The organism is Streptomyces sp. NPDC025793 (genome assembly GCF_055558375.1).
In genome coordinates, this window is sequence record NZ_JBVHMR010000012.1 from 224,361 (window position 1) to 273,734 (window position 49,374).

Sequence of the window (49,374 nt, forward strand, 5' to 3'; positions counted from 1 at the left end):
GACCCTCGGCGGCCAGCCGTACGGCGGTGGCGGCACCGATGCCGCGCGCCGCGCCGGTGACGACCGCGACCCGCTGTTCAGTGGTGGACATTGCTTCTCCTCGCCCTTGAGAGAACCTGACGGGGCCCTCGCTGAGAGAGCCCCTGGTGCGGTGAGCGACCGCTTAGTACCTTCAGTACAGGTGACGCTAGAAGCCCTGGCACCCGGTGTCAACGGCGCGCCGGGTGCGTGTGATCCATTACCTGACCCGTCACCTCACCAGGAGGTCGAGCAAGCGCTCGGTCTCGGCCGCCGGGTCGGTGGTCAGCCCGGTGTGCACCGGGCCGGGCTGGACGACGGTGGAACGGGGCGCGATCAGCCAGCGGAAGCGGCGCCCGGCGTCGTCCCGGGCCGCCTGTCCGGCCCCCTCGCCGCCCGCGCAGTGGAGCTCGATCGCGCCGAGCGCGGCCCGGATCCCGGCCACGTCGGCCGCCGGGTCGAGGGCGAGCAGCCGGGCCTCGTCCAGATGGGTGCGGGCGCCGACGTAGGCCGTGGCCCGGCTGTAGACGACCACGCCCGCGTTGATGCACTCGCCGCGCTCCACGCGGGGTACGACCCGCAGCAGCGCGTACTCGAACACGTCCCGGTCGCCGCCCTGGCCCGCCCGCGTGATGTGCCGCTCGACGACGTGCCCGGCCATGTGGATGTGCGTCTCGCTCACTTGCCCTCCTCGAAGCCGGAGCCGATGCCGGTGATGCGCTCGGCGATGACGGCGGCGCGGGCGAGCAGCGGCCGTGCGTAGGCCCGGCGCAGGTCGTCCGGGGTGTCGAAGCCGGGCTCGTCGGCGAGCCAGGCGTCGGGGATCTCGGCGGTGACCTCGGCGAGCAGGTCCTCGGTGACCCGGGGCGCGAGGTCGGCCGCGGCGGCGGCGACGTCCGGTGCGAAGCGGGCGAGGGTGTGGTCGCGGGCGTCGTAGGGACGGGCCGCGGAGGCCTCGGCGGAGGGCCAGTTGTGGTGCCAGATCATCGTCGCTCCGTGGTCGATGAGCCACAGCTCGCCCCGGTGCACGAGGAGGTTCGGATTGCGCCAGGACCGGTCCACGTTGTTGATCAGCGCGTCGAACCAGACGATCCGGCCGGCCTCCCGCGGGCTCACCGGGAAGGCGAGCGGGTCGTAGCCGAGGGCGCCGGAGAGGAAGTCCATGCCGAGGTTGGCGCCGCCGCTGGACCGCAGCAGGTCCTGCACCTGCTGCTCGGGCTCGCCGAGTCCGAGCACGGAGTCCAGCGCGATGGTGACCAGCCGGGGCATCCGGAACCCGAGGCGCCGGGCGAGTTCGCCGCACACCACCTCGGCGACCAGGGTCTTGCGGCCCTGTCCGGCTCCGGTGAACTTCATGACGTAGGTCCCGAAGTCGTCGGCCTCGACGAGCCCCGGCAGCGAGCCCCCCTCACGCAGCGGCGTGATGTAGCGGGTCGCGGTGACTTCCTTGAGCATCGCCCCAGGCTACTGGGGCGATGCCGACAGCTCACGGACAGCTCTGGCTTACGGCCGTCTCATGCCCCGGCCGCGAGGATCTGGGCACCCGTCTGAACGGGTGGTGCCCGAGCGCCGTACCCCTGGACGGATCACGAGAAGCTCCGCGGAAGGGAATCCACATGAGCACCGCAACGCCCCAGCCGTCCGCCGGCCCGGCCCGTCGTACCGTCGTGGCGGCGGCCGGAGCCGCGGGTCTCGCCGCCGCGCTGACCGCCTGCGGTTCGAGCGACGACAACGCGTCCAGCACGACCGGCACCGGGTCCGGATCGACCGGTACGACGGGCTCGACCGGGGCCGCCGCCACCGGCGGGGCGTCCGCGTCCTCCGGGTCGTCCCAGAACGGCGGCGGCACCGCGCTCGCCAGGACCAGCGACATCCCCGAGGGCGGCGGCAAGATCTTCAAGGACCACGGCGTGGTCGTGACCCAGCCGACGGCGGGCACGTTCAAGGCGTTCTCGGCCAAGTGCACCCACCAGGGGTGCGCGGTGGGCAGCGTGTCGGGCGGCGTCATCGTCTGCCCGTGTCACAACAGCCACTTCTCGGTCGCGGACGGCAGCGTGAAGCAGGGTCCCGCGACCCAGCCGCTGGCCGCCGAGAAGATCAGTGTCTCGGGCGAGAACATCACCCTGGCCTGAGCCGGTTCAGCCGCGCCGGCGCGGCCGTTCCAGGCAGCCGATCACCTCGTCGGTGGTCGCGACCGTGGCGACCAGCGCGAGGGTGTGCCGGATCATCGCGGGGGTGTACTCGGCAGGCACCCCCGCCACCGCGTCGGCCGGGACGACGACGGTGTAGCCGAGGTTGACCGCGTCGAACACCGCGTTGGGTATCGCCACGTTGGCGCTGACCCCGGTGACGATCAGCGTGCGGCAGCCGAGGTTGCGCAGCAGGGCGTCGACCTCCGTGCCGTGCACCGGGGACAGCCCGTGCAGCCGTCGTACGACGATGTCCTCCTCGGTGACCTCGATCGGCGGCGCGACCCGGACGGCGGTGCTGCCCGCCAGCTGCCGCACCGGAAGCCGCTCGGCGGCCCGGAACAGCCGGGCGTTGCGGTTCGCGCCCCGGCCGTCCGGGCGGCGCTCGGCGATGGCGTGGATCACCTGGACCCCGCTCTCGTGGGCGGCGGCGACCAGCCGGGCGACCTTGTGCAGGGCACCGGAGGAGCGGGCCTCGCGGGCGAGTTCGGGCAGCGCGCTGTCCGGGCCGACGACCCCCTGCTGGCACTCCACGGTGAGCAGGACGGTGCTCGCGGGGTCGAGGAGCTCGCTGAGCTGTGCGTGCGACGGCATACCCATTTCCTTTTCTGACGACTTGTCAGAGGATCACCGGGACACGATAGTTCGCCGAGACGGCGTGGGAGAAGAGGGGGCCGCATGACCGTGACCGATCAGCGCCGGGGCCGCAGGATCATGATGACGCCCGGTGAGCTGGACGCGTTCCTGACCGCGCAGCGCACCTGCCGGGTGGCGACCGTCTCGGCGGACGGCGCGCCGCACGTCAGCGCGCTGTGGTTCGCCTGGGACGGCACCTCGCTGTGGCTGTACTCGGTGGTGCGCAGCAGGCGCTGGACCCAGCTGCGCCGCGATCCGCGCGTGGCCGTCGTGGTCGACTCGGGCGAGGAGTACGACCAGTTGCGCGGGGTCGAGCTGGCCGGCCGGGTGGAGTTCGTGGGCGAGGCACCGCGTACGGGCGAGCTCTGCGCCGAACTCGACACGGCCGAGACGCTGTTCGCGCGGAAGAACTTCGGCCTGGACGAGATGCCGCACGACGGCCGGCACGCCTGGGTCCGGCTGACCCCGGAGAAAATCGTCTCCTGGGACTTCACGAAGCTGGGCGCGGTGTAGGGCCGTTGGGCGATGCACACGTCCGTTGGGCCGGGCGCAGTGCTCAGTGCACCGGCTCAATGCACCGACCGTGCCGCCGTGCGCAGGGCCTCGACCGCCGCCCGGATGGAGGGGCGGCGGTCGGCGTCCGCGCGCCAGACGACGTACACATGGCGGCGCACCCGCTGGACCAGAGGCACCAGCACCACTCCCTCCGGCACCGGGCGGCGGCCCAGGCGCGGGGCGATGCACACGCCCAAACCGGAGGCGACGAGGCCGAGTTGGGTGTGGGTCTCGCTGGCGCGGTGACCGACGATCGGCTCGATGCCCTTGGAGCGCAGGGTGAAGGTGAGCCACTCGTGGCAGAACTCGCCCTCGGCCCAGGTGATCCACTCGTCGTCGGCGAACTCGGCGAGGTCCACCTCGTCCCGGTGGGCCAGCGGATGGTCCGTCGGCATGGCGACATCGGCCGGGTCGTCCAGCAGCGGCGCCTTGACCAGGCCGTCGGGCACCGGCATCGGCTTGTTGTACCAGTCCAGGACCACCGCGAGATCGAGGTCACCGCGCACGACACCGGCGATGCCCTGCTCCGGCTCCAGCTCGCTGGAGCGCACGCGCAGCCCGGGGTGCTGGGCCCGCAGCGTGCCGAGCGCGTCCGGGAAGAGCCCGCGGGCGGCGGTCGGGAACGCCGACAGCCGCAGCTCGCCGACGACCTGCCCGCGCTGCGCCTCCAGATCGGACTCGGCCAGCTCGACCTGCGAGAGGATCCGGCCCGCGTGCTCCGACAGCAACCGGCCGGCGTCCGTGAGCCGCACTCCCCGGCCGTTCTTGGCGAGGAGCTGCTGGCCGACCTCCCGCTCCAGCTTGCCCAGTTGCTGGGAGACAGCGGACGTGGTGACGTGCAGCGCCTCGGCGGCGGCGCTGACCGAGCCGTGCCGGGCGAGGGCGTCCAGGGTGCGCAGGCGCTCAAGGTTCAACATGTAAGCGAGTCTAAGAGGTACTGCGTGATAAATCTCGATTGTGCTACGAGGTTGGCTCCGGGCATCGTGAAGCCATGCGCAGCACGGTCACCGCACCCCCAGCCCAGTCCTCCCCCACGTCCGCCGCGTCGCCGTCCCGGCCCCGCCCTCGCCTCGACTGGCGGCTCCGCTTCGGCGCGCTGTCCCTGATCTGGGGCTTCAGCTTTCTGCTGATCAAGGTCGGGACGGACGGCTACGCGCCGTTCCAGGTCACCCTCGGACGGCTGGCGTTCGGCACGGCGGTACTGGCGGGTGCGATGGCGGTCAAGCGTGAGCGGCTGCCCCGCGGGGCCCGCCTGTGGGGTCACATGGCGGTCGCCGCGTTCTTCCTGAACGCTCTCCCCTTCTCCCTCTTCGCCTACTCCGAGCTGACGATCCCGTCCACGCTGGCCGGCATCTGCAACGCGACCTCGCCGCTGTGGGGCATGGCCCTGTCCCTGGTCGCCCTCTCCGAGGACCGGCCGACCCGGGTCCGCGTGGCCGGCCTCGGCCTGGGCTTCCTCGGGGTGCTGACCGTGCTGGGCGTGTGGCAGGGCTTCCACGGCCTGGACGCCACGGGTACGGCGCTGGCGCTGCTGGCCTCGTTGAGCTATCCCGTCGGCTGGATCTACGTCCGCCGGACACTCGCCGGAACCGGCAACTCCCACCTGTCGATGACCGGGGCGCAGCTGCTGCTCGCCACGCTCCAACTGGCCGTGGTGACACCGCTGTTCACCGGTTTCCCGACGCATCTCTCGCCGGCGCCCCTGCTGGCGGTCGCCGCGCTGGGCGCCCTGGGGACGGGACTCGCGGTGCTCATCCAGTACGGCCTGGTCGCGGAGGTCGGCCCGACGACCGCGCAGATGGTCACGTACTTCATCCCGGTCATCGCCACCGCCGCCGGCGTCGCGATCCTCGGGGAGTCGCTGCGCTGGACCACGCCGGTCGGAGCGGTGATCGTGCTGGCGGGGGCCGCCCTGACGCAGGTGCGGGGGCGGAAGGGGGCCTGAGCGCTCCGCTGGAAGTGCCGCGATGTGCCGTCGCTCGTCCGCGGCGCCGTCCTGACCGGTCGCGCCCACGCGGCGGCAGCCGCATACCAGACACGGCCCCGCGCCCCTTCGGGCCGCTGCCGAGCCGCGGCGGACTCCCCCGGCCCTGCCGGGGGAGCGTTCACCCGTAGACCCGCGCCGGGGACGGCCGTACCGCTGCCGCGACCGCCTCCGCCAGGGGGGCGATGTCCTTCTCCGTGAGCGTCGAGACGGTGATACGGATCGCCGGGGGGCTGTTCAGGCGGTAGCGGGCGCCAGGGGCCACCGCCCAGCCGGACTGGACGAGGCGGACCACCGCACCCGTCTCGTCGGGGACCGGGATCCAGACGTTCATGCCGCTGCGGCCGTGGCCGACGACGCCCCGGTCCGCGAGGGCGTCGAGCAGCGCGTCCCTGCGTGCGCCGTACGACCGCGCCACCGCCGTGCGGTCCACGGCGCCCTCCCGCCACAGCCGGACCACGGCCCGTTGCAGCAGCAGGCTGACCCAGCCCGGGCCCAGGCGCTGACGGCCGCGCACCCGGTCGACGGTGACCGGGTCACCGGTGAGGACCGCCACGCGCAGGTCGGGGCCGTAGGTCTTGGAGGCGGAGCGGACGACGGCCCAGTGGCGGGTGACGCCCGCGAGGGGGTGCAGCGGGAGGTCGACGATGCCGTGGCCGTGGTCGTCCTCGATCAGCAGGGTCCCCGGATGGTCGCGCAAGACCGCGCGCAGCGCACGCGCGCGCGTGGCGGTCACCGAGGCGCCGGTCGGATTCTGGGCGCGGTCGGTGACGATCAGCGCGCGGGCCCCGGCGTCGAGGGCCGCGCGCAGGTCTTCGGGGCGCGGCCCGTCGTCGTCCACGGCCACCGCAAGGGGGCGCAGGCCCAGGGCGGGGACCAGGTCCAGGACGCTGCCCCAGCCCGGGTCCTCGACGGCGACGACGTCACCCGGTCTGAGGTGGGCCGACAGGACGCGTTCGATGGCGTCGAGGGAACCGGACGTCACGGTCAGCGGGCCCTCGGGGACGCCGTCGGCGTCGAGTTCGGCGCGGGCGAGGCGGACGAGCTCCGCGTCGACGGGGTCGTCGCCGTAGCGGACGGGCCGTCGGTCGCCCTCCCGCGCCGCCGCGGTGAGGGCCGGGGCGAGGAGGGGCAGCAGGGCCGGGTCCGGGTTGCCGGAAGCCAGGTCGCGGCCCCCGGCGGGGACCTCCACGCGCAGTTCCTCGCGTCCGGTGGTGGCCGGCCTGGGGCGCACCCGGCTGCCGCGGCGGCCGGCCGTCTCGATCACCCCGCGCTCGCGCAGGGTGCGATAGGCGGCCGCGACCGTGTTGGGATTCACGCCCAGCCGAACCGCCAACTCCCGCATGGGCGGCAGGGATTGCCCCGGTACGAGCTCACCGGAACCGACCGCGCCCTCGATGCCGGCCGCAATCTCTGCTGCGCCGCGCCCTTCGATCCGATACTCTCCTAGCACAAAACCAATTATGCACTAGTGCAATACGGGCCGCAACGCGGCTCGTCACAGCTCGCCATGGAGGACCGTCATGCAGGGGACGACCGAGGAATCCCGGGCCGCCGCCTACACCCCGACCGACCGCACCGTGCCCACGCGCTCCGCGGACCGGGCGTCGTACGACAGGGAACTGGTGCACGCGATACTCGACGAGGGGTACGTCTGCCACCTCGGCTTCGTCCGGGACGGGGCACCCGTGGTGCTGCCGACGCTCTACGGCCGGGTCGGCGAGCGGCTCTACGTCCACGGGTCCACCGGTTCCCGTCCGCTGCGGATGTCCGGCGCGGCCGACCCGGGGCTGGCGGTGTGCCTGACGGTCACCCACGTGGACGGGCTGGTGCTCGCCCGCTCCGCCTTCCACCACTCGATCAACTACCGCTCCGTGGTGGTGCACGGCGTCGCGCACCAGGTCACCGACCCCGAGGAGCGGCGCCTCGCCCTGGACGCGCTGGTGGACCACGTCGTGCCGGGCCGGGCCGCCGACTCCCGGCCCGCGAACAAGAAGGAGCTGGCCGCCACCGCGGTGATCCGCCTGGACCTGGACGAGGTCTCGGCCAAGGTCCGCACCGGCGGCGCGAACGACGAGCCGGAGGACCTCGCCCTGCCGCACTGGGCCGGCGTCGTCCCCCTCCGCAAGGGCTACGACACGCCGGTCCCCAACGCCGACCTGGCCCCCGGCATCGCGCTGCCGGACTACCTCAGGGCGCGGTAGGGCGGCGCGGTCTCACCGGGACCGGCCCCGCCGGCCGGCGCCGCGTGCCTCGCTCACCGCGAGGCCCGCGACCGCCGTGAGCATCAGCAAAGCGCCGGCCGCTGTCGCCGCCGTGAGCCGTTCGCCGAGCAGTCCGACGGCGAGCACGGCCGCGGTCACCGGCTCCAGCAGCATGATCACGGAGACGGTGGCGGACCGTACGACGGCCGCTCCCGCGAAGTACAGGGCGTACGCGAGAGCGGTCGGCACGGCGGCGATGTAGCAGAGGAGCCAGAGCAGCCGGGCCGGGTGGGCGGTGTGCGGGAGCAGCCCGTCGTGCAGGGCGAACGGCAGCAGACACAGGCCGGTCACCGCGAAGGCCGAGACGGTGGTGTCGGAGGCGTCGACCGCGCCGCTCCTCCCCCGCCGGCGGGTCAGCAGGGTCATGACGGCGTATCCGGCGGCCGACAGCAGCGCCGGCAGCACGCCCGCCGGGCGGACGGTCGCGGCCGAGCCGCCGAAGGTCAGCACGGCCAGCCCGGCGAGCGCGCCGCCGACGGCCAGGACACCGCCCGCGCCGAGCCGTTCCCCGAGCAGGAGCCGGGCACCGAGTGAGATGAGCACGGGCCCCGCGCCGAGGGTGACGACGGTGGCCACGGCGAGCCCGGTCGACTCCACGGCCGCGAAGTAGGCGCTCTGGAACACCGCCAGCCCGAGGCCCGTGACGAGGGCCCGGACCATCCGGCGCGGCAGCGGTTCGGTGGCGGCCGGCCGGGTCTTGGGGCGCAGCCCGCGCCCGGCCAGCAGCAACAGCAGCCCCAGCGCGCAGCGCCAGAACGACAGGCCGAAGGCGCCCAGGTCACTGGTCCGGTAGACCAGGGAGGCGGCGGCGCCGGCGGTGCCCCAGGCGGCACCGGTGACGATCAGACAGAGCAGGCCACGCCCGACGGGCAGGCCGGAAGAGACGTTCGGGTTCGTCGACAAGAGAGTTTCTCCGCAGAAACGCACCGACGGGGTGCGGAAGTTCGAAGGCGACCCGCTTCAGCGGGGCGCGCGGACTTCGTCTGCGGGCAGCACCGTCCGGCCCGGCGCACACGCGCCGGGCGGTGTCCCGGAGGCCCGCCTCAGGCGGCCGGGGGCGAGAGAACGAGGAGGGACGGCACGATCGGCACCCTAGGCGGACGTCCCGCGCGCGGACAACTCCCTTTCCGGCCCGCCCGAGGCCACGGGATCGGCGGAGCCCTTGGCCGGGGCGGAGGACTGCGCGATGAACGCGCCGACCAGCACGACCAGTCCGCCGGCGAGCTGCGGCGCCGAGAGGTGCTCGCCGAGCAGCACCCAGGCCAGCACGGTCGCGATGACCGCCTCCAGGCAGGCGACGACCCCGGCGACCTGCGGCGACAGCCGCCGTACCGAGAGCACTCCGGTGACGTACGCGACGACCGTGGCGATCAGCACGATCCAGGCCAACAGGGCGACGGCGGGTACGGCGGTGCCGTTCATCTCCGCGGAGCCGGTCAGCACCGTCCAGCGCATGGTCCAGGGGCGGGCCACCACGGTCAGCACGGCGGCGCCGACGAGCAGCCCGTACGCGATGACGCCGAGCGGGTCCGGGGCCTCCTCCCCCGCGTCGCTGCCCTGGTCGGCGAGGACGAAGTAGCCGACCTGGCAGCAGGCGGCGGCGAGCGCGAACAGCAGGCCGAGCGCGTCGAAGCTCAGTCCCGACCAGACCTCGACCACACAGGCGAGACCGCCGGCCGCGAGGACGACACCGAGCGCGGCGGCGCGGGTCACCGGCCGCCGCTGGACGAAGCGCACCCAGCCCAGCACCAGGGCCGGGGCCAGATATTCGATGAGCAGCGCCACGCCCACCGGGATCCGGGAGAGCGCGGCGAAGTAGCAGGCCTGGACACCGGCGACGGCGAGCAGTCCGAACCCGGCGAGCAGCGCGGGCCGGCGGCGCGGCAGGCTCCGGTGGCGCACGGCGAGCGGCAGCATGACCAGGGCGGCGCCGGTGACCCGCAGCCACACCACGTGGAGCGGGTCGAGTCCCGCCTCGATCAGTGGTTTCGCGGCCACCCCGGACCCGCCGAAGGCGAGCGCCGACACGAGCGCGAGACCGAGTCCGGCGCCCTTGCCGTGACTGCCCTGACTGCTTTCAGACATCTGCACCGGCACATGATGACAGGCGGCGACATGAGCGTCACGCCCTTTGACACCTGTCTCAGGGGATGGACCGCGCGCGCTCCGACAGGCCGGCGGCCGCTCCGGATTCGGCGGTTCAGCAGCTCGTGCCCCCGTCGCCCGCGTACTCCCCGGTGCCGGCGTCGATGCGGGCGCCCAGGTCGAGGGCGGAGATGCCGGCGCGTTCGAGGACCTCGACCGCCCGGGCGCCGGGGTCCGCGGTGAGCGCGGCGAGCAGATCCGTGCCGGCGGGGCGGAGCTCGCCGCGGCGCCGGGCCCGCTCGCGGGCGTCCCTCATGGCGGAGGCCGCGGTGGGCGACCAGGCGGGGGTGTCCCGGGTGTCGCGCGCGAGGGAGCGGGCCGGAGCGGGTACGACGGCGATGGCGCCGGAGTCCTCCACGCTGCCCTGCCAGCGCAGGCCGTAGCCGATGCTGCGCTGCACGAGGTAGCCGAGGAGCCTCGCGAGCCGTTGCGGGTCGCCGACGACGGCGCGGGCCCCGGGGTCGTGCTCCAGGAGGGAGTGCAGCAGATGGGCGGTGTCGATCTGCCGGTCCCCGTCCCGGACGGCCCTCCGGCGGGCACCCGCGACCACCGCCGCCAGCTCGGCGCCGAGCGCGGCATCGTCCTCGATGTGCGGAACCGCCTCGTCATGGGCGGTCCCGCGGGTATTGCGGGGTTGCACAACCTCTACCCCATCAGCCTCAACGGCCCGAGTCATCCGCGGGCGGAACCATCTTCGCGTCCCACACAGAGTGGACGTCGCCGACCGCAATCTCATCCTTACGGAGGAGATTCCGCCGACATCGTGCAGAGCGCACGCGAGTGCCGGCTCGTGGCGCTGCCGGCGGTCGACGGCAAACAGTACGGCTACCGGGTGTACGCCCCGGAGGAGGCCATGCCGAGGCTGTCGCCTCACCATTTCCATGGCACCATTCCCACGCCATTCCTGACGGTTCATCAGTATTGAACATTGCGGCCCCTGCCGCTACGTTCCGCGACACCGTAGCCCGACACGAAGGGGTGGTCGCATGGCCGAAGTCAGCGCCGAGGCACGCTTGGAGGCGCAGGCCGAGAAGGTATGGGCGCAGCTCACCGACTGGTCGGCGTACGGGGAGTGGAACGCGACCCACACCAACTTCCCCAAGGGCGGCCCCCAGACCCTGGCGGTGGGCGGGACCTTCCAGGAGAACATGAAGCTGATGGGCTTCCCGGCGGAGGTCGAGTGGACCATCGAGGAGCTGGAGCCGGCCCGGGTGTTCGCCATCCGCGGCAAGGGCCCGATGGCCGTGACCGTCGCCACGCGCTACACGCTCACCCCCCAGGGCGAGGCCACGGTGGTCCGTATCGACGGCGAGTTCACGGGCGCCGCCGTCTCGCTCATGGCGGGCAAGCTCAAGGACTCGGCGACGGCCGCACTCAACGAGTCCCTGCGCAAGCTGGCCGGACTGGTGGCCTGAGGGGCGGACACGCGAGGGCGCCCCGCGAACGATCCACGGGGCGCCTTCGGTACGGGCCGGTGCTCGTCAGTGCTCGTCAGTGCTCGTCGGCGAGGATCAGGTACAGCTTCTTGCGGGCTTCGTTGATGACGGCCAGCGCCTTCTCGCGCTGTTCCTTGCTGCCGGTCTTCCAGACCTGACTGAACGCCTCCATCAGACCGAAGCCGGCCTGCCGGATCTCGCCGAGGGCCTCCCAGTCGACCCCGCGCGAGGCCTCCTCCCACGGGGCGTCCGGGCCCTCGTCGGCGACGGAACGCCCGTCCCCGGTGAGCGCGAACAGCTTCTTGCCGCCCTCGCTCTCACTGGCGATCAGGCCCTCGTCCTCCAACAGCTGGAGCGTGGGGTACACCGAGCCGGGGCTGGGCTTCCACGCGCCGCCGCTGCGTTCGGCGATCTCCTGGATCATCTCGTAGCCGTGCATCGGCCGGTCCTTCAGCAGGGCCAGGATCGAGGCGCGTACGTCACCGCGCCGCGCCCGCCCCCTCGGACCACCGCGTCCGCGGGGCCCCCAGGGACCGGGGCCGAACCCGGGCCCACCGGGACCGAACCCCGGCCCTCCCGGCCCGAAGGGCCCGAACGCGGCCCGCCGCCCCTCGAACCCACCCAGGCCCCGGTATCCGTGGCCCTCGTGCCGATGTCCGTGCTCGTATCCGTGGCTGCGCATCGCGATCACTCCATTCCATCGATGATCTGTCACGTCTGCATCGCGTATCGTTCGCGATGCCTCAACGATATATCGGAACCGATCGCATGACAATGCCCTTTCCTAGCTGTCGTACCCGGCACGTCGGCTTCGAGCCGTGGCTGGAGGACCGGCTGTCGCCGATGGACTTCGATGCGAGAGTGGCGGGGATCGGCCCACAGCCGTTCCGGCTGCACCGGCAGGACGGTGAGCGGGAACGCCGATGGTCCCGGACTGCTTCGCGCCTTTGCGACCCGGAGACCTGCCGTCCGGTGTCGAAACCCCGGGACCTCGACGGTCGACACCCGCCAATACGGTGGACCCATGACGTCGATCAAGAAGTTCCAAGTCACCTTCGACTGCGCGGAACCCGAGCGCCTCGCCCGCTTCTGGTGCGAGGTGCTGGGATACGTCGTACCACCGCCACCGGAGGGGTTTGCCACATGGGACGAATTCAAGCGCTCGCAGCCACCTGAGCAGCGGGATGCCTGGTTCGCCTGCATCGATCCCTCGGGCGTGGGCCCGCGCCTGTACTTCCAGCGCGTCCCCGAAGGGAAGGTCGTCAAGAACCGGGTTCATCTCGATGTCCGGGTCGGCACCGGGCTCGTGGGTGAAGAACGTCTCGCCGCGCTGGAGGCCGAGTGTGCACGACTGGTCCCGCTCGGCGCGGTACACGTGCAAACGCTGTACGACGGCAATGATGCGTGCATCCCGATGCAGGACATCGAGGGCAACGAGTTCTGTATCGACTGAGGTGCGCCTCGTCCTGACTGTCCATCACGAGATCCACACCGTGATCGATGAGGGACCTCCCGGACACCAGAGCGCGGGCGGTGTCGGCGAAGTACTGCAGCGCGATCAGGTGGCTCTCCTGCGCCCGGACGGACGTGGCGAGCCGGGACCCCGGGTCCGGGTCGTGCAGGGCCATGTCCAGCAGGGTGATCTGGAGCGACCGGCGCGACAGCGCGTCCGGGGCGTCACAGCTGCGCCGGCAGTACCGGGCAAAGGCGTCGACCGCTTCCAGCAGATCGAGTCCGGCGGGAACCGCCTGCTCGATCTCCTCGTAGTACGGCCGCAGGTAGTCGGCGACCAGGGCGACAACCAGGCCGTTCTCGCTCCCGAACAGTGCGTAGACGGCGCCGGTGGTCAGGCCGGCGCCGCCCCGCTCGGCCGGTTACTCGGCACGCCGGCCTGGTTGATGGTCGTCTCGGTCGTGGCGCTGTTGATCGGCGGCGGTATCGGGATCGGATACGTGCGCAGCCGGTCGATGCGCACGTACACGCGGCTCATGACCGCCTACGACACCGGCTCAGCCGCCCCCATCGTGTTCGCCTGGTAGCCGCCGATCCGGACGGAAAGGCTGACCCGGGTTGGAAGTAGGATCCTCTCAGTCGAGGCAGAACTCGTTGCCCTCGACGTCCTGCATCACGAGGCACGACTCGTTCTCCTCGTCGGCCGGCAGCAGTTGCACGCGTGCCGCGCCGAGCGCCACCAGTCGTGCACACTCGGCCTCCAGTACGGCGAGGCGTTCTTCACCCACGAGCCCGGTGCCGACCCGGACATCGAGATGAACCCGGTTCTTGACGGTCTTGCCCTCGGGGACGCGCTGGAAGTACAGGCGCGGGCCCACACCCGAGGGATCGCTGCAGGCGAACCACGCGCCCTGATCCTCAGGCGGCAGCGTGCGGTTGAACTCGTCCCATGTGGCAAACCCCTCCGGCGGCGACGGTGCGACGTATCCCAGCACCTCGCACCAGAAGCGGGCGACGCGCTCGGGTTCCGCGCAGTCGAAGGTGACCTGGAACTTCTTGATCGACGCCATCGGCCCACCATAGTTCGCGTGTGCTGTGCACCGCGACCCCGGGGCAGTGACCGCGAAAACGTGCCAGGACTCGTGCATTGGCCTTGGGCCGGTGCCCGGCGCGGCCGCTAGCGTCGGCTCATGCGCATTCGAATCGTGGACGCCTTCACCGACCGCCCCTTCACCGGCAACCCGGCCGGGGTCCTGCTCCTGGACGACGCCTTCCCGGACGACACCTGGCTCCAGAACGTCGCCATGGAGGTCAACCACGCCGAGACGGCGTTCGCGCACCGGCTGCCCGAGGGCGCCGAGGCCGACTGGGCGCTGCGCTGGTTCACGCCCGTCACGGAGGTCGCGATGTGCGGGCACGCCACGCTCGCCACGGCCCACGTCCTGCACACCACCGGCGCCCACACGGGCCCGGCGCGGTTCGCCACCCGCAGCGGCGTCCTCGTGGCCACGCCCGCCGCGGACGGCTCGATCACCCTCGACTTCCCGACCGCCCCGCTCACCCGGGTCGAGGCCCCGGCCGGCATCGCCGACGCGCTCGGCGCCGAGCCGGTCGCCGTCTTCGACACCGGCGCGAACGTCGGTGACCTGCTGGTGGAACTGGCGGACGAGAAAACGGTGCTGGGGCTCGCCCCGGACCACAGGGCCCTGGCCGGCTACTCCTCACGGGGCATCATCGCCACGGCTCGCGCCGAGGACCCCGCCCGGGGCTACGACTTCGTCTCGCGCTGCTTCTTCCCGAACGTCGGCATCGACGAGGACCCGGTCACCGGCTCCGCCCACACCGCGCTCGCCCCGCACTGGTCCGCCCGGCTGGGCCGCGACGACCTCACGGGGCTCCAGGCCTCCCGCCGCACCGGTCTCGTCCGCACCGCACTGCGCGGCGGACGCACGCTGCTCACCGGCCGCGCGGTCACCGTCGTCGACGGCGAACTGCACGCCTGACGCCGCGTTCAGCCCGTCGGCAGCCAGGACACCCGGTGCGCGAGCAGGGCGTAGCCGACGAACGCGCCGATGTCGAGCAGGGAATGCGCGACGACCAGCGGACCGACGCGCCCCCAGCGGCGGTACAGGTACACGAAGACCACGCCCATCACCATGTTGCCGACGAAGCCGCCGACGCCCTGGTAGAGGTGGTACGAGCCGCGCAGGACCGCGCTGGCGACCAGTGCGGTCCCCACGGACCAGCCCAACTGGCCGAGCCTGCGCAGCAGATAGCCGACGACGATGACCTCTTCGAGGACCGCGTTCTGCACGGCGGACAGGACCAGCACGGGGTACTTCCACCACACGTTCGGCAGCGCCTCGGGGATGACCGTGAGGTTGAAGCCGAGACCGCGGGCGGCCAGGTAGAAGGCGATGCCGGTGCTGCCGATCACCGCCGCGATCGTGGCGCCCCGGCCGAGGTCGGGCCACGGCCTGGTGCGGTCGAAGCCCAGCGTGCGCAGGCCGGCGCCCTCGCGCAGCAGCAGATGGGCGACCAGGGCCACGGGGACCAGAGCGGTCGCGATGCCGAAGAGCTGCCAGGTGAGGTCCAGCCAGGGGCGGCCCGGGGCGGCCGACGCGTTCATGGTGGCCGCCTGGTCCTTCAGGCCGCCCGGCTTGGTCACCGAGCCGATGAAGCTGATCAGCGCGGAGACCCCGCTCGCGCCCAGCGACAGCGCGAGCACGAGCAGCGTCTCGTCCCGCAGGATCCGCCGCGGGTCGCGCTGCCGCGCCCCCGGATCGGCCACCGCGTCAGCCTCCACCTGCACCCCTGCCTCCCGCCGGTTCACGGGCCCGCGGGCCCACCTGTCGCCTGGCAAGGATCGCAGAAGGAGATGTGAGCACGGTGAGGACGGCGCAGTGGTACGACACCGAGCACTGCGCCCCGCCCCCACAAGCTCAGGCCAGCTCAGCCCCCAGCCCCAGCGGAGCGACCGGTTCCGGTAGTCCCACCGGCCACATGTGCACCGGCTCCCCCGCGAGCATCAGCTCGGCATAGCGGCGCGTCGTCGCGGCCAGGGCCGCCTCGCGGGTCAGTCCCTGTTCGAGGGCCCGGTGGAAGGTGGCCGCCTGCCAGGACGCCCCGTTCACCCGGCGCCGGCAGCGCTCCTCGACGACGCCCAGGTAGAGGTCCCGGTCGGCGGCCTCCACCCCCCACGCGTCCAGCCCGGCGGAGGCCAGCGGCAGCAGCTCGTCGCGGACCAGGGTGACCGCGTCCACCTCGCCCGTGCCGCCGTAGCGCCCGCGCCGCGGCCACACGAAGCGCGCGTCGATGCCGTACCGGCACGCGGCGTCGAAGTTGGCCTCGGCCGCGGCGAAGGGCAGCCGGGTCCACACCGGCCGGCTCTCCTCGGCGAGGGAGCGCACCAGGCCGTAGTAGAAGGCCGCGTTGGCGATCACGTCGATGACGGTCGGCCCGGCCGGCAGCACCCGGTTCTCCACCCTCAGGTGCGGTACGCCGTCCGCGATGCCGTACACCGGCCGGTTCCAGCGGTAGATCGTGCCGTTGTGCAGCACGAGTTCGGCGAGGCTGGGCGTGCCGCCGGCGGCGACGACCTCCAGCGGTTCCTCGTCGTCGCACAGGGGCAGCAGGGCCGGGAAGAAGCGCAGGTTCTCGGCGAACAGTTCGTACGCGGAAGTGATCCAGCGCTCGCCGAACCAGGTGCGCGGCCGTACGCCCTGTGCCTGGAGTTCGGGCGGGCGGGTGTCGGTGGACTGGAGGAACAGCGGGGGCCGGGACTCGCGCCACAGCTCGTGCCCGAACAGGAACGGCGAGTTGGCGCCGACGGCGATCTGAGGGGCGCACGCCACCTGCGCGGCGTTCCACACGTCGGCGAACCGGCCGGGGGTGACCTGGAGGTGCAGTTGTACGGAGGTGCAGGCGGCCTCGGGGACGATCGACTTCGCCGTACGGACGAGGTGCTCCACGCCCTCGATGTCGAGCCGGAAGTCCTCCCCGCGCGCGGCCACGATCTGGTCGTTGAGCAGGGTGTAGCGGTCGACCTCGGAGAGGTTGGCGGAGACCAGGTCGTCCGGGCCGAGCGTGGGCAGGATGCCGATCATGACGATGCCGGCGTCCACCTCGCGGGCCTTGCGGTCGGCATAGGCGAGCGACGTGCGCAGTTCCTCGGCGAGCCGGTCGAATACCCTGCCGCCCAGTCGGTGTGGGGCTATGTTGACTTCCAGGTTGAACATGGCGAGTTCTGTTTGGAAATCGCGGCTCGCGATGCGTTCCAGAACCTGACCGTTCAACATTTTCGGCATACCGTCGGTACCGGCGAGATTCAATTCGATCTCGACGCCCATGAGGTTCTTGGGGCGGTCGAATCGCTTCTCCACCAACAGCCGCTCCAGTCCCGCCAGGCACTTCTGGAGCTTTTCTCGGTAGCGCTGGCGATCGGACAGGTCGAACTGCCCCGCCACGACCTTCTCCCCCATCGAAGTGTCCCTCCTCGGTGGGCGGACCGACGTTACGGCCGCCGGGCTCCCGGGTGCAGGGGGGATGATGCCCAGCGGAAGCGATCGATAACGCCCCGCGCGAGCCCGACGCACGCTACTCTGTCGGATTGTTCCCAGAGGCATTTTCACCGGGCATGCAGCAGCCCGGCCCACCGGGTACCCGGCACATCTCGTGAAAAACGCCGACGACATTCGGCCGACCGCTACCGGCGCGTATTCCGAGGTCAGCGGGGCGGAACCGGTCCGGGAACCGGGAGGATTCCCGCATATCGGTGGCGTATTGCGCTCTTGCGCGGTTCACCGGAATCGGATAGACGAAACAACGGCCGAACACGCGTCGTATAAACTTCGCCCACAAGGCAGAAGGTTGACGCCCTCGGTCGTGGTTCCTGCCATGTTCCTGCCGTCGCGGTCACGGGAGGCAGACCGAGCCGCACCCACGTTCACCGACCCGGGCCACCACCCTTCCGGCCTTTCCGTGAGCAGACAGCGCCGTCCGCCCCACCCTCCTCGCGCCGCCGCGCCTGTCGAATGAGAGAGGCGACCCACCATGCCGCTGCACGTGCCCCCTGCCCCCGCGCCCGCCCTGCGTTCCGTCCTCGCCGCCCTCGGTTCCCCCACCGCCGTCCGCGAGGCCCGCACCCCGTCCCTGCGCGCCGCGCAGGGCCCGGCGACACCCGAACTCCCGCTTCCCGTCCATGTGCTGGACCGGATCACGCCCCAGGGGCTGTCCGCGACCCGGCTGGCCGGCTGGCGCTTCCTGATCCGCTGCGGCGACAAGGCGGTGGCCGCCGCCGACACCATGCTCACCCCGGACGGCTGGACCTTCTCGCACTTCTTCGAGGGCCCCTACGTCCCCTCCACCGAGCGCGCGATGCAGCAGGCGGAGGCGCTGCAACAGCCGTACCAGGCGCGACTGCTGTCCGTCCCCGGGCTGTACATGCTCACGCTGTGGCTGCACGGCGACGCCACCGCCGACGGCGCCGAGGGGCACCCGGCCGGCACCGATCTGCTCGTTCCCCTCGCCCCGGCCCCGCCCGGCATATCGGCGCACCGCCCGTTCCGGGTCGCCGAGCTGCTTCCGGTGCTGACCCACCGCGCCACCCCGCTCCCGCTCCTCGGCCCGACCGTGCTCGGCTCGCCCGCCTGACCCGACCTCCCGCGTGCCCCGTCGCCCCCCCCGGCGGCGGGGCACGCCCATGCCCGACACACGTGCCGGAACACCCGCGCCGGGGCCCAGGTCAGGGGCCCGGCCTGTATGGACTAGCCCCATCCGACCACGGCGAACCACCCAAAGGGACAGTGCACTTGGACTGAACCGTCCGCCCGGGTGACGCGTCATGAACCTGTGAGAAGCGGTGCCGCGAAATCCCTGCGGAATGACGCCCGGAGGGCAACACTGGGTTCCGACCGACTTATCACCACGGGGGACGGCCATGACCACGACAGAGCGAGAGATCCCACCCATGTGCCAGCACCAACCGCCGTGTCCGACAGCAGAGTCCGCCGACCGGGAGTCCGCCCGACTCGTGGCGCACCATCCCGAGCAGGGCTGGAGTCTGCTGTGCAACGGCGTCCTGCTCTTCGAGGACACCGGTGAGCTGCTGCCCGACGGCCGGATCATCGCCCCGCACCGCCCGCTGGGTGCGGAGCATGTGATGACCGCCGCCTGAGCGGAGGGCGCGCGAAGGACCTGCGGGGCCGGCCGCACCGTACGACGTGCGCACCGGCCCCGACGTGTGTCCAGGGGTGGTTACGGACCGTGCCCGACTGCTAGCTCAGCGCCTCCCGCAGCGCCTGGTACGCCGGCTTGGGGTTCAGCTGCTCGTCCCAGGGCAGGGCGGCACCCTCGCCGGGGAAGACCCCCGGGATCCAGGAGTACTTGTCGGTGTAGTCCCAGACGGTGATGCCCACGCACCGGCGCACGGCCAGGCAGGCCTGCGTCAACTGCCGGTACCAGTCGGCCTGTTCGGCCAGCTTCGCGTCGGTCGCGGGCAGTTGCATCCGTACGTCGACCTCGGTGAGCGCGGTGTCCAGGCCGAGGCGGGAGAAGCGGCTCAGGTTGTCCCTGAGCGTGGTGGGATAGCCGTACTGGAGCGCCAGATGGGTCTGGAAGCCGATGCCGTCGAGCGGGACGCCTTCGGCCTTGAGGTTCTTGGCGAGCGCGTAGTAGGCGTCGCTCTTCGGGCCGGTCGCCTCGATGTTGTAGTCGTTGAGGTACAGCCTGGCGTGCGGGTCGGCCTCGTGGGCCCAGCGCAGCGCGTCGGCGATGTAGCCGGGGCCGAGCGTCTTGTACCAGAGGGTCTCGCGGTAGGTGCCGTCCTCGTTGAAGGCCTCGTTGACGACGTCCCAGGAGTACACCTCGCCCCGGTAGTGCCGTACCTCGGTGGTGATGTGCTTCTTCAGCACGGCCCGCAGTTCGGTGGCCGTCCACTGCCTGGAGGTGAGCCAGTCGGGCAGCTGGCTGTGCCAGACCAGGGTGTGGGCGCGGACCTGCTGGTGGTGCTCGCGGGCCAGGCTCACGATCTGGTCGCCGTCGGCCCAGTCGAAGACGCCTTGTCGGGGCTCGGTGGCGTACCACTTCATGCCGTTGCCCGGTGTGATCATGTCGAACTCGTCGCCGAGGATCTTCGTGTAGGCGCTGTCGGTGAGTTCGGGGTTGTCGGTGGCGCTGCCGACGTAGCGGCCGTGGCGCCGGGCGAGATCGGCGAGCGTGGGCTGCCGGTCGTGGGCCTGGGCGGCGGGACCGGCGGCGACGCCGGCGGCCACGAGGACGGCCGCGAGGGCGCCGGCGAGTCTCAGACGTACCTGGGGCATGGTGCGGCTCCGATCTGCAGGAAGAGGGGTGTTCAGCCCTTGGCGGCGCCGGCGGCGGGACCGCCGACGAGTCGGCGTCTCGGCGGTCGAAACATTCGAGTAAATTCCCGAACGTTCGGAGTCGCGACTCTAGAAGGGCCCGTTGGGAGCGTCAAGGTGTCACGCACGAGGTCCGGGTGCGTAGTCGAACCAGTCGAAGGCCGCGGCGCCCTCGGTGACGTACATCCCGAGGACGCGACCGGTGAATCCGGTGGCCACCTGGGTGTGTTGGCGCGGATGTCGACGGCCAGAGCGACCGGGCGGTTTGCCGGTACGGGGTGTTCGGCGACGCGCTGGCGCACCGGGCCGATCCGGGCGAGCACGGCCGCCGTCGCGCCGGCCACCTCCAGGCCGTAGTGGTGCGCCTCGTCCGGCCGGACCGAAAGGCCCGCCCGGACGGCCCCGGGCTCCAGCCGAGCGGCGGCCCGGCAGTCGCGGTGCTGCCGGCGGCGGCCGACGCAGGTGTGCCGGGGCCGGTCGAGGCTGCCCCCGGTCGCGGTCAGGGTGAGCCGCCCGGGCCGCCGGGTGAGGGACCAGGACCGCGCGGGCCGACGGCGCGGGGAGATCCAGTACGGCGCGAGCACGGGGGCGGTGAAGTCGTCGCGCGCCGACGGCTGTTCGAGGGGCGCCCAGGTGGTGGGCGCCGGACGGCACTCCCCCACCCGGGGCCGGCCGTCGGCCCACTCCACCGGCACCAGGAAGGTCTCCCGGCCGAGGACGTGGAACTCCGGGAACCAGCCGCGCGGCCGGGTGCCGAGCAGCACCGTCCAGCAGCCGCCGTCGGCCGCCTGGACCAGGTCGGGCCGGTCCCCAGGGGCCGCGCGGCCAGCGGGCCCGGGCGGCCGAGGCGCCGTGCCCGAGCGCGGTCCCGCCCTCGGCGAGCAGCAGGTACCACCAGGCGCCGATCCGGTACAGGAGGGGCGCCTCGGGGTCCCTCGGTCCGGTGCCCGACCACACCGGGTCCGACCAGGGGCGCTCGGCGGTGACGAGGAAGGTGCCGCCGGCGGGGACGGCGTCGGGCAGCGTCGACCGGCCCGGCCGGTCGAGGACGTTGCCGAGCTGCCGCCGGTGCACCAGGTCCCGGCTGTGGAAGAGCGGGACACCGGGGAAGTACTCGAAGCTGGAGCACACGAGGTAGCAGTCGCCCCCGACCCGGCACACGCTCGGGTCGGGGTGGAAGCCGGGATGACGGGGTTGCCGTAGGTCCGCATGGCTCACCAGACTGTCGAAAGTTTCGATGATTAGCGCCGAACTCCATGGGTGCGACGCACTGCGGAAGAGGGTCGGGAAAGGTGTGCGCCCCGGCTGGTCGAATCCTGCGCGCGGAGGTGGGATGGAAGGGAGCAAGGGCCTTGCAGGCGGGTACGTCCGCACGCGTCACCCGGGCGTCGCCCGCCAGGGCGCGAGGAGCGGTGGAGCGATGTCCGGTTACGACGCCTCGACGGTGGCTCGGGTGGTGGTCGGCGTGAGCGGCTCCCTGGGCAGCGTCACGGCCCTGCGCCGGGCCACCGCGCTGGCCCGGCGGCTGGGCGCCGAACTGTGGACCGTGCTGGCCTGGGAGCCGCCGGGCGGCGATCCCGCCGCACGCCGCTCCCCCGTCGGCGGTCTGGTGGTCGAGGAGTGGCAGCGGCTGGCCCGGCAGCGGCTGATCGCGGTGCTGGAGGAGATCTTCGGCGGGGACGGCCCGGGGGTCCCGGTCCACGCCGTCGTCGTCCGCGGAGCGCCGGGCCCGGCGCTCGTCGCGACCGCGGACCGCGAGGACGACGTGCTGGTCGTCGGCGCGGGGCGGCGCGGACTGCACCGCGCCTTCTCCGGCCGGGTCTCCCGGCACTGTCTCGCCCACGCGATCTGCCCGGTCCTCGCCGTACCCCCCTCCCCGCTCGAATCCCAGCTGCTGTCGGTCCACCGGCGGAACACATGGCATCTGCGCATGGACCTCCGCCGGCTGTAGGAGCGGTCCGGCACGCCGACCACGGTCACGCACCGTGGTCGCGAGCCGTGCAGACCGGCGGCCAACGCCCCCCGCAAGGACGTCAGGAACGCGCTCCGCGGCCGTCAACACGTCGACAAACGGTGACGCCGGGCGAGGTCGCCAGAACGCCTGTACGACGCACCACCGGCAGAATCGTGGCCCAGGCCACACCGCCCCGGCGGCCGCTGTTGATGCGCCCGGGGCGGCCGCCGGTCATTCTTAACGCAAGCTTGACGCCCACCGAGCCGAGATCCATAGGCCCAGACGTCACTCTCTGCATACGCTGGTGCGGCCGTCCGCGTGATGGCCGGAAAGAGCTGAGCCGCACACAGGAGCACCCCGATGGCCACGACCGAACACCCTCCTTCCAGTCGATTGCGCACCTGGATGCTGGAGGGGTTGTCCGACATGGGCAAGCCCGGTGGCCACACGGGTCCCCACGCCGAGCCGGAGCCCCCGCACAAGGGCCAGCGCTGGTGGCGCGTGATGTGCCTGACCGGTGTCGACTACTTCTCCACCCTCGGCTACCAGCCGGGCATCGCGGCCCTCGCGGCCGGTCTGCTCGGGCCGATCGCGACCATCGTCCTCGTCATCGTGACCCTGGCCGGCGCGCTGCCGGTGTACCGCCGGGTCGCCGAGGAGTCCCCGCACGGCGAGGGTTCGATCGCCATGCTGGAGCGGCTGCTGTCCTTCTGGCAGGGCAAGCTCTTCGTGCTCACGCTGCTCGGCTTCGCCGCCACCGACTTCCTGATCACCATCACGCTCTCCGCCGCCGACGCCTCGACCCACCTGGTGGAGAACCCGCACCTCACGAGCGTCCTGCACGGCCACCAGATGGTCATCACGCTGTTCCTGGTCGCCCTGCTCGGCGCGGTCTTCCTCAAGGGCTTCCTGGAGGCGATCGGTGTCGCGACGGCCCTGGTCGGTGTCTACCTCGCACTGAACGTCGTCGTCGTGATCGTCGGCCTCTACCACGTCATCACCGCGGGCCATGTGATCACCGACTGGTCCAACGCGCTGACCGTGCAGCACGGCAACATCTTCGTGATGATCGGCCTCGCGCTGCTCGTCTTCCCCAAACTCGCGCTCGGCCTCTCCGGGTTCGAGACCGGCGTCGCCGTCATGCCGCACGTCCAGGGCGACCCGGACGACACCGAGGAGAAGCCGACCGGCCGGATCCGGGACACCAAGAAGCTGCTGACCACGGCCGCCATCATCATGAGCGGCTTCCTGATCACCTCCAGCTTCATCACCACGCTGCTCATCCCGGAGAAGGAGTTCAAGACCGGCGGCCAGGCCAACGGACGTGCGCTCGCCTACCTCGCGCACGAGTACCTCGGCGGGGCCTTCGGCACGGTCTACGACGTCTCGACCATCGCCATCCTGTGGTTCGCCGGCGCCTCGGCCATGGCGGGCCTGCTGAACCTGATGCCGCGCTATCTGCCCCGCTACGGCATGGCCCCCCACTGGGCCCGCGCGGTGCGCCCGATGGTCATCGTGTTCACCCTGATCGCCTTCCTGGTGACCTGGCTCTTCGACGCCAACGTCGACGCGCAGGGCGGCGCGTACGCCACCGGTGTGCTGGTGCTCATCACCTCCGCGGCGATCGCCGTGACCATCGCGGCGCGCAAGGCCGGGCAGCGCAAGTGGGCCATCGGGTTCGGCGTGATCTCGGTGGTCTTCATCTACACGACCGTCGTGAACGTCATCGAGCGGCCGGACGGTGTGAAGATCGGTGCCTGCTTCATCGTCGGCATCATCCTGGTCTCGCTGCTGTCCCGGCTGGCCCGCGCCTTCGAGCTGCGCGTGACCAGCGTGACGTTCGATCCGCTGGCGGAACGATTCGTCCGGGACATGGCCAGCCGCAAGATGCGGTTCATCGCCAACGAGCCCGGGCACCGGGACAAGGCCGAGTACCGCGACAAGATCGAGCAGATCCGCGCCGACAACGACATGCCGGAGCAGGAGGACTTCGTCTTCGTCGAGGTGACGGTCACCGACCCGTCCGAGTTCGAGGCGGGCCTGACCGTGCGCGGCGAGGTGCTGCACGACCGCTACCGGGTGCTGACCCTGGAGTCCGCGTCCATCCCGAACGCCCTGGCCGCGCTCCTGCTCAACGTCCGCGACATGACGCGCTGCACCCCGCACATCTACTTCGAGTGGACCGAGGGCAATCCGTTCGCCAACTTCCTGCGCTTCTTCCTCTTCGGCCAGGGCGAGGTCGCCCCGGTCACCCGCGAGGTGCTGCGCGAGGCGGAGCCGAACCGGGAGCGCCGGCCGCGCGTGCACACCGGCTGAGCATGGGAGCGGACAGCGCCGGGCCCGACCGGCTCGGCGCTACTTCCCGAACCACCGCCGGGGCGGCCGTACGTCCACCTTCCCCATGCTGATGCGCCCGCCTATCCCCACCCGGAGCACGACCGGCGCCTCGGGACCGCGGGCCGGGCGGACCTTGGTCTTGCTGTAGCCGACCGCCAGCGAGTCCGTGTCGACGACCATGCCGGGCCGGGTGATCAGGCGCAGGGTGCCGCCGCACAGGTCCAGGTCGATGTCGAGGGTGTCGTGCGTGAGCACGGCGTCGGAGAAGTCCAGGGTCACGTTTCCCCAGGCGCACACGATCTCCAGCCGCCGGGGCACGATCCAGGGGCCCTCGCGGGTGGCCGAGGCGTACTGCTGCTCGATGCGGACGACGTCCTTGGCCGCCGCCGGTGCCACGACGGCGGCGGCCTGCGCCGGCAGGTCGGCGGTGAGCACCGCCAGCTGCCCGAGCGTGCGGGCGGACAGCGCGGCCGTCACGCGCTCGTCCAGCTCCTCATGGGTGAGCCGGCCCTCCCCCGCGGCGGCGGCGAGCGCCTCCACCACCCGGTCGCGGTCCGCGTGCGAGGCACGCAGCCCGTCCGGCACGTCCGCGTCCACCATGTCGGCCGTCATCCCCTCACCCCGTTCCAGCAGGCTCCGCGGGGAGCCGTCGCCATCGAGAACTAACGTTATATCGCGTTATACCTGACGGCCAACCCCACGTCCATGGTTCCCGGTGGTTGGCCCTATCGTGACCGGCATGCAGTCCTACACGATCGGCCAGGCGGCGCGGCTGCTCGGCGTGAGCCCGGACACCGCCCGCCGCTGGGCCGACGCGGGCCGGGTGGCCACCCATCGCGACGAGGCCGGGCGCCGGCTCGTCGACGGCCGTGCCCTCGCCGCGTTCTCGGTCGAACTGGCCAAGGCGGCCGGCGGCGAGGAGGACGCCTCCTACACCTCCGTCCGCAACGCCTTCCCCGGCATCGTCACCGCGATCAAGCTCGGCGACGTCGCCGCCCAGGTCGAGATCCAGGCGGGCCCGCACCGGCTGGTGTCCCTGCTGACCCGGGAGGCGGTGGAGGAACTGGGCCTGGAGGTCGGCATGGAGGCCACCGCGCGCGTGAAGTCCACCAACGTGCACATCGACCGCGTCTGACCCGGCGGAGTCAGCGGCAGAGCAGTGCCGCCCACAGGTCCAGCCGGTCCCGCAGCCGCGCCAGGTCGCGCCCCGTCAGCCGCTCGATCCGCTCCACCCGGTAGTGCACGGTGTTGACGTGCAGATGCAGCGCCTGCGCCGTGCGCGCCCAGGAGCCGTCGCAGGCCAGGAACGTCTCCAGGGTGCCGAGCAGGACCGCGACGGGCGGCCGGCCGGTCTCCAGCAGCGGGCCGAGCACCGTACGGGCATAGGCGGTCCGCACCTCGGCCGGCACACCGGTGAGCAGCGCGTCGAGGGTGGTGAGGCCGCGGGCGTCGGTCAGGCGGGAGGCGTCGGGCGCGGTGGTCCGCGCGGAGGTGAGGGCGTACCGGGCCTGCCCGAGCGCGGCGCCGAGCTCCCCGGGCCCCGCCGCGGGCGCGCCGATGCCGCCGCGCAGGACGACCCCGGGCACGGACCCGGCGACCAGCGGCCACACCTCGTCCGCCCAGCCGTCCGGCACCCCGGACAGCACCGCGAAGGCGCCCCCGTCCGGCAGCCGGCCGACGGCCGCCGCGCCCCCGGGCCCGCCCTCCGCTCCCGCCTCCGCCCCGGCCCCCTCGGTTCGCGCGGCCACCACCGCGGCACCACCCGCGTCGCCGGCCGTCACCGCATGCCCCGCCAGTTCCGTCAACGCGCCCTCGGCGAGCGGCCCTTCGCCCGGCCCTGGCCGCCGCGTCCCGGCGTCCGCGACGAGCACCAGGTACGGTCCCGTCCCCGGCAGCCCGCACCGCCGCAGCGCCGCCTCCACCGTGCCGTCCTCGCGCGCGTCCGGGGCCGACAGCAGCGCGCCGAGTTCGTCGGCCGCGCGCAGCCGGGCCGAAGGGCGCCGGGCGGCGGCCTCCTGGCAGTGGGCCAGCACGGCGGCGACCTCGTGCAGCATGCGCGGCGGGGCGGCGTCCGGGTCGGGCAGGTACAACAGGCGGCGCTCGTACGGCGAGACGCCGCTCGCGTCGACGGAGGCGGTCACCCCGGTGCCGTCCGCGACGAGCGCGACCGCCTCGCGAGGGGGCACCGGCGGGACACCCTCGGTGGCGGCGACCGTACGGCCCGAGGGCGTGAAGACGTAGACGGCGGTCCGGCCGAGGTGGGCGAAGGCCTCGGCGAGGACGGCGTGCGGGCCGGCCTCCTGGGCGAGCAGCCGGCTCAGCCGCACGCGCGCGTTCTCCGGCAGCGCGTGATGCCGGCTCAGGCCGCCCCACTGGCGCAGGTACACGGTGTCGGTGATCGACCGGAACATGATGTGCGCGGGCACCCCGGCCACCGGCACGCCGTGGCGCACGCACGCCTCGACCAGGTCGTCCGGCACGTTGCCGTGCGTCTCCTCGCCCGCGAGCAGCGCGGCGGCCCCCGCGTCCTTCAGGGCCGAGACGAACCGTTCGGCCTTGCCGGAGCCGCCGTCGGGCGACCACCACACCAGCCCGCTGAGGACCACCTCGCCGGGCCGTACGAACCGGGCCGGGTCCTCCAGGTCTGTGACGGTCACTCCGCTGATTTCGCGCCGCAGCAGCGCGTCCTCCGCCCACAGCAGGCGCAGCCCGAGGGCGGCGTCCCCCAGGAGGTGTTCGACGTGCATGTGCTGGCTCCTCGTACGGCCGCCGTGGGGTGAGCACATCCCCCGGCCTCTCGCATTCACCAGGCGAGTGCGAGAGAAAGCATCGTAAATGCAAGGTTGATGGAGCGGAATGCCTCTTGGTTGATCCTCCAGTCCCGGGGCCTGTGACGTCGGTGTTTCCGTGCCCCGCACCAGTCGTTTCGACCGGTTCCCGTTGGTTCACTTCCGGCCATGGATCTGAACACGGTGGCCGAGATACGAGACGCCCGGCGGCCCGCGCCCTGGCGGGCCGGTGACGCCTGGCTCGGCGGCGGGACGTATCTGTTCTCCGAGCCCCAGCCGCACCTGCGGCGTCTGGTCGACCTGAGCCGCATGGGCTGGACGCCCGCACAGCGGCACCCGGACGGCTCCCTGGAGCTGGCCGCCACCTGCACCATCGCCCAACTGTCCCGCTACGCCCAGGACTTGACCGCCCCCGCGGCGCCCCTCTTCGAGCAGTGCTGCCGGGCCTTCCTCGCCTCGTTCAAGATCTGGAACATGGCCACCGTCGGCGGGAACCTGTGCAACGGCCTGCCGGCCGGCCCGATGATCTCCCTCACGGCCGCGCTCGACGGCACCTGCCTGCTCCTCGCTCAGGACGGATCCGGGCGCCGCCTGAAAGTCGCCGACTTCGTCACCGGCGCGGGCCGCAAGGATCTGGCCGAGGGCGAGCTGCTGCGCTCGGTCACCCTGCCCGCCCGCGCCCTGGCCTGCCGTACGGCGTTCCGGCAGGTGTCGCTGTACGGCCTCGGGCGCTCGGCCGCCCTCGTCATCGGCACCCTCGGCCCGGTCGACCACTCCCTCACGGTCACCGTCACCGCGGCGACGGTGCGCCCGGTGCGGCTCTGGTTCCCGCTGCCGCCGACGGCCGCGGCGCTGCGGGCGGCGATCGTGGGGGCCGTCGCGGACGGCGAGTGGTTCGACGACATCCACGGACTGCCCGCGTGGCGGCGGCACATGGCGCTGCGGCTGGCGGAGGAGATCCGCCGGGAACTGACGGATGAGGAGCGGCGATGAGGGTCGAGGTCAACGGACGGTCCCACGAGGAGGACCCCCGCCCGGGCCAGTGTCTGCGCACGTATCTGCGCGAGCACGGTTGGTTCGGCGTGAAGAAGGGCTGTGACCAGGGCGACTGCGGGGCCTGCACGGTCCACGTGGACGGCGAACCGGTGCACAGCTGCCTCTACCCGGCCTTCCGCGCCGACGGCGGCAGCGTCACCACCGTGGAGGGCCTGGCCGCCCCGGACGGCGAACTCCACCCCGTGCAGCGCACGTTCCTCGACGCCCAGGGCTTCCAGTGCGGCTTCTGCACGGCCGGCTTCCTGATGACCACGGCAGCGCTCACGGAGGACCAACTCGCCGATCTGCCCAGGGCGTTCAAGGGCAATCTGTGCCGCTGCACCGGCTACCGGGCCATCGAGGACGCCGTGCGCGGGGTGAAGAACGTGGAGGCGCCCGCGCCCGGCGAGACCGTCGGCCGCAGCCTGCCCGCCCCGGCCGGACCGCAGGTCGTCACCGGCACCGCCCGCTACACCTTCGACATCGGCGTACCGGGCCTGCTCCACATGAAGCTGCTGCGCTCCCCGCACGCCCACGCCCGCATCCTCGCGATCGACACCTCCGCCGCCCTGCGCGTCCCCGGCGTGCACGCCGTGCTCACCCACCACGACGCCCCGGAACGGCACTTCTCCACCGCCCGCCACGAACACCCCGAGGAGGACCCGGACGACACCCGCGTCCTGGACGACACCGTCCGCCACATCGGCCAGCGCGTCGCCGCCGTCGTCGCCGACAGCGAGGGCGCCGCCGAGGAGGGCTGCCGGCGGATCGAGGTGACGTACGAGGTGCTGCACGCCGTCCTCGACCCGGAGGAGGCCATGCGGCCCGGCGCCCCGGTGGTCCACGACAAGGACGCGGCGACGGCCCGCATCGCGCGGCCCGAGGCCAACGTCGTCGGCGAAGCGCACGGCGAGCTCGGCGACGTCGAAGCGGGCTTCGCGGCGGCGGACGTCGTCTACGAGGACACCTTCCGCACCCAGCGTGTCCAGCACGCCAGCCTGGAGACGCACGGCGCCCTCGCCTGGATCGACGAGGACGGCCGGCTCACCGTCCGCACCAGCTCCCAGACGCCGTTCCTCACCCGCCGCGCCCTGTGCGCGCTGTACGACCTGCCCGAGGACCAGGTCCGGGTGCTGGCGGGCCGGGTCGGCGGCGGGTTCGGCGGCAAGCAGGAGATGCTGGTCGAGGACATCGTGGCGCTCGCCGTGCTGAGGCTGCGCCGCCCGGTGAAACTGGAGTACACACGCGCGGAGCAGTTCTACGGCGCCACCACCCGGCACCCCTTCACGATCCGGGTGAAGGCGGGCGCCCGCCGCGACGGCACCCTCACCGCGCTCCAGCTGCGCGTCGTCGCGAACACGGGCGCGTACGGCAACCACGGCCCGGCCGTGATGTTCCACAGCGTCGGCGAGTCCCTGGCCGTCTACCGCGCCCCGCACAAGAAGGTCGACGCCTACTCGGTCTACACGCACACCGTCCCGGCGGGCGCCTTCCGCGGCTACGGCCTGGGCCAGGTGCTGTTCGCGGTGGAGTCGGCGCTGGACGAGCTGGCCCGCCGACTGGACCTGGATCCCCTGGAGTTCAAGGCGCGCAACATCATCGGGCCCGACGAGCCGATGCTCACCCCGGGCGGCCACGAGGAGGACCTGCACATCGCGAGCTACGGCCTCGACCAGTGCGTGGCGATCGTGCGCCGCGCCCAGGCGGAGCCGGTGTCCGAGCCCGTCCCCGCGGGGTGGCTGGTCGGCGAGGGCGCCGCGCTGGCGATGATCGCGACCGGCCCGCCCGGCGGCCACATCGCCGACGCCAGGGCCGCCCTGTTGCCGGACGGCACCTTCGACCTGGCCGTCGGCACCGCCGAGTTCGGCAACGGCACCACGACGGTGCACCAGCAGATCGCGGCCGGCGAGCTGGCCACCACCGTCGACCGGATCGCCGTCCGCCAGTCCGACACGGACGTCGTACGGCACGACACCGGCGCCTTCGCCTCGACCGGTACGGTCGTCGCGGGCAAGGCCACCCTGCGCGCCGCCCGCGCCCTCGCCGACCAGCTGCTGGACTTCGCCGCCGCCCACCTGGCCGTCCCGCGCACGGAGTGCCGGCTGACGGAGGAGGCCGTGCTCCACCCGGGCGGACGCCTGTTGCTGAAGGAGGTGTACGCGGCCGCGCGCACCGTCGGCCTGGAGCTGAGCGCCGACGGGCACTTCGGCGGCACCCCGCGCTCGGTCGCCTTCAACGCGCACTGGTTCCGGGTGGCGGTCGACCCCGGGACCGGCGAGATCCGCATCCTGCGCAGTGTGCACGCGGCCGACGCGGGCAAGGTGATGAACCCGATGCAGTGCCGGGGACAGGTCGAGGGCGGGGTCGCCCAGGCGCTCGGCGCCACCCTCTTCGAGCGGGTCCTGCTGGATGAGCGGGGCGCGGTCGACACCGCCGCCTTCCGCCGCTACCGGCTCCCGCAGTACGCCGACGTGCCGCGCACCGAGGTGCACTTCATGGAGACGGCGGACGCGATCGGCCCGCTGGGCGCCAAGTCGATGAGCGAGAGCCCGTTCAACCCGGTCGCCCCGGCCCTGGCCAACGCGCTGCGGGACGCCACGGGTGTGCGGTTCACCGAGGTGCCGCTGCTGCGTGACCGGGTGTGGCGGGCGCTGGAGCGCCACAGCGGTAGCCGCCATCCACCCGGATCGCGGTGATCCCGCTGATGTGCCGGGCGCCGCACCGGTCCTGCGGGAGGACCAGCTGGGGTCCGGCCGAATCCAGCGGGGTCTCGTCGACGCGCACGCCCAGCAGGACGGGCGCGTCCGCGAAGTCCGGGTCGATCTCGGCCCAGGACAGCACCGCGTGGTGGCCGTCGGTGCCGGTGACGGCGACGAGGAAGCGCAGCCGGTCCTTGCGCCGCGCCGGGTCGAAGTCCGGGCCGGCGTCGGCGAGGACGTCGTACAGGCGCGGTCCGGTGAAGCGGTGGTGCTGGATGCCGCTGGTCGCGCAGTCGAAGCTGACGTCCGCCCGGTGCTGCGGCCAGCGCAGCAGCTCCGGCACGGTCAGCCGGGCGGGCCTGGCGAGATCGCCGGTCAGGGCGAGTTGCGCGAGCGTCACTGCGACCACCTCCCGCAGAACGGTACCCGCCGGAGTGCGCCGTACAAACGCACATGCAAGCCACATGTCACAAGTTCGCAGCTCATGCGATGTGACAAGAGACTTACCCCTGGCAGATGCGGCATTATCATCGCCGCACGGCCGGTTCCCCGGCCGCGACAGGGCGCGACACTTGTTCCACAGAACGCGAGGAGTAGACCCGTGATGACCCGTTCCGTGCGCCGGACCCGACGGATGCTGAAGGTTGCCGGTGCGGGAGCCGCCGCCCTGCTGGCACTCAGCGCCTGTTCCTCGTCCTCCGACTCGGCCACGTCCAAGGACAGCGCGAGCTCGGCCCCGGCCGGCTCCGCGTCCTCGCCGAAGCTCTCCGGCAGCATCACCGTGTTCGCGGCCGCCTCCCTCAAGGAGAGCTTCACGGCCCTGGGCAAGGAATTCGAGCAGCAGCACCCCGGCACCAAGGTCAGCTTCAACTTCGGCGGCAGCGACACGCTGGCCGCGAGCATCACCAGCGGCGCCCCGGCGGACGTCTTCGCCGCCGCCAGCCCCAAGACCATGGCGATCGTCACGGGCAAGAAGGACGCGGCCGGCACCCCGGCCACCTTCGTCCGCAACCAGCTGGAGATCGCGACCCTGCCGGGCAACCCGCACAAGGTGGCCTCGCTGAAGGACCTCACCGCGTCCGGCCTGAAGGTCGTGCTGTGCGACAAGACCGTGCCGTGCGGCGCCGCCGCGCAGAAGGCCCTGGACGCCAGCCACCTCAAGCTCACCCCGGTCTCCTACGAGCAGGACGTCAAGGGCGCCCTCAACAAGGTGGAACTGAAGGAGGCCGACGCCGCCGTCGTCTACAAGACCGACGTGCACGCCGCCGGCAGCAAGGTGCAGGGCGTGGAGTTCCCCGAGTCGGCCGAGGCGATCAACGACTACCCGATCGTCCTGCTGAAGAACGCGCCGAACGCCGCGGCCGCCAAGGCGTTCATCGCCCTCGTGGAGTCCGCCGAGGGCCAGAAGGTGCTGAGCGAGGCCGGGTTCCTCAAGCCGTGACCTCGCCTCTCGAACCCGACGCCGCGGCCGGCCTCCGCACGGGCCGGCCGCGGCGTCGCCGCGTCGGCACGGGGGGCCGGCGCGGGGTGCCGTTGCCGCTGCTGCTGCCGGGCCTGGTGGCGCTGGCGTTCCTGCTGCTGCCGCTGCTCGCGCTGCTGGTCCGCGCGCCCTGGCGCACGCTGCCGGACCAGCTGTCCAGCACCCAGGTCTGGCAGGCGCTCCAGCTGTCCCTGGTCAGCGCGACGGCGGCGACGGCCGTCAGCCTCGTTCTGGGCGTGCCCCTGGCCTGGCTGCTGGCCCGCACCGAGTTTCCCGGCCGGGGGTTCGTCCGGGCCCTGGTGACCCTGCCCCTCGTCCTGCCGCCGGTGGTCGGTGGCGTGGCCCTGCTGCTGGCCCTCGGCCGCAACGGCGTGATCGGCAAGTGGCTGGACGCCTGGTTCGGGATCACCCTGCCGTTCACCACCACCGGGGTGGTGATCGCGGAGGCGTTCGTCGCGATGCCGTTCCTGGTCATCAGCGTCGAGGGCACCCTGCGCGCGGCCGATCCGCGCTACGAGGAGGCGGCGACCACCCTCGGCGCGTCCCGCTTCACCGCGTTCCGCCGGGTCACCCTGCCGCTCATCGCCCCCGGCATCGCGGCCGGCTCGGTCCTCGCCTGGGCCCGCGCGCTCGGCGAGTTCGGCGCGACGATCACCTTCGCGGGCAACTTCCCCGGCCGCACCCAGACCATGCCCCTCGCGGTCTATCTCGCCCTCCAGGACGACCCCGACGCCGCCATCTCCCTCAGCCTGGTCCTGCTCGCGGTGTCGATCGCGGTGCTGGCGGGGCTGCGGGACCGCTGGATGACGGGAGCGTGAGCGTGGCCGCCGACCCCGGGCGTGTGCGAACGTACCGTCCCATGACCGACATCGACGCCCCCGAAGCCGCCCCGACGCGGGTGGGCGACGAGGGGCTCGACGCCCGGCTCGTCGTCGACCGGGGCGCCTTCCGCCTGGACGTCTCCCTCACCGCCGCCCCCGCCGACGTCGTCGCCCTGCTCGGCCCCAACGGCGCCGGCAAGACCACCGCCCTGCGCGCCCTCGCCGGTCTCGTCCCGCTCACCGACGGGCATCTCCGGCTCGACGGCGCCTCCTTGGCGGACACTCCCCCGGAGTCCCGCCCGGTCGGCGTGGTCTTCCAGGACTACCTGCTCTTCCCGCACCTGACCGCCCTGGACAACGTGGCCTTCGGGCCGCGCTGCCAGGGCGTCTCCAAGACCGAGGCCCGTACCCGGGCGGCCGCGTGGCTGGAGCGCATGGGGCTCGCCGACCACGCCCACGCCAAACCACGCCGGCTGTCCGGCGGGCAGGCCCAGCGGGTGGCCGTGGCCCGGGCCCTGGCCACCCGCCCCCGGCTGCTGCTGCTGGACGAGCCGCTGGCCGCCCTGGACGCCCGCACCCGCCTGGAGGTCCGGGCCCAACTGCGCCGCCATCTGGCCGAGTTCGAGGCGGTCGCCGTCCTCGTCACGCACGACCCGCTGGACGCCATGGTGCTCGCGGACCGGCTGGTCGTCATCGAGCACGGCCAGGTGGTGCAGGAGGGCACCCCCGCCGACATCGCCCGCCACCCCCGCACCGACTACATCGCCCAGCTCGTCGGCCTCAACCTCTACCGGGGCCGGGCGGACGGGCACGCGGTACGGCTCGACGCCGGGCCCTCGCTCACGACCACCGAGGAGCTGTCCGGGCCCGTCTTCGTGGCGTTCCCGCCGAGCGCCGTCACCCTGTTCCGGGACCGGCCGACCGGCGCGAGCGCCCGGAACCTGTGGCGCTGCGAGGTCGAGGGCCTGGAGACGCACGGCGACCAGATCCGCGCCGACCTCGTCGGCGAACTCCCGCTCGCGGCCGACCTCACTACGGTCGCCGCGGCCGAGCTGGATCTGCACCCGGGCGCCGCTGTCTGGGCGACGGTCAAAGCGACGCAGACACACGCATACCCGGCTTAGGTGACCGCGCGCCCTACCGTGGGTGCCCATGACCCTGAGCATCCGCAATCAGCTGCCCGGCGCCGTCACCGAGGTCCGGTCGGGCGAGGCGATGGCCGCCGTCAAGGTCCGCCTCGGCGGAGGGCAGCACCTCACGGCGGCGATCACCCTGGAGGCCGCCGAGGAACTCGCCCTCGCCCCCGGCTCGCCCGTACGCGCCCTCGTGAAATCGACCGAGGTCTCCCTCGCCACCGGCCGGGTCGAGGGCCTGTCGATCCGCAACCAGCTGCCCGGCGCGGTCACCGGCCTCGTCACCGGTGCCGTCATGGCGACCGTCCGGATCACCGTCGACGGCGGCGAACTGACCGCGGCGATCACCAAGGACGCGGTCGAGGACCTCGGCCTCTTCGTGGGCTCCGACGTGATCGCTCTGATCAAGGCGACCGAGGTGGCCCTCGCGGCGGAGTGACACGGCGGGTGACACGGCGAGGGCCCCGCCCGGGAATCCGGACGGGGCCCACGATGTCACCGCCCGCCGCGGTGCCGGCGGGCGAGAGGTGTCAGTCCTCGTACGCGTCCGGCGGCGGGCAGGAGCAGACCAGGTTGCGGTCGCCGAAGGCCTGGTCGATCCGGCGCACCGGCGGCCAGTACTTGTCGGCGGCGGAGACACCGGCCGGGAAGACGGCCTCCTCGCGGCTGTAGGCGTGCGCCCAGTCGCCGCCGAGCGCGGCCGCGGTGTGCGGGGCGTTCCGCAGCGGGTTGTCCTCCGCCGGCCACTCGCCCGCGCCGACCTTCTCGATCTCCGCGCGGATGGCGATCATCGCGTCGCAGAACCGGTCCAGCTCGGCGAGGTCCTCGGACTCGGTCGGCTCGATCATGAGCGTGCCGGCCACCGGGAAGGACATGGTGGGCGCGTGGAAGCCGTAGTCGATGAGCCGCTTGGCGACGTCGTCCACGCTGACGCCGGTCGCCTTGGTCAGCGGGCGCAGGTCGATGATGCACTCGTGCGCGACCAGGCCGCCGGGACCGGTGTAGAGCACGGGGTAGTGCGGCTCCAGACGCTTGGCGACGTAGTTCGCCGACAGCACGGCGACCTGCGTGGCCCGCTTGAGGCCCTCGCCGCCCATCAGGCGGACGTACGCCCAGGAGATCGGCAGGATGCCCGCGGAGCCCCAGGGGGCGGCCGAGACCGGGCCGACGCCCGTCTCCGGGCCGGCCGCGGGCTGGAGCGGGTGGTTCGGCAGGTACGGCGCGAGGTGCGAGCGGACCGCGACCGGGCCGACGCCGGGACCGCCGCCGCCGTGCGGGATGCAGAAGGTCTTGTGCAGGTTCAGATGCGAGACGTCACCGCCGAAGTGGCCCGGCTTGGCGAGGCCGACCAGCGCGTTGAGGTTCGCGCCGTCGACGTACACCTGGCCGCCCGCCTCGTGCACCCGGGCACAGATGTCGGCGACGTGCTCCTCGAAGACGCCGTGCGTCGACGGGTAGGTGATCATCAGCACGGCCAGCTCGGCGCGGTGCTGCTCGATCTTGGCGCGCAGGTCCTCGACGTCGATCTCGCCGTCCTCGGCGGTCTTGACGACGACGACCTTCATGCCGGCCATCACGGCGCTGGCCGCGTTGGTGCCGTGCGCGGAGGACGGGATCAGGCAGACGGTGCGCTGCTCGTCGCCATTGGCGCGGTGGTAGCCGCGTACGGCGAGCAGACCGGCCAGCTCGCCCTGGGATCCGGCGTTCGGCTGCAGGGAGACCTTGTCGTAGCCGGTGACCTCGGCGAGACGTTCCTCCAGCTCGCGGATGAGGGTGAGGAAGCCCTGCGCCTGCTCGGCCGGCGCGAAGGGGTGCAGCCCGCCGAACTCGGGCCAGGTGACCGGCTCCATCTCGGTGGTCGCGTTGAGCTTCATGGTGCAGGAGCCCAGCGGGATCATGCCGCGGTCGAGCGCGTAGTCGCGGTCGGCGAGCCTGCGCAGGTAGCGCAGCATCGCGGTCTCGGAGCGGTGCCGGTCGAAGACCGGGTGGGTGAGGAAGTCGTCGCCGCGCAGCAGCGCCTCGGGCAGGGCGTCCGCGGCGGTCGCGTCGAGCGCCGCTATGTCGCCCGCGACGCCGAAGGCCGCGAGGACCACGCCCAGCCGGGCCCGGTCGGTGGTCTCGTCGCAGGCCACGGAGACGTGGTCGGCGTCGACCGGGCGCAGGTTCACGCCGTTCTCCCGGGCGGCGGCGACGACCTCGGCGGCCTTGCCGGGCACGCGCGCGGTGACGGTGTCGAAGAAGGCACCGTGGACGACCTCGACACCGCCGGCCCGCAGGCCCTCGGCGAGGAGCGTGGCGTACCGGTGCGTCCGCCGGGCGATGATCCGCAGCCCCTCCGGGCCGTGGTAGACGGCGTACATGCCGGCCATGACGGCGAGCAGCACCTGCGCGGTGCAGATGTTGCTGGTGGCCTTCTCACGGCGGATGTGCTGCTCACGGGTCTGGAGCGCGAGCCGGTAGGCCTTGTTGCCGTCGGCGTCGACGGAGACGCCCACGAGCCGGCCGGGCAGGCTGCGCGCGAACTTCTCCTGCACGGCCATGTAACCGGCGTGCGGACCGCCGAAGCCCATCGGCACGCCGAACCGCTGGGTGGTGCCGACCGCGATGTCCGCGCCCAGCTCACCCGGCGAGGTCAGCAGGGTCAGCGCGAGCAGGTCGGCGGCGACGGTGACGAGGGCGCCCAGCTCGTGCGCCTGGTCGATGACCGGCTTGATGTCGCGTACGGCACCGGAGGCGCCCGGGTACTGGATCAGTACGCCGTTGATCTCGCGCGCGGCGATGTCGGCCGGGATGCCCTCGCTGAGGTCGGCGACGACGACCTCGACACCGGTCGGCTCGGAGCGGGTCTCGATGACGGCGATGGTCTGCGGCAGCGCGTCCGCGTCGACCAGGAACAGACCCTTCTTGTTCTTGCCCATGCGCCGGGACAGCGCCATGGCCTCGGCGGCCGCCGTGCCCTCGTCCAGCAGGGAGGCACCGGAGGTGGGCAGCCCGGTCAGGTCGGCGACCATGGTCTGGAAGTTCAGCAGGGCCTCCAGCCGGCCCTGGGAGATCTCCGGCTGGTAGGGCGTGTACGCCGTGTACCAGGCCGGGTTCTCCATGACGTTGCGCAGGATGACGGGCGGTGTGAACGTCCCGTAGTACCCCAGGCCGATCATCGAGCCGAGCACCTGGTTGCGGTCCGCGAGCGCGCGCAGCTCGGCGAGCACCTCGGCCTCGGTGCGGGCGCCCGGCAGGTCGAGGGCGTCGGCGTTCTTGATCACGTCGGGGACCGCGGCGGCGGTCAGCTCGTCCAGCGAGCCGTAGCCGACCTGCGCGAGCATCTTGGCCCGCGCCTCCTGGTCGGGCCCGATGTGGCGCTGTTCGAAGGGAACACCCGCTTCGAGATCCGAAAGCGGAATACGGTGGGCGGTCATTGCGGAGGCCTCCTGGTCTGACGCGACCTTCGAAGGGCACCACGGTGCGGTGCCCCGACGGCCTCCCCCTCTGTCATCTCAACCTGAGAGCTTCACCGGGCGCCCGAGAGGCCCGGCTTTCACCGTCGGTGAGAGCGGAAGCCGTCGACAACCGCCCTGCTTTCCAGAGTGACCTCGTCCGTGCGGTACGTGAGCCTGAGAGATTCCGGGGAGGATTTGCTCCTTCGGCGCCTCCGAGGTGGTCGGAGGACTCTCCCGCACGGGTTCAGCAGCCGTTGTCAGACTACCAGCGAGGTCAACGCCCGAGCCCTCGAGTGGCCGCCTCCGCGAATCTGCTCTTTTGTAGTGGTTACGGATGAGTTGTGACCATGTGGAGGGAGAGCGACCGTGCAGACCGACATCGATCCGCGCAACCTGATCGGCCGCAAGGCGTTCGACCGCAGCGGCGCCAAGATCGGCACCGTCGACGAGGTGTACCTGGACGACGCGACCGGCATACCCGAGTGGGCGGCCATACGCACCGGCCTGTTCTCCCGTGACGCGTTCGTCCCGCTGGAACCGAGCGAACTCGTCGAGGGCACCCTCCACGTCCCCTTCGACCGCGCCCTCATCAAGGACGCCCCGGACTTCGGCGTGGGCCGCCATCTCTCCCCCGAACAGGAACTCCAGCTCTACCACCACTACGGCCTCGACACAGCCCTGCCTCCCACGCTCCCCGACCGGGACTTCGGCAAGCTGGCCGGGTCGGAGGAGACCTGAGGCCGGCGCGCCCCGCCAGGGGGTGTCGTTTGGATCATGCCGGCATCGCGGACCCTGGCGCGCGCTCCCCCAGAGGGGGCACACCCCCCAGCGGCGTTGTCGTCGATCGCCGACTCCCCCACGCTCGGCTTCGCTCGCGCGGGAGGGGCCCCACGACGCCGCTCGGCTCGGCCGGCAGGCGCCGTTCCTCACGGCCGGCCGATCCAACCGGCACCCCCTCAGGCCTCGGCAGGGTGGTCACGCCGGAGCTCCTCCTCCTGCGGATCCGGCACCAGCGGCAGCGGCTCCGCGGCCTCCAGCGCGGGGTCGTCGACGAAGAACGTCCGCACCCGCCCCGGAGGGGTCTGCGGCGTCTCGAACCGCACCGTCACCCGCCCCAGCCCGCTCCCCTGCACCCACCCGGGCCCGTACGCGACATGGCGCACGTCCTGCCCGGCCCGCCAGTGGCGCTCGACCGGCTCCGGCCGCTCCACCACGGCCTCGGCCACGACCTCCTCCGGCGTCTCCGCCGCCCGCGCGTCCATGGCCTGCGCGAACAGGTCCTCCTGCGTGTAGTCGGCGAGCCCGGAGACGCCCACGCCGAGCAGCCGCACCCCGCCGGTGGTGTCCACGGAGTCCAGCAGCCGGGCCGCCGCCTCCCGGACCACCGCCGGATCGTCCGTGGGCCCCCTGAGCGTCTCCGAACGGGTCAGCGTCGAGAAGTCGTACCGCCGCACCTTCAGCACGATGGTCCGCCCCGACAGCCCGGCCCCCCGCAGCCGCCCCACACACCGGTCCGCGAGCCGCTGCACCTCCATGCCGATCCGCAGCCGGTCATGGATGTCCACGTCGTAGGTGTCCTCGACCGACACCGACTTCGCCTCGCGCTCGGCCACCACGGGCCGGTCGTCACGGGCCAGCGCCATCGCGTACAACGCGTGCCCGTGCGCCTTGCCCAGCAGCCGGACCAGCTCGTCCTCACCCGCCTCGGCCAGCTCCTCGACCGTGGTGATCCCGGCCCGGCGCAGATGGTCCCCGGTCGCGGGGCCCACGCCCGGCAGGGTCCGCACCGGCATCGGCCCGAGCAGGGCCCGCTCGGTCCCCGGCTCGATGACCAGCAGGCCGTCCGGCTTGGCCTGCTCGGAGGCGATCTTCGCGAGCATCTTGGACGCGGCGAGCCCCACCGAGCCGGTCAGCCCCGTGACCGCCCGGATGTCCGCGCGCAGCCTGATCCCGGCCAGCCGCGCCGACTCCTCGTCCCAGGCCGTCCCGCCCGCCTCCAGATCCACGAACGCCTCGTCCAGACTGAGCGGCTCCACCAGCGGCGACAGCTCCCGCAGCAGCGCCATCACCTGCTCGCTGACCGCCCGGTACACCCCGAAGCGCGGCACGAGATACGCGGCGTTGGGCGCCAGCCGGCGGGCCTGGCCCATGGGCATCGCCGAATGCACCCCGAAGATCCGTGCCTCGTACGACGCGGTGGCCACCACACCGCGCGGTCCGAGCCCGCCCACCACGACCGCCTTCCCGCGCAGGCTCGGCTTGGCTGCCTGCTCCACCGAGGCGTAGAAGGCATCCATGTCGAGATGCAGGATGGTCGGCGCGTGTCTCACATCTCCGATGCTGCACCACGGCACTGACAATGCCGTGGTGCGGGACGCCCACCGTGCGACATCGCGCCGGATGCCGGCGGGCACCGGCTACCGGACGGCGACGGATCCCCGCTGTCGGACGGCGAGGGACACGGCGGTCAGACCGCTCGGTTGCGGCGGCGCGCCAGCTCGTCCGCGGGGTTGTGCCCGACGAGGGTCTCGCCCGTGTCGATGCGCTCGCCGTGCAGCTGGGAGAGCGCGCTTTCCACGTCCCGCCACACCACGCCGACGGCGATCCCGAAGATGCCCTGACCGCCCTGGAGCAGGGCGTGGACCTCGTCCGGCGAGGTGCACTCGTACACCGTCGCGCCGTCGCTCATCAGGGTCATCCGCTCCAGGTCGCGGAAACCGCGTTCTCTGAGGTGCTGGACGGCCGAGCGGATGTTCTGGAGCGAGACCCCGGTGTCCAGGAACCGCTTCACGATCTTCAGGACGACCACGTCCCGGAAGCTGTACAACCGCTGGGTGCCGGACCCGTAGGCGGGCCGCACGCTCGGCTCGACCAGGCCGGTGCGGGCCCAGTAGTCGAGCTGTCGATAGGTGATGCCCGCGGCCGCACACGCGGTGGGCCCGCGGTAACCGATCTGCTCGGACGTCATGGACGCTGCCCCTCCGCCGTCCGGTACCACCCTCGGCCGCTGCGGAGCGGGGTCGACCGCGCTGCTCGATGGGAGGCACCCCCTGTTCGAACGCAGCTGTGAACTCGGGGGAGGGTACGGACCGCTCTCCCCGAACCCGCGTCCGGGGGCACCCCCAGCCGTACCGTCGCCGCTCGTTCTCACGCCGACCTCCGTCCTTGACCTGCCTTCTCGACGGTAGGCAGTCACCAGGGGCGCGTCAACGATCGCCACACTCGGCACGCCGAGTGATAATCACCCTAAGAGTGGTTTCCCGTGCCCCACCGCGGGGAAAGGCTAGCCGAATGCGCTCGCGGGGGACCGTAGGACGCCCTCATTGGCCGGTGGCACATGCCCGGCCCCACCGCCCGCACGGGCCCGCCGCACCCGGTGCTCACCGGGCGGGCGCGCTCACCGACGGCTCGTGATCACTGGCTGCTGGTGCCGAAGTCCTCGGGCGAGATCTGGTCGAGGAACTCGCGGAACTTCTCCACTTCGTCCTCCTGCTCGTCCGGGATGGCGATGCCCGCGTCGTCCAGCACCGTGTCGCTGCCGTAGATCGGCGTACCGGTGCGCAGGGCCAGCGCTATGGCGTCGGAGGGGCGGGCGCTGACCTCGACCCCGCTGGCGAAGACGAGCTCCGCGTAGAAGACGCCTTCCCGCAGGTCGGTGATGCGTACTTCGGTCAGCTCCTGTCCGACGGCCTCCAGCACGTCCTTGAACAGGTCGTGCGTCAGCGGTCGGGCGGGAGCCATGCCCTGCTGGGCGAAGGCGATCGCCGTAGCCTCCCCCGGCCCGATCCAGATGGGGAGGTAACGGTCGCCCCCCACTTCGCGCAGGAGCACGATCGGTTGGTTGGAGGGCATTTCGACCCGGACACCTACGACATCGAGCTCGTTCACACAGCAACCCTAGGCCGTGCCCGGGACGTTTGGGTAGTCGGGCCGGGAACAGGTGCCCGATCCGGACTCCGGCGGACCCCCGGGCCGCCCGCCGCTCTCAGGGCAGGCTCACACCGAGAGCGCTCTTCACCAGAGCCGCGTGCAGCTTCACCGTGAGCGCCGCCAGCTCCTTCGTACGGGCTTCGGCGAGTGCCCTGGTCTGCGGGTTGCGGTGGCGCTTGAGCGGTGCCACCACCTGGTCGACGAGACCGGCCTCGCGGTCGGCGGCGCCCTTCATCACCCGCAGGTGACGCGGCTCGATCCCGAACCGGCCCAGTTCGGCCACCAGCCCGGCCACAGTGACCGCCTCGGCGTCGTACGCCCCGTCGGCCAGCGGAGCGATGAGCCCGTACGACTCCCACTCCTGCAGCTCGGCCTCGTCGATGTCCGCCGCCGCCAGCAGCTCGGCCCGGCCGATTCGGGCGACCGTGGGCACCGCCGCCCGCTCCTGAAGGTCCTCCGGCGTGCGCTGGCGCCCCACGACGGGCAGCGGGACGGCCTCGCCGCGCTCCATGGCGTCCAGGTGCTCGCGGATCACCTTGAGCGGCAGATAGTGGTCCCGCTGCATCCGCAGGACGTGCGCCAGGCGCTCGACGTCTCTGGCGCTGAACTTGCGGTACCCCGAAGGGGTCCGCTGCGGCTCGATGAGCCCCTCGGACTCCAGGAAGCGGATCTTGGAGATGGTGACTTCGGGGAACTCGTCGCGCAGCGCGTTCAGCACCGTGCCGATGCTCATCAGCCCACTGTCCCTGGCGGCGGTACCGCTTCCGGCACCGCCGCTCGGTGTTTGAAGCATGGACCTTCCCTGGGGTCCCCCCGGACGCCGGTCCGGGGGCGGGTCAGATGCCCTGGTTCCGGCTCGCGTAGAACACCAGCCGGTACTTGCCGATCTGCACCTCGTCGCCGTTCGACAGAGCGACCTGGTCGATCGGCTCGCGGTTGACGTACGTGCCGTTGAGGCTGCCCACGTCGGCGACGGTGAACGAGCCGTCCGGCTGGCGACGGAACTCCACGTGCCGACGCGAGACCGTCACGTCGTCGAGGAAGATGTCGCTCTGCGGGTGACGGCCGGCCGTGGTGAGGTCGGCGTCCAGCAGGAAGCGGCTGCCCGAGTTCGGCCCCCGGCGCACCACCAGCAGCGCCGAGCCGAACGGCAGCGCGTCCACCGCGGCCTGCGCCTCGGGCGACAGCGTCGGGACCTGCGTCTGGCCGGTCACCTCGGCGTCGTACGCCTCAAGACCGGAGATCGAGATCGTGGACGTCGTCTCGGAGGCGCGCTCCGGCACGGCTCCGGGGCGCAGCGGCGCACCGCAGTTGGAACAGAAGCGGGCGCTGTCCGCATTGCGGTTACCGCACCTCGAACACACCAGGGCCGACATGGACGGATCCTCCTGCCGCGGCTGCCCCGCCGGGGCGTTGGACGCGTACGGACCAGAGGCGAACCCTCCACCCGTACCTGAGGTTGACGGTTGTCCGAAACCTATGCCGCCGGACTGGGCAGGGTCAACCGACGCCCCGCCCTGGCCTCCGGAAATGTCACCGCCCGGACCAGCCACCTGGTCCCGGAACAGCGGCCGCTGACCCTCTGCGTCGGGCTGGGCGCGATGGCGAGCGGTCGCGTTGTCGCCACCCTCTCGCGCGCTCTTGCCGAACAACTTCGCAAACAACTTCACGGGCGATTCCCCTTGACCGAAACAGACCCGCCCGTGGGGCAGGACGAACCCTGATTGCCTACACCGGCCGAGCCGGACATCCTCACAACGTCCGTATCCACCAGACAGTTTCCACCACGCACCACCCCTTCGATGCGCCGACCCCCCGCAACCTCATGCCCCTGCCCGACGTCCCCCATGCACCGCCGGTTCACTACGAGGACGACCGAGCGTAGTCAGGCCGCTTCGTCTGTCGCAAGGCGTCCACGACGATCTTGTCCGAGCGCTCCACCGTGACCGTGGCCTGCTCCTTCTCCAGCGTCTGCACCACTCCTCCCGGGATGTTCAGCGCGGGTTCCAGATCTTGCGGCTTGCCGATGACCGTAAAACGATAGGGGGCGTTGATCTTGTTCCCGTCGACGCTCACGCCGTTGCCGGAATCCGCGAAGTACGTGTTCGCCACCACCCGGATCCCGTTGAGCTGGATGGCCTCCGCACCGGCCGCACGCAGCTCCTGGACGGCGTCGAGCAGCATGTCCGCCTTGACCGCCCCCTTCGTGTCCTCGACCGTCATCGTGATGCCGGGACCCTGCGCCGCCACGGTTCCCGCCAGAATGCCGAGTTGCCTCTCCTTCTCGGCCGTCTGCTTGCGGGCCTCCGCAGCCTGGTCGGAGCTGCTCTGGAGCTCCTGGCGCTGCTTTTCGAGTCCCTGCTTCTCGTCCTCAAGACGCTGAGTACGCGAGTCCAGTTCATCGAGGATGCGCACAAGATCTTCTTGTCGCGCGCCGCGGAGCGCGCTGTCGGTGTCGCTGTTGGAGGCCACCTGCACGGCCAGCCCGAAGCCGAGCCCGAACAGCAGCAGGGCGACGATGAGTTGGGCCCGGGTGAAACGCGGCGGCCACAGCCCCTTGACCAGCCGCTGCCGCCCGGTCAGCGACCCCTGCGGCGGCTCACCGGACGTCGCCCCGGACTCGGGTGCCGGCGGCGGCACCTCGGCCGGCAGTTCCTTGCGCAGCCTGTTCTCCGGCTGGTTCTCCGGCCGGTTCTCCGGCTGCTCGTTCGGCTCGCTCATCGGTCTCACGCCCGGAACACGTGACGCCGGATCGCGGCGGCGTTGGAGAAGATCCGGATGCCGAGGACCACGACGACCCCCGTGGACAGCTGCGCGCCCACGCCCAACTTGTCACCCAGGAACACGATCAAGGCGGCGACGACCACGTTCGACAGGAACGACACCACGAAGACCTTGTCGTCGAAGATCCCGTCGAGCATGGCCCGCAGACCACCGAAGACGGCGTCCAGCGCCGCGACGACGGCGATCGGCAGATAAGGCTCGACGATCGCCGGAACCTCCGGGTGGACCAACAGGCCGGCCACGACTCCCACGACGAGGCCCAGTACGGCGATCACGATGTGCCCTTCTCAGTCTTCTCGGTGCTCGGCTGTGCGGCACGGACGATCACACTCGGTGCGGCGGGCAACCGTACGTCACCCTCGGTGGAAATGGTGGCGCGGATGCCGAAGTTCTCCTCCAGGGCATGCAGATACAGCCCGTCGGCACTGTTCTGGAACCCGGTGCTCAGCCGTTCCCCGTCCCCCACGGCCAGCACCGTGTACGGCGGCACCAGCGGCCGGTTGTCGACCAGTATCGCGTCTCCCGCGGCCCTGATCGCGGACAGGGCCGTCAGCCGCTGTCCGTTGATGGAGACGGCCTCGGCCCCGGACGCCCACAGGCCGTTGACCACGCGCTGCAAGTCACGGTCGCGCACCCGGCCGCTGTCGGAGAAGCCCGAGGTCTCCCGCGGATTGGTCCCGTCACCGCCGGAGCTGGCCTCCTTGGCGTCGTTCACGACGAGCTTGACGCCCGGCCCGTGCACCTCGGTCGCGCCCGACAGGACACCCACCAGATCCGCCTGCCCGCTGCCGCCGCTCGACTTCAGCGCCGCCCGCTGACGGGCGCTGACGTCGTCGCGCAGCGTGTCCACGGTGTGCTCCAGCTTGTCCGCGTTCGCGGTCTCGCTGTCGATGCGGTCGATCAGCTCCTGGTGCTCCTTGGCCACCACGGGTGCCGCCCCCCGCGCCTGCGCCGCACCGAGGGTCACGACCAGCGCCGCGAGGACGAGACCGCCCGCGAGACCGAGCTTCGCCCGGAGCGTCTTGGGCAGCCCGCCCTCGCCCGCGGACTTCTTCCGGGCTGCGGCCTCGGCGTATCCGTCGTCGAGGCTGTGGTCCATGACATTGGTGATCAACGACATGGAGGCGTCCGGGCGCTGCGGCCGCGCAGGGCTGCTCCGAACGGGGGGTTGCTGCGGCATGCCGCACATCGTCGCATGTCGCGGGCGATACCTCCGAATGGCCCCACCGACGTGCCGGACAGGCCCCCTGGGGGACATCTGTCCGGCACGCGCGTGTGCGTGGGCTTTCCGTACGGCGCGGTGTGTCGCGCCCTTTCCGGCTGCCCCGCGGTGCCCTACCGGCCGGCGCTGTCCACGACGGCCGACCACTCGTCGAGCAGGGCCTGAGCGGAGGCGTCGTCGGGCCCCTCCGCCCACAGATGGGTGACCGCCTCGGCCGGGTCGGGCAACACCATCACCCAACGCCCGTCGGTCTCCACGACCCGCACACCGTCGGTCGTGTCGACAAAGCGATCCCCTGCCGCCTCGACCACCCGCCGCATGACCAGACCCTTGACGGCCCACGGCGTGGCCAGGTCCCGCTTGAGCACATGGGCCCGCGGGATCCGCGCGTCGATCTGGCTGAGCGTGAGCTGCGTCCGTGCGACGAGCCCGATCAGCCGGACGAAGGCCGCCGTACCGTCGAACACGCCGCTGAACTCGGGGACGATGAACCCGCCCTTGCCGTCACCGCCGAAGATGGTCCCTTCTTCACGCCCTACGCGCGTGAGATCGTCGGGCGAGGTCGTGGTCCACTCGACCTGCGTGCCGTGATAGGCGGCCACCTGCTCGGCGATCCGTGTCGTGGTCACCGGCAGCGCCACCCGCCCGCTGCGCCGCTCCGCGGCCACCAGGTCGAGCATCACCAGCAGCGCCCGGTCGTCCTCGATGATCCGGCCCTTCTCGTCCACGAGCGACAACCGCTCGCCGACCGGGTCGAACCGCACGCCGAAGGCGGCACCCGAGGAGGCCACTATCTCGCCGAGCCGCACCAGCCCGCCGCGCCGCACCTCGGCGGTCTCGGTGGGCCGCGACTCGTCCAGCCCCGGATTGATCGTCAGCGAATCCACGCCGAGCTTGCCGAGCAGGCTGGGCAGCACCAGTCCGGCACTGCCGTTGGCCGCGTCCACGACGACCTTCAGACCGGAGTCGGCGATGCCGGTCGTGTCGACGTTCCGCAGCACCGTGCCGGTGTACGAGTCGAAGACGCTGGCCGGGAAGTACAGGTCACCGATCTCGCCGGGGAACGCCCGCCGGTATTCCTGCCGTGCGAACACCCGGTCCAGCTTGCGCTGGCCGCCCTGCGACAGATCGGCGCCCTGCCCGTCGAAGAACATGATGTCGACCGAGTCCGGCACGCCCGGCGAGGTCCTGATCATGATGCCGCCGGCACTGCCGCGCGCAGTCTGCTGCCGGGCCACGGGCAGCGGCACGTTCTCCAGGTCGCGTACGTCGATGGCGCTGGCCTGCAACGCGGAGATGACCGCCCGCTTGAGCGCACGGGCGCCCCGGGAGTGGTCACGGGCGGTGGTGACGGTCGAGCCCTTCTTCAGGGTCGTCGCGTACGCCCCGGCGAGCCGCACCGCCAGCTCGGGCGTGATCTCGACGTTCAGAATGCCGGACACCCCACGGGCGCCGAACAGATTGGCCTGGCCTCTGGACTCCCAGATGACCGAGGTGTTGACGAACGCGCCGGCCTCGATGGTCTTGAACGGGTAGACGCGGACGTTGCCCTGAACGATCGATTCCTCACCGATCAGGCACTCGTCACCGATGACCGCGCCGTCCTCGATCCGGGCGGCACGCATGATGTCGGTGTTCTTCCCGACGACACAGCCGCGCAGATTGCTGTGCTGACCGACATACACGTTGTCGTGCACGACGGCCCGGTGCAGAAAGGCACCGCTCTTGACGACGACGTTCGATCCGACGACGGTGTGCTCCCGGATCTCCGCGCCGGCCTCCACCTTCGCGTAGTCGCCGATGTACAACGGCCCGCGCAGTACGGCGTCGGGATGCACTTCGGCGCCTTCCGCCACCCATACACCGGGCGAGATCTCGAACCCGTCGATGTCGACGTGGACCTTGCCCTCAAGTACGTCGGCCTGGGCCTTCACATAGCTCTCGTGGGTGCCGACGTCCTCCCAGTAGCCCTCCGCGACATAGCCGTAGACCGGCTTGCCTTCCTTCATCAGCTGCGGAAAGACGTCACCGGACCAGTCGACCGGAACATCCGGTTCGACGTATCCGAAGACTTCGGGCTCCATGACATAAATGCCCGTGTTGACCGTGTCGGAGAAGACCTGACCCCAGGTCGGCTTCTCCAGGAAACGCTCGACCTGGCCTTCCTCGTCGACGATGGTGATGCCGAACTCCAGCGGATTGGGCACACGGGTCAGACAGACCGTGACGAGCGCACCCTTCTCCTTGTGGAAATTGATCAGCTCGGTGAGGTCGAAGTCGGTCAGGGCATCGCCGGAGATGACGAGGAAGGCATCGTCCTTCAACGCCTCTTCGGCGTTCTTGACGCTTCCGGCGGTACCGAGTGGCTTCTCCTCATTGGCATAGGTGAGCTCCATTCCGAGCTCTTCGCCGTCGCCGAAGTAGTTCTTGACGAGCGATGCCAGGAACTGGACGGTAACAACGGTCTCGGTGAGCCCGTGCCTTTTGAGCAGCCGTAGCACATGCTCCATGATCGGGCGATTGGCCACGGGCAGGAGTGGCTTGGGCATGCTAGAGGTCATGGGGCGCAGGCGTGTGCCTTCGCCCCCGGCCATCACGACGGCCTTCATGTCGGAAGCGTCCTCCTCGCAAGAGACGACGGTCTAGCCGACTTCACCCGTTCTGATTGTCCCGCACTTTTCCACTGCGGGCCATCGCGACATCACGTCAGGACAATCGCCGAGCTCAATCGGCCATGGTGTCCGCCCGGACCAAACGGCGGACCTGTACCACGTAGAGCACTCCTGCCCACCAGTAGAGCGTTGTACCCCACCCGGCGAACGCCCATCCGAAAACGGCAGCGAGTGACGCGATCCAAGTGTTGCCGTCGCTGAGGAGCAACAACGGGAACGCGTACATCAGGTTGAAGGTTGCCGCCTTCCCGAGGAAGTTCACCTGTGGCGGCGGATACCCGTGCCGGCGAAGGATGCCCACCATCACCAGGAGAATCAGCTCCCTCGCCAGCAGCAACGCGGTCAACCAGAGCGGCAGGATGCCGCGCCAGGTGAGACCGAGCAGGGTGGAAAGGACATAGAGCCGGTCGGCAGCAGGGTCGAGAAGCCGGCCGAGGCTGCTGATCTGGTTCCAGCGCCGCGCGAGTTTCCCGTCGAGATAGTCACTGATCCCGCTGAAGGCAAGCACGAGGAGAGCCCAGCCATCACTCTTGGGACCCCCGAACTCGGGCCTGAGGATCAACCACAGGAAGAGGGGTACGCCGACGAGCCGCGCCATGCTGAGGATGTTGGGGATGGTGAGGACCCGGTCTGTCTGGACACGGGTCTCCTGGACCTCCACCCGGGAGCCTCCTGTGCGAAAACGAGCCAACGATGCCCCCTGACCTTACCTCAACGCAAAAAAGCTCCGGCTCTCGGGCAGTGCCCAAGAGCCGGAGCTGTAAAAGGAGTTCGGCGGCGTCCTACTCTCCCACAGGGTCCCCCCTGCAGTACCATCGGCGCTGTGAGGCTTAGCTTCCGGGTTCGGAATGTAACCGGGCGTTTCCCTCACGCTATGACCACCGAAACACTATGAAACTGTGAACGCCACACCGCCTCAACAGGCGGGGCTGTTCGTGGTTTCAGAACCAACACAGTGGACGCGAGCAACTGAGGACAAGCCCTCGGCCTATTAGTACCGGTCACCTCCACACCTCACGGTGCTTCCAGATCCGGCCTATCAAC

Annotated in this window: 48 protein-coding genes, 1 rRNA gene, 2 pseudogenes and 1 riboswitch (1 of these 52 cut by a window edge); of the genes and pseudogenes, 20 read left to right on the forward strand and 31 right to left on the reverse strand. The window is 71.8% G+C overall.

Features of this window, described 5'->3' with window-relative positions:
• The 3 genes from fabG to ACZ4MF_RS23765 form a co-directional block, all read right to left on the reverse strand.
• A protein-coding gene (gene fabG / locus ACZ4MF_RS23755) for a 3-oxoacyl-ACP reductase FabG (protein WP_362821386.1) crosses the window boundary here: on the reverse strand, positions 1-91 show its 5' portion. 671 nt of this gene lie to the left of the window's left edge; the window shows 91 of its 762 coding nt (coding positions 1-91); the start codon lies at positions 89-91; its stop codon lies beyond the left edge, outside the window.
• A gap of 159 nt (positions 92-250) precedes the next feature.
• A complete protein-coding gene (locus ACZ4MF_RS23760) occupies positions 251-700 on the reverse strand; it encodes a DUF3037 domain-containing protein (protein WP_362821387.1) in 450 nt (149 codons plus the stop codon).
• Positions 697-1,473, reverse strand: a complete 777-nt coding sequence (locus ACZ4MF_RS23765; protein WP_467493920.1) for a HipA family kinase — start codon at positions 1,471-1,473, stop codon at positions 697-699. The genes ACZ4MF_RS23760 and ACZ4MF_RS23765 overlap by 4 nt, the downstream gene beginning before the upstream one ends.
• 161 nt (positions 1,474-1,634) lie before the next feature.
• Between ACZ4MF_RS23765 and ACZ4MF_RS23770 the strand changes: the two genes are divergently transcribed.
• Positions 1,635-2,150 (forward strand): Rieske (2Fe-2S) protein, encoded by a 516-nt coding sequence (locus tag ACZ4MF_RS23770; RefSeq protein WP_467493921.1) that lies wholly within the window; start codon positions 1,635-1,637, stop codon positions 2,148-2,150.
• 6 nt (positions 2,151-2,156) lie between these two features.
• Here ACZ4MF_RS23770 and ACZ4MF_RS23775 read toward each other — a convergent pair whose 3' ends face one another.
• Positions 2,157-2,801 (reverse strand): cysteine hydrolase family protein, encoded by a 645-nt coding sequence (locus ACZ4MF_RS23775; RefSeq protein WP_467493922.1) that lies wholly within the window; start codon positions 2,799-2,801, stop codon positions 2,157-2,159.
• An 84-nt stretch (positions 2,802-2,885) separates the two neighbouring features.
• Between ACZ4MF_RS23775 and ACZ4MF_RS23780 the strand changes: the two genes are divergently transcribed.
• The gene (locus tag ACZ4MF_RS23780) at positions 2,886-3,356 is read left to right on the forward strand and encodes a pyridoxamine 5'-phosphate oxidase family protein (RefSeq protein ID WP_467493923.1); all 471 of its coding nucleotides are present in this window, start codon (positions 2,886-2,888) and stop codon (positions 3,354-3,356) included.
• Between the two features lie 56 nt (positions 3,357-3,412).
• Here ACZ4MF_RS23780 and ACZ4MF_RS23785 read toward each other — a convergent pair whose 3' ends face one another.
• Positions 3,413-4,315: a LysR family transcriptional regulator gene (locus ACZ4MF_RS23785; protein ID WP_467493924.1), complete on the reverse strand. Its 903-nt coding sequence runs from the start codon at positions 4,313-4,315 to the stop codon at positions 3,413-3,415.
• A 38-nt stretch (positions 4,316-4,353) separates the two neighbouring features.
• Here ACZ4MF_RS23785 and ACZ4MF_RS23790 point away from each other — a divergent pair, with 38 nt between their 5' ends.
• A complete protein-coding gene (locus tag ACZ4MF_RS23790) occupies positions 4,354-5,343 on the forward strand; it encodes a DMT family transporter (RefSeq protein WP_467493925.1) in 990 nt (329 codons plus the stop codon).
• Positions 5,344-5,503: 160 nt separating this feature from the next.
• Here the strand turns inward: ACZ4MF_RS23790 and ACZ4MF_RS23795 are convergent, their stop codons facing one another.
• Positions 5,504-6,835: an aminotransferase class I/II-fold pyridoxal phosphate-dependent enzyme gene (locus ACZ4MF_RS23795; RefSeq protein ID WP_467493926.1), complete on the reverse strand. Its 1,332-nt coding sequence runs from the start codon at positions 6,833-6,835 to the stop codon at positions 5,504-5,506.
• A gap of 70 nt (positions 6,836-6,905) precedes the next feature.
• On the opposite strand from ACZ4MF_RS23795, the gene ACZ4MF_RS23800 reads away from it, so the two are divergent.
• The gene (locus ACZ4MF_RS23800) at positions 6,906-7,586 is read left to right on the forward strand and encodes a pyridoxamine 5'-phosphate oxidase family protein (RefSeq protein ID WP_467493927.1); all 681 of its coding nucleotides are present in this window, start codon (positions 6,906-6,908) and stop codon (positions 7,584-7,586) included.
• Between the two features lie 12 nt (positions 7,587-7,598).
• Here the strand turns inward: ACZ4MF_RS23800 and ACZ4MF_RS23805 are convergent, their stop codons facing one another.
• The 3 genes from ACZ4MF_RS23805 to ACZ4MF_RS23815 form a co-directional block, all read right to left on the reverse strand.
• Complete coding sequence (locus tag ACZ4MF_RS23805) at positions 7,599-8,549, reverse strand: DMT family transporter (protein ID WP_467493928.1); 951 nt, start codon at positions 8,547-8,549, stop codon at positions 7,599-7,601.
• Positions 8,550-8,738: 189 nt separating this feature from the next.
• Entirely contained in the window at positions 8,739-9,731 is a 993-nt protein-coding gene (locus tag ACZ4MF_RS23810) for an EamA family transporter (RefSeq protein ID WP_467493929.1), read from the reverse strand.
• A 115-nt stretch (positions 9,732-9,846) separates the two neighbouring features.
• Complete coding sequence (locus ACZ4MF_RS23815) at positions 9,847-10,431, reverse strand: peptidase (protein WP_467493930.1); 585 nt, start codon at positions 10,429-10,431, stop codon at positions 9,847-9,849.
• 123 nt (positions 10,432-10,554) lie between these two features.
• On the opposite strand from ACZ4MF_RS23815, the gene ACZ4MF_RS23820 reads away from it, so the two are divergent.
• Positions 10,555-10,716, forward strand: a complete 162-nt coding sequence (locus ACZ4MF_RS23820; protein ID WP_467493931.1) for a hypothetical protein — start codon at positions 10,555-10,557, stop codon at positions 10,714-10,716.
• 61 nt (positions 10,717-10,777) lie between these two features.
• Positions 10,778-11,206 carry a type II toxin-antitoxin system Rv0910 family toxin gene (locus ACZ4MF_RS23825; RefSeq protein WP_356029980.1) on the forward strand — a complete coding sequence of 143 codons (429 nt, stop codon included), beginning with the start codon at positions 10,778-10,780 and terminating at the stop codon, positions 11,204-11,206.
• Positions 11,207-11,282: 76 nt separating this feature from the next.
• Here the strand turns inward: ACZ4MF_RS23825 and ACZ4MF_RS23830 are convergent, their stop codons facing one another.
• A complete protein-coding gene (locus ACZ4MF_RS23830; protein ID WP_079177243.1) occupies positions 11,283-11,909 on the reverse strand; it encodes a PadR family transcriptional regulator in 627 nt (208 codons plus the stop codon).
• Between the two features lie 342 nt (positions 11,910-12,251).
• Here ACZ4MF_RS23830 and ACZ4MF_RS23835 point away from each other — a divergent pair, with 342 nt between their 5' ends.
• Positions 12,252-12,680: a VOC family protein gene (locus ACZ4MF_RS23835; RefSeq protein ID WP_467493932.1), complete on the forward strand. Its 429-nt coding sequence runs from the start codon at positions 12,252-12,254 to the stop codon at positions 12,678-12,680.
• A 97-nt stretch (positions 12,681-12,777) separates the two neighbouring features.
• Here the strand turns inward: ACZ4MF_RS23835 and ACZ4MF_RS23840 are convergent.
• A pseudogene (locus ACZ4MF_RS23840) lies at positions 12,778-13,098 on the reverse strand (TetR/AcrR family transcriptional regulator); the annotation flags it as partial.
• Between the two features lie 216 nt (positions 13,099-13,314).
• Positions 13,315-13,749 carry a VOC family protein gene (locus ACZ4MF_RS23845; RefSeq protein WP_467493933.1) on the reverse strand — a complete coding sequence of 145 codons (435 nt, stop codon included), beginning with the start codon at positions 13,747-13,749 and terminating at the stop codon, positions 13,315-13,317.
• A 120-nt stretch (positions 13,750-13,869) separates the two neighbouring features.
• Between ACZ4MF_RS23845 and ACZ4MF_RS23850 the strand changes: the two genes are divergently transcribed.
• On the forward strand, positions 13,870-14,682 hold the full coding sequence (locus tag ACZ4MF_RS23850; RefSeq protein ID WP_467493934.1) for a PhzF family phenazine biosynthesis protein: 813 nt from the start codon (positions 13,870-13,872) through the stop codon (positions 14,680-14,682).
• A gap of 8 nt (positions 14,683-14,690) precedes the next feature.
• Here the strand turns inward: ACZ4MF_RS23850 and ACZ4MF_RS23855 are convergent, their stop codons facing one another.
• The gene (locus ACZ4MF_RS23855) at positions 14,691-15,491 is read right to left on the reverse strand and encodes a CPBP family intramembrane glutamic endopeptidase (RefSeq protein WP_467493935.1); all 801 of its coding nucleotides are present in this window, start codon (positions 15,489-15,491) and stop codon (positions 14,691-14,693) included.
• Between the two features lie 130 nt (positions 15,492-15,621).
• On the reverse strand, positions 15,622-17,160 hold the full coding sequence (locus ACZ4MF_RS23860; protein ID WP_467493936.1) for a glutamate-cysteine ligase family protein: 1,539 nt from the start codon (positions 17,158-17,160) through the stop codon (positions 15,622-15,624).
• A gap of 571 nt (positions 17,161-17,731) precedes the next feature.
• Between ACZ4MF_RS23860 and ACZ4MF_RS23865 the strand changes: the two genes are divergently transcribed.
• Both ACZ4MF_RS23865 and ACZ4MF_RS23870 read left to right on the forward strand, forming a co-directional pair.
• Entirely contained in the window at positions 17,732-18,331 is a 600-nt protein-coding gene (locus ACZ4MF_RS23865; protein ID WP_467493937.1) for a hypothetical protein, read from the forward strand.
• Positions 18,332-18,647: 316 nt separating this feature from the next.
• The gene (locus ACZ4MF_RS23870; RefSeq protein WP_071377983.1) at positions 18,648-18,854 is read left to right on the forward strand and encodes a DUF5999 family protein; all 207 of its coding nucleotides are present in this window, start codon (positions 18,648-18,650) and stop codon (positions 18,852-18,854) included.
• Between the two features lie 100 nt (positions 18,855-18,954).
• Here the strand turns inward: ACZ4MF_RS23870 and ACZ4MF_RS23875 are convergent, their stop codons facing one another.
• On the reverse strand, positions 18,955-19,998 hold the full coding sequence (locus tag ACZ4MF_RS23875; protein WP_467493938.1) for a glycoside hydrolase family 10 protein: 1,044 nt from the start codon (positions 19,996-19,998) through the stop codon (positions 18,955-18,957).
• Positions 19,999-20,157: 159 nt separating this feature from the next.
• A pseudogene (locus ACZ4MF_RS23880) lies at positions 20,158-21,248 on the reverse strand (family 43 glycosylhydrolase).
• A gap of 209 nt (positions 21,249-21,457) precedes the next feature.
• On the opposite strand from ACZ4MF_RS23880, the gene ACZ4MF_RS23885 reads away from it, so the two are divergent.
• Both ACZ4MF_RS23885 and ACZ4MF_RS23890 read left to right on the forward strand, forming a co-directional pair.
• Complete coding sequence (locus tag ACZ4MF_RS23885) at positions 21,458-21,988, forward strand: universal stress protein (RefSeq protein ID WP_467493939.1); 531 nt, start codon at positions 21,458-21,460, stop codon at positions 21,986-21,988.
• 363 nt (positions 21,989-22,351) lie between these two features.
• Positions 22,352-24,307, forward strand: coding sequence for an APC family permease (locus tag ACZ4MF_RS23890; RefSeq protein ID WP_467493940.1), 1,956 nt, complete (start codon positions 22,352-22,354; stop codon positions 24,305-24,307).
• A gap of 39 nt (positions 24,308-24,346) precedes the next feature.
• Here the strand turns inward: ACZ4MF_RS23890 and ACZ4MF_RS23895 are convergent, their stop codons facing one another.
• A complete protein-coding gene (locus tag ACZ4MF_RS23895; RefSeq protein WP_467493941.1) occupies positions 24,347-24,940 on the reverse strand; it encodes a DUF1707 SHOCT-like domain-containing protein in 594 nt (197 codons plus the stop codon).
• Between the two features lie 127 nt (positions 24,941-25,067).
• Here ACZ4MF_RS23895 and ACZ4MF_RS23900 point away from each other — a divergent pair, with 127 nt between their 5' ends.
• The gene (locus ACZ4MF_RS23900; RefSeq protein ID WP_467493942.1) at positions 25,068-25,463 is read left to right on the forward strand and encodes a TOBE domain-containing protein; all 396 of its coding nucleotides are present in this window, start codon (positions 25,068-25,070) and stop codon (positions 25,461-25,463) included.
• A gap of 10 nt (positions 25,464-25,473) precedes the next feature.
• On the opposite strand, the gene ACZ4MF_RS23905 is transcribed toward ACZ4MF_RS23900, so the two are convergent.
• Positions 25,474-27,075 (reverse strand): helix-turn-helix domain-containing protein, encoded by a 1,602-nt coding sequence (locus ACZ4MF_RS23905; protein ID WP_467493943.1) that lies wholly within the window; start codon positions 27,073-27,075, stop codon positions 25,474-25,476.
• Between the two features lie 210 nt (positions 27,076-27,285).
• Here ACZ4MF_RS23905 and ACZ4MF_RS23910 point away from each other — a divergent pair, with 210 nt between their 5' ends.
• Together ACZ4MF_RS23910 and ACZ4MF_RS23915 are read left to right on the forward strand one after the other, a co-directional pair.
• Positions 27,286-28,110: an FAD binding domain-containing protein gene (locus ACZ4MF_RS23910; RefSeq protein WP_467493944.1), complete on the forward strand. Its 825-nt coding sequence runs from the start codon at positions 27,286-27,288 to the stop codon at positions 28,108-28,110.
• A complete protein-coding gene (locus ACZ4MF_RS23915) occupies positions 28,107-30,848 on the forward strand; it encodes a molybdopterin-dependent oxidoreductase (protein ID WP_467493945.1) in 2,742 nt (913 codons plus the stop codon). The genes ACZ4MF_RS23910 and ACZ4MF_RS23915 overlap by 4 nt, the downstream gene beginning before the upstream one ends.
• On the opposite strand, the gene ACZ4MF_RS23920 is transcribed toward ACZ4MF_RS23915, so the two are convergent.
• Positions 30,763-31,251: a molybdopterin-dependent oxidoreductase gene (locus tag ACZ4MF_RS23920; RefSeq protein ID WP_467493946.1), complete on the reverse strand. Its 489-nt coding sequence runs from the start codon at positions 31,249-31,251 to the stop codon at positions 30,763-30,765. The two genes, ACZ4MF_RS23915 and ACZ4MF_RS23920, sit on opposite strands and share 86 nt — an antisense overlap.
• A gap of 204 nt (positions 31,252-31,455) precedes the next feature.
• Between ACZ4MF_RS23920 and modA the strand changes: the two genes are divergently transcribed.
• The 4 genes from modA to ACZ4MF_RS23940 are packed head-to-tail and all read left to right on the forward strand — an operon-like array spanning position 31,456 to position 34,724.
• A complete protein-coding gene (gene modA, locus ACZ4MF_RS23925; RefSeq protein ID WP_467493947.1) occupies positions 31,456-32,292 on the forward strand; it encodes a molybdate ABC transporter substrate-binding protein in 837 nt (278 codons plus the stop codon).
• A complete protein-coding gene (modB, locus tag ACZ4MF_RS23930; RefSeq protein WP_467493948.1) occupies positions 32,289-33,149 on the forward strand; it encodes a molybdate ABC transporter permease subunit in 861 nt (286 codons plus the stop codon). The genes modA and modB overlap by 4 nt, the downstream gene beginning before the upstream one ends.
• Before the next feature lie 41 nt (positions 33,150-33,190).
• Positions 33,191-34,276 (forward strand): ABC transporter ATP-binding protein, encoded by a 1,086-nt coding sequence (locus ACZ4MF_RS23935; RefSeq protein ID WP_467493949.1) that lies wholly within the window; start codon positions 33,191-33,193, stop codon positions 34,274-34,276.
• A 28-nt stretch (positions 34,277-34,304) separates the two neighbouring features.
• Positions 34,305-34,724 (forward strand): TOBE domain-containing protein, encoded by a 420-nt coding sequence (locus ACZ4MF_RS23940; protein WP_467493950.1) that lies wholly within the window; start codon positions 34,305-34,307, stop codon positions 34,722-34,724.
• 91 nt (positions 34,725-34,815) lie between these two features.
• Here ACZ4MF_RS23940 and gcvP read toward each other — a convergent pair whose 3' ends face one another.
• Positions 34,816-37,701: an aminomethyl-transferring glycine dehydrogenase gene (gene gcvP / locus ACZ4MF_RS23945; protein ID WP_467493951.1), complete on the reverse strand. Its 2,886-nt coding sequence runs from the start codon at positions 37,699-37,701 to the stop codon at positions 34,816-34,818.
• A gap of 173 nt (positions 37,702-37,874) precedes the next feature.
• Positions 37,875-37,969: riboswitch (glycine riboswitch) on the reverse strand.
• Between the two features lie 119 nt (positions 37,970-38,088).
• On the opposite strand from gcvP, the gene ACZ4MF_RS23950 reads away from it, so the two are divergent.
• Complete coding sequence (locus tag ACZ4MF_RS23950; protein ID WP_467493952.1) at positions 38,089-38,460, forward strand: PRC-barrel domain-containing protein; 372 nt, start codon at positions 38,089-38,091, stop codon at positions 38,458-38,460.
• A 218-nt stretch (positions 38,461-38,678) separates the two neighbouring features.
• On the opposite strand, the gene ACZ4MF_RS23955 is transcribed toward ACZ4MF_RS23950, so the two are convergent.
• From ACZ4MF_RS23955 to rrf, 11 genes are all read right to left on the reverse strand, one after another.
• The gene (locus ACZ4MF_RS23955) at positions 38,679-40,052 is read right to left on the reverse strand and encodes a DNA polymerase IV (RefSeq protein ID WP_467493953.1); all 1,374 of its coding nucleotides are present in this window, start codon (positions 40,050-40,052) and stop codon (positions 38,679-38,681) included.
• Positions 40,053-40,189: 137 nt separating this feature from the next.
• Positions 40,190-40,873: a MerR family transcriptional regulator gene (locus tag ACZ4MF_RS23960; protein ID WP_467493954.1), complete on the reverse strand. Its 684-nt coding sequence runs from the start codon at positions 40,871-40,873 to the stop codon at positions 40,190-40,192.
• A 263-nt stretch (positions 40,874-41,136) separates the two neighbouring features.
• On the reverse strand, positions 41,137-41,610 hold the full coding sequence (locus ACZ4MF_RS23965; RefSeq protein WP_026253112.1) for a bifunctional nuclease family protein: 474 nt from the start codon (positions 41,608-41,610) through the stop codon (positions 41,137-41,139).
• A 97-nt stretch (positions 41,611-41,707) separates the two neighbouring features.
• Complete coding sequence (gene ftsR, locus ACZ4MF_RS23970; protein ID WP_467493955.1) at positions 41,708-42,445, reverse strand: transcriptional regulator FtsR; 738 nt, start codon at positions 42,443-42,445, stop codon at positions 41,708-41,710.
• 43 nt (positions 42,446-42,488) lie between these two features.
• Positions 42,489-43,322: an FHA domain-containing protein gene (locus ACZ4MF_RS23975; RefSeq protein ID WP_356037269.1), complete on the reverse strand. Its 834-nt coding sequence runs from the start codon at positions 43,320-43,322 to the stop codon at positions 42,489-42,491.
• A gap of 193 nt (positions 43,323-43,515) precedes the next feature.
• On the reverse strand, positions 43,516-44,373 hold the full coding sequence (locus ACZ4MF_RS23980) for a DUF881 domain-containing protein (protein WP_467493956.1): 858 nt from the start codon (positions 44,371-44,373) through the stop codon (positions 43,516-43,518).
• Between the two features lie 5 nt (positions 44,374-44,378).
• Positions 44,379-44,711, reverse strand: coding sequence for a small basic family protein (locus ACZ4MF_RS23985; RefSeq protein ID WP_071378005.1), 333 nt, complete (start codon positions 44,709-44,711; stop codon positions 44,379-44,381).
• Positions 44,708-45,625: a DUF881 domain-containing protein gene (locus tag ACZ4MF_RS23990; protein WP_467493957.1), complete on the reverse strand. Its 918-nt coding sequence runs from the start codon at positions 45,623-45,625 to the stop codon at positions 44,708-44,710. Before ACZ4MF_RS23990 ends, ACZ4MF_RS23985 begins: the two co-directional genes overlap by 4 nt.
• A gap of 146 nt (positions 45,626-45,771) precedes the next feature.
• Complete coding sequence (locus ACZ4MF_RS23995) at positions 45,772-48,267, reverse strand: sugar phosphate nucleotidyltransferase (RefSeq protein WP_467493958.1); 2,496 nt, start codon at positions 48,265-48,267, stop codon at positions 45,772-45,774.
• A 115-nt stretch (positions 48,268-48,382) separates the two neighbouring features.
• On the reverse strand, positions 48,383-48,991 hold the full coding sequence (locus ACZ4MF_RS24000; RefSeq protein WP_467493959.1) for a CDP-alcohol phosphatidyltransferase family protein: 609 nt from the start codon (positions 48,989-48,991) through the stop codon (positions 48,383-48,385).
• Between the two features lie 108 nt (positions 48,992-49,099).
• Positions 49,100-49,216, reverse strand: a 5S ribosomal RNA gene (gene rrf, locus ACZ4MF_RS24005).
• Between the last annotated feature and the right edge of the window lie 158 nt (positions 49,217-49,374).

Coding starts and splice junctions, on each gene's coding strand:
- ACZ4MF_RS23810 (WP_467493929.1), bottom strand. CDS start 9,731: ATGTCTGAAAGCAGTCAGGGCAGTCACGGCAAGGGCGCCGGACTCGGT.
- ACZ4MF_RS23800 (WP_467493927.1), top strand. CDS start 6,906: ATGCAGGGGACGACCGAGGAATCCCGGGCCGCCGCCTACACCCCGACC.
- gcvP (WP_467493951.1), bottom strand. CDS start 37,701: ATGACCGCCCACCGTATTCCGCTTTCGGATCTCGAAGCGGGTGTTCCC.
- ACZ4MF_RS23905 (WP_467493943.1), bottom strand. CDS start 27,075: ATGCACGTCGAACACCTCCTGGGGGACGCCGCCCTCGGGCTGCGCCTG.
- ACZ4MF_RS23830 (WP_079177243.1), bottom strand. CDS start 11,909: ATGCGCAGCCACGGATACGAGCACGGACATCGGCACGAGGGCCACGGA.
- ACZ4MF_RS23995 (WP_467493958.1), bottom strand. CDS start 48,267: ATGAAGGCCGTCGTGATGGCCGGGGGCGAAGGCACACGCCTGCGCCCC.
- ACZ4MF_RS23870 (WP_071377983.1), top strand. CDS start 18,648: ATGTGCCAGCACCAACCGCCGTGTCCGACAGCAGAGTCCGCCGACCGG.
- ACZ4MF_RS23845 (WP_467493933.1), bottom strand. CDS start 13,749: ATGGCGTCGATCAAGAAGTTCCAGGTCACCTTCGACTGCGCGGAACCC.
- ACZ4MF_RS23990 (WP_467493957.1), bottom strand. CDS start 45,625: ATGTGCGGCATGCCGCAGCAACCCCCCGTTCGGAGCAGCCCTGCGCGG.
- ACZ4MF_RS23875 (WP_467493938.1), bottom strand. CDS start 19,998: ATGCCCCAGGTACGTCTGAGACTCGCCGGCGCCCTCGCGGCCGTCCTC.
- modA (WP_467493947.1), top strand. CDS start 31,456: ATGACCCGTTCCGTGCGCCGGACCCGACGGATGCTGAAGGTTGCCGGT.
- ACZ4MF_RS23890 (WP_467493940.1), top strand. CDS start 22,352: ATGGCCACGACCGAACACCCTCCTTCCAGTCGATTGCGCACCTGGATG.
- ACZ4MF_RS23980 (WP_467493956.1), bottom strand. CDS start 44,373: ATGAGCGAGCCGAACGAGCAGCCGGAGAACCGGCCGGAGAACCAGCCG.
- ACZ4MF_RS23775 (WP_467493922.1), bottom strand. CDS start 2,801: ATGCCGTCGCACGCACAGCTCAGCGAGCTCCTCGACCCCGCGAGCACC.
- ACZ4MF_RS23900 (WP_467493942.1), top strand. CDS start 25,068: ATGCAGTCCTACACGATCGGCCAGGCGGCGCGGCTGCTCGGCGTGAGC.
- ACZ4MF_RS23850 (WP_467493934.1), top strand. CDS start 13,870: ATGCGCATTCGAATCGTGGACGCCTTCACCGACCGCCCCTTCACCGGC.
- ftsR (WP_467493955.1), bottom strand. CDS start 42,445: ATGCTTCAAACACCGAGCGGCGGTGCCGGAAGCGGTACCGCCGCCAGG.
- ACZ4MF_RS23895 (WP_467493941.1), bottom strand. CDS start 24,940: ATGACGGCCGACATGGTGGACGCGGACGTGCCGGACGGGCTGCGTGCC.
- ACZ4MF_RS23935 (WP_467493949.1), top strand. CDS start 33,191: ATGACCGACATCGACGCCCCCGAAGCCGCCCCGACGCGGGTGGGCGAC.
- ACZ4MF_RS23860 (WP_467493936.1), bottom strand. CDS start 17,160: ATGGGGGAGAAGGTCGTGGCGGGGCAGTTCGACCTGTCCGATCGCCAG.
- ACZ4MF_RS23835 (WP_467493932.1), top strand. CDS start 12,252: ATGACGTCGATCAAGAAGTTCCAAGTCACCTTCGACTGCGCGGAACCC.
- ACZ4MF_RS23940 (WP_467493950.1), top strand. CDS start 34,305: ATGACCCTGAGCATCCGCAATCAGCTGCCCGGCGCCGTCACCGAGGTC.
- ACZ4MF_RS23915 (WP_467493945.1), top strand. CDS start 28,107: ATGAGGGTCGAGGTCAACGGACGGTCCCACGAGGAGGACCCCCGCCCG.
- ACZ4MF_RS23910 (WP_467493944.1), top strand. CDS start 27,286: ATGGATCTGAACACGGTGGCCGAGATACGAGACGCCCGGCGGCCCGCG.
- ACZ4MF_RS23885 (WP_467493939.1), top strand. CDS start 21,458: ATGTCCGGTTACGACGCCTCGACGGTGGCTCGGGTGGTGGTCGGCGTG.
- ACZ4MF_RS23770 (WP_467493921.1), top strand. CDS start 1,635: ATGAGCACCGCAACGCCCCAGCCGTCCGCCGGCCCGGCCCGTCGTACC.
- ACZ4MF_RS23785 (WP_467493924.1), bottom strand. CDS start 4,315: ATGTTGAACCTTGAGCGCCTGCGCACCCTGGACGCCCTCGCCCGGCAC.
- ACZ4MF_RS23780 (WP_467493923.1), top strand. CDS start 2,886: ATGACCGTGACCGATCAGCGCCGGGGCCGCAGGATCATGATGACGCCC.
- ACZ4MF_RS23865 (WP_467493937.1), top strand. CDS start 17,732: ATGCCGCTGCACGTGCCCCCTGCCCCCGCGCCCGCCCTGCGTTCCGTC.
- ACZ4MF_RS23765 (WP_467493920.1), bottom strand. CDS start 1,473: ATGCTCAAGGAAGTCACCGCGACCCGCTACATCACGCCGCTGCGTGAG.
- ACZ4MF_RS23825 (WP_356029980.1), top strand. CDS start 10,778: ATGGCCGAAGTCAGCGCCGAGGCACGCTTGGAGGCGCAGGCCGAGAAG.